Below are 41,200 nucleotides of genomic sequence, written 5' to 3'. Positions count from 1 at the left end.
ACATTCACTTCCCGCCCGTAGCGCTCCAACATCCTTCGCCAACCCAGATAATTTCTCAGATAGTGGGTCGCTACCCCATGGAACCGCTCCATCCACTCTTTCAATCGACGGTGATATCCGTTTACATGCTGGATGTGGTACGCGCCAACCACACGCTCGCCTTGACGATTGCGCACGACCTGATGGGTCACTCCCTGCGCTTTGCTGAAACTGGCATACACCCCGGCGCCGTCGCTACACAACACCGCATCTGACGAGACAAGGGGTGTCAAAACAGCTATCACCGTCTCGGCATTCATTTTCTCCAACTGAAAATCCGCATGGTGACCAGCCCGGTCCTGAACCACCATCACCGGGATGTAATCCGGCCCTGTGCCTCGGGTACGGCCTTTGCCCCCACGGTGGCGGGCCGGGCGGGGCAAACCACGTTGCCCTTTAAACGACTCCAAGAAGAAGGTCTCATCAACCTCGACGATACCCCCTTCCCGTGCCGCCTGGTGACTCGCCATGGCTTTCAGGAAGCGGTGACGCCACAAGAAGGCGGTGTTTTTACAGACTCCGCAGCGGACGGCAGCCTGTCGGACGGTCAGACCGTCGATGAGGGCCTGGGCGTAGTCTTCCCAGCATTGTGCCTTGCGAAGTCGAGCCAGAGGCGTCTTGGTGAGAACGGAACTGGTGCGCAGACACTGCTTGCAGCGATAACGACGCAGCCCTCGACTCCAACCCCAGGGAGCCAACTGCGTAGCCTCGGCCTGACAGTGAGGGCAACATCGACAAGCGGGGAGTTGAGCGGCCAGCGAGGTGATTGGGTGAGGGGTAGTGAGTTCATGTTGCGCGAGGCGACGCTGGCGCATGGTGAGCTGTGGAAAGAGAGACAGTAGATGTTGAAAGGCTTGGGTATCCATGATGGAGGCCCTCAGGGTGATGACCTACTTCAAGGTTAGCCTTTCAACATGTAATTGGGACAGCGCCTTTTTTATCCCCGCATCTCCGACCCGCGCTTTGCCATCGCCCCCCACTCTGGGTAGCATGACCCCTCTTTTCTTTGCGGAAATCCCCCATGTCTCGCGTCATCCTGCTCTGGAGCGGCGGCAAAGATGCCATGCAGGCCCTCTGCCACGCCCGGGAGGCGGGCCATCAGGTGGTGGCCCTGATCACCTTTGCCCCGCCAGCGCCCCGCTTTCTCGCCCATCCCCTGTCACAGGTTCGCCGTCAGGCGGCGGCCCTCGCACTGCCCCATCGGCTGGTCACCATCGAAGCGCCCTTCGATCTCGGTTATGAGCGGGCCCTGGCGGCATTGAAAGAGGAGTGGCAACTCGATGGGGTCGTCACCGGCGACATCGACAGCGTGGGGGGCGCGCCGAACTGGATCCGCGAGCGCTGTCGCCCCCTGGGGCTCACCGTTCACACCCCGCTCTGGCAGCAACCCCGCGAGGCGTTGCTGGCGGACATGCTGGCCCGCGGCATCGTCGCCCACCTCTCCTGCGTCGATACCCGGGTACTGGCCCCCGAGTGGGTGGGGCGCAGGCTCGATGCTGGCACCCTCAGCGATCTGCAGCAACTGGCGGATCGGGATGGCTTCGATGCCTGCGGCGAGCAGGGGGAGTACCACACCATGGTGACCGACGGCCCCGGGTTTACGGCGCCGCTGACGCTCGGCCACTGGCAGGTGGCGCGCCAGGAGCACCTCGCCTATCTGCTGGAGGACGAGGAATGACCTCTCACGAGGGCGACACATAAAAAACGGGAGGCGCTGGCCTCCCGTTTTGCTTGTCCTTAACGTTGACCTATTTGGCCAGCTTGCCCAGCACCCGCTTCAGCAGGCGGATGCGCGGTTCGATGCTCTCCAGCAGCAGGAACTCCGCCTCCGAGTGGAAGCCGCCCCCCATGGGGCCGAAGCCATCGAGGGACGGCACCCCGGCCGCCGCGGTGAAGTTGGCATCGGAGCCGCCACCGGCCTCCAGCCAGGTGAAGGGGACTCCCTCCTCCCTGCCTGCCGCCTCCACCAGTGCCATCAGGGCCTCGGTGTCGCCGCTCGGGCGCATCGCGGGCTTGAAGCTCTGGCGCGCCACCTCGACCCGGCAACCGGCGAGGAAGGGGTTGTTGGCCATGAAGGTGAGCCGGTCGTGCACCGCTGCCGCCTCTTCGTTGCGCCAGAAGCGCAAATCCACGATCGCCTCGGCAAAGTCGGGCACCACGTTGACGCCGGTGCCCCCCTGCACCACCCCCACGTTCATGGTGGTGCCGGTCTCCATGTTGACCTGTTCGTTGATGGCGAGCACCCAGTGGGCCAGCTCCGTGATGGCGGAAATCCCTTGTGCCAGGGCCGAGCCCGCATGGGAGGCCTTGCCGTGGAAGGTGATGCGGTACTTGGCATTGCCCTTGCGGGCGCTGATGAGATCCCCGCTCGGGCGGGCCGCCTCGGCCACCAGCACGCAGCCGCTCTGTTTGGCTTTTTTCACCAGCCATTCTTTGGACCAGGGGGAACCAATCTCCTCGTCGCAGTTGCAGCAGACCAGCACCTTGAGCCTGGCCAGCACGGCCGGGTCCAGCTCTTTCAAGGCATACCAGGTGGAGAGCAGGCCGCTCTTCATGTCCGAGACGCCGGGACCAAAGGCCTGATTGTCTTCGATTTTCAGCGGGCGTTTGGCCGCCGTCCCCTCGGGGAAGACGGTGTCCATGTGGCCCACCAGCATGACGTCGTAGTGATCCGCCCCCGGGGCATTGGTTGCCTCGAGGCAGGGGCCGCACTCGGCGGCGAACTGGTGGCGGGTCACCTGCCAGCCGATGGCCTCATATTTCTCGGTCATGATATCGGCGACCCGGGCCACCCCGGCCGGGGTGCGGGTGCCGCAGTCGAGGTTGATGAGCGGGGCCAGATCCGCCAGATAGGTATCGAGTGAAAACGGGCGCTTGAGGTCGTTCATTGTCTTCTCCATGGAACAATCTGCGTAAAACACAGACTGTTTTTGCAACGATAAGAGTGGGCGGGCACTCGGCGCCGCCTCGTCAACGGCGGTCGGCCAGCGTGGATCAGCTGGCCGCCGCCTCTACACCAGAGCCTTTACATGAACAGCAGATAGTTGAGGAGCAGCGCCGTCACCAGGGCCCCCGCCATGGGCACGCTGGTACGCTTGACCACCACGAAGGGAGAGACCTTGGCGATGCCCGCACAGGCGATGAGCACCGCCGCGATGGGGGAGACGGTGCGGCCGATACTGGAGGCGAGCTGCATCGGCAGCAGCATGGTCACCGCCGGCACGCCAAACTTGGCCGCCACCGCGGGGGCCAGGGAGGAGAAACTGAGGAAGGCCGCGTTGCCCGAGCCCATGATGACCGCCGCCACCATGATGAGCCCCACCATCACCAGGGTCATCAGGCCGCTGCCGATGCCGGCATTGCTGGCAGAGTGCAGCAGGGTGTCGATGGCGCCGATGGCCTTGAGGGATTCGGCGAAGAGCTCGGCACAGACGATCAGCGCCACCACTGGGCCGAACACCTTGCCCATGCCGTCGAGGAAGCTCGACAGCCCCGCGAAGGCGGTGCGCACCGAGCGGGTGCGCAGCAGCTCGCACAGCATGCCGATAAAGACCGACAGCAGCATGGCCACCTCCACGCTGACGCTGATGCTGGTCACCAGGAGCTTGGAGAAGGTCATCATCAGCACGAAGGGGATGATGGGCAGCAGGCCGTACCAGGTTGGCGCGGCCACCTCATCTGCCCCTTTTTCGTCAAGCTCCGCGTGTTCGCCGCGATGCAGGGCGGGATCCCAGCCCTCCTGACGGTCACAGTGCCGCTGCCAGAAGAAGTGCAGCACCATGGTCACCAGCAACATGGGAGCCACCAGCCAGATCTGGTAGTCAACGAAATAGCTGGTGGGATCCATGCCGGATTGACCGGCGGAGAAGATGGCGTTGGTCTGGGTCGGGCCGATTTCAAACGCCTGGGAGGTGGCGATGACGCCACAGGCGGAGGCCGGGCTGATACCGAGGTTGCGCATCACCGGATACATGGTGACCATCAACAGCAGGCCAAGGCCGGTGGCGGAGGTAACGAACAGGGAGACGAAGACCGCCACCAGGTAGCAGATGGCCAGCATCAGGTAGCTGGACTGGATGCCCGCCACCGGTTTGACCGCCACCTGCACCAGCGCCTGGGAGGCACCGATATGGGACATGTAGGTGGCAAAGCCGGCCACCGCCATGATGGTGAGGCCGAGCCCCGCCGCCCGGTAGGAGAAGATCCCCTTGAACACCTCGAACAGGTCGAACAGGGCGAAGCCGGTGCTCTTGTCGGCGGGCAGAATGGGGTGCAGTCCCAGCCAGTAGGCGACGGTGAAGAGGGCCATGCCCGCCAGCGCCAGCACCGCCTGCGGGTTGTAATCCTTGACGATGCCGTAGACCACGGCGATCAGCACGAGCAAGACGAAGACGAGTTCCAAGGTGCACTCCTGACAAGATTATAGAGAAGCGCAATCTAGTGGGGGATCTCCCCTTTCCTCTTGATCACCATCAATAAAGATGGAAAAAGCAAACGGTTGTAGATTTTTACTCCAAAAATAAAACTAAAAACGACATTTAACATCAAGGAACTGGATCTAGAATGCTCCCCAGGGTATCCCTGACCGACAACCGCCACTTTGTTTGCGTTGGATCAACATCCCGCCGGGGTGAACTGGCCAAGATGCCCGTCGACACAGAGCGACCATTTCGCACCGGAGAGAGTTATGACAAACCAAGCCACCGCAGGCACCCCGACCTGCGACTGCAAGCTGTGGGACATCCTCGTCGAGTCTGCAAAGGAACGCACCACCATTCGTTACTCCAAACTGGCCAGGCAGGCCGGGCTGGAGCAGTGCCAGGATGAACTGCGCACCCTGCTGCAACGCATCCGCATGTATTGCACCGAAAATCACCTGCCCATTCTCTCCGCCATCGTGATGGATGACGTGGGCAAGTACGGCGGCCTCTCCTCCAGCCTGCCGGATGCCCCCTGGGAGCGGGCACGGGTCTTCGATCACGAGTGGACCACCCTGCACTGAGTGCCGCCCCCTGAATCCGGAACGCGCCCATACCAGCAGGCGCGTTCTGGTTTTTTGGCCCCCACCGTTTCTTCCCCGGCCCCAGGCCAGGTGTGTGTCCCTGTGAGGCGCCCTGCCCCCTGTCGTCCTATCCGGCCAGGCGTGCAGCATAAGGGCCTCCTGCCCCCGGTCTCCCCCTTTGATACCGCAGCGCATCCCGTCCCAGACCAGCGTGTGCTGGCGCGCGGCCCCTCCCTTCTCCACTCGGCCTGACTGGTAAAACCAGCCCATCCGGCCATGAGCGTTGCCATGGGGGGCCCACAATGCCAGAATCGGGCCCTTGCACGATTTCAGGGCCGCAGGCCCGCAGACAAAGGATCCCCCATGGCCACCACCCTCTATGGCATCAAGAACTGCGACACCATCAAGAAGGCCCGCAAGTGGCTGGAGGAGGCGGGTATCGATTACCGCTTTCACGATCACCGCGCCGACGGTCTGAGCCCGGAGCAGCTCGATCTCTGGCTCGCCAAGCTGGGCTGGGAAGCCCTGCTCAACACCCGTGGCACCACCTTCCGCGCCCTGCCGGAAGCAGAAAAACAGGGGCTCGACACCGCCAAGGCCCGTGACCTGCTGCTGGCCCACCCGGCCATGATCAAGCGCCCGCTGCTGGACCAGGACGGTACCCTGACCCTGGGCTTCAAGGCAGACCTCTATCAATCCCTCTTCTCCCGTTAACTTTTTCTGTTAAGGAACACCGATGTCGGACGTCATCACACTGGCCAAGGATCTGATCAGCCGCCCCTCCGTTACCCCCCTGGATGAAGGGTGCCAGACCCTGATGGCGGAGCGCCTCGCGCGCCTGGGGTTCGTCATCGAACCCATGGTCTTCGAGGACACCACCAACCTCTGGGCACGCCGTGGCAGCGAGGGTCCCCTCTTCTGCTTCGCCGGCCACACCGACGTGGTACCCGCCGGCCCCCTGGAGAAGTGGGACACCCCGCCATTCGAGCCGACCATCAAGGACGGCATGCTCCATGGCCGGGGCGCCGCCGACATGAAGGGGTCCCTGGCCGCCATGGTGGTGGCGACCGAGCGCTTCGTGGCCGAGCACCCGGACCACAAGGGCTCCATCGCGTTTCTCATCACCTCGGATGAAGAGGGGCCCTTCATCAACGGCACGGTGCGCGTCATCGACACCCTGGAGGCACGCAACGAGAAGATCCGCTGGTGCATCGTCGGCGAACCCTCCTCCACCGCCCAGGTCGGGGACGTGGTGAAGAACGGCCGTCGTGGCTCCATCACCGGCGATCTGCTGGTGCGCGGGGTGCAGGGCCACGTCGCCTACCCCCATCTGGCGGACAACCCCATCCACAAGGCGGCCCCGGCGCTGGCGGAGCTCGCCGCCATCGAGTGGGACAAGGGCAACGCCTACTTCCCCCCCACCAGCTTCCAGATCGCCAACATCCAGGGCGGCACCGGCGCCTCCAACGTCATCCCGGGGGAGTTGCAGGTCCAGTTCAACTTCCGCTTCAGCACCGAGCTCACCGATGCGGCTATCCGCGAGCGGGTCGAGGCGCTGCTGACCCGTCACGGCCTGGACTTCGAGCTGAAGTGGACCCTCTCCGGCCAGCCCTTCCTGACCGACACCGGCGCCCTGCTGGACGCCACCGTCGCCGCCGTGGCGGCAGTGAACGGCCAGCAGCCGGCCCTGCTCACCACGGGGGGCACGTCCGATGGGCGCTTCATCGCTCCCACCGGGGCGGAAGTCATCGAGCTCGGCCCGGTCAACGCCACCATCCACAAGGTGAACGAGTGCGTGAAGGCGGACGATCTGGATCTGCTGGCGGACATGTACCAAGGGGTGCTGGCACGACTGCTGGCATGAGCAGCGCTCCGGACAAGAGAGACCAGACCATGAATCAGGATCAACTGCTTGGGCTGGATGAGAGCCACCTCATCCTGGTGGGGCGCGGCCCCCATCGTCTGACCGCCGCCACCGCGGCGGCCTTCAACGACATGCAGGTGGCTGCCGCCCATGCCGGTTTCAACCTGCAGGCGGCCTCCAGCTGGCGCGGCTTCGAGCGCCAGCTCGCCATCTGGAACGGCAAGTGGCGCGGGGAGCGCCCTCTGCTGGATGCGAACAACCAGCCCCTCGATGCCCTGCAACTGGGCGAGACCGAACGACTGCACGCCATCCTGCACTGGAGCGCCCTGCCCGGCACCAGCCGCCATCACTGGGGCACGGATCTCGACATCTACGATCCGGACTGCCTGCCCGCCGGCACCCGGCTCGCGCTGGAACCCTGGGAGTACGAGGCGGGCGGCTGGTTTGCCGATTTGCGCGAATGGCTGGACGATCGCATGAACGACTTCGGCTTCTTCCTGCCCTATGCAAAAGGGGAGCAACCGGATCAGGGGGTGGCCTACGAGCCCTGGCACCTGAGCTTCGCGCCCGAATCCGACGGGCTGGCCCTGGATCCGGCGGCGCTGGCGCTTTGTCTGGAACGGGCGGATATTGAAGGCAAGGAGTGCATCCTGGCCCATCTCGACGAGATCCTGGCCCGCTATGTCACCCCGGCACACCACGAAAGGAGATTCTGATGAGCTTGTGGTTATGGATAGGCTTGCCGCTGCTGTTTTTGCTCGGCCTGTTTCTCAACGCCATCAAGGACATGAAGCAGCTCGAGAAACAGCTGCCCAAGTACAAGGACAAGATCCGGGAGGTCAAGGACGGCGAGGACGACTGACCCTCCTCGCAGGAGCCCGTCGGCGCTCCTGCCCCCTCCCCGTCCACGGCATTTTTCCGCCCTCTGCCGCCCCCCTCTGCCTGCACTGAAAGCCCCATCCATTGCCCCCTTTCCCAGCGCTTTCCCGCGCGGGCACTCCGCCCTCGCCCTGCTTGAAAACCGCGCAACAAACGTAAAAAACTGCAAAACAATGCACAATTAAGCCACACAAAGGGGGTCAATCTGCATATAATGTGCCTGTTTTGCAGCCCGCCATAAGGAGTTCGCCATTGGATGCCACCACCGTCAACAGTTTCTTCTTCATCGGTGCCCTGTTGGTGGGCGCCAGTGTCCTGTTGAGCGCACTCTCCTCCAGAGTCGGCATCCCCATTCTGGTCATCTTCCTCGCCGTCGGCATGCTGGCGGGTGAGGATGGTCCCGGCGGCATTCACTTCGCCGACTACTCGGTCGCCTACCTGGTGGGCAACCTGGCACTGGCCATCATTCTGCTGGACGGCGGCATGCGCACCCGGGTCTCCTCCTTTCGGGTCGCACTCTGGCCCGCGCTCTCGCTGGCCACGGTCGGGGTGGCCATCACCACCGGCCTCACGGGCCTCGCCGCCGCCTGGCTGTTCGACCTCAACCTGATGCAGGGGATGCTCATCGGTGCCATCGTCGGCTCCACCGATGCGGCGGCAGTCTTCTCCCTGCTCGGCGGGCGCAGCCTCAACGAGCGGGTCAGCGCCACCCTGGAGATAGAATCGGGTAGCAACGATCCCATGGCGGTCTTCCTCACCGTCACCCTGATCGAGGTGCTGGCCACCGCCCAGCAGGGGCTGGATGCCGGCTTCCTGCTGCTGCAACTCGTCAAGCAGTTTGGTCTGGGCGCTGGCATCGGCCTTGCGGGGGGCTGGCTGCTGTGGAAACTCATCAACAGTGCCAAGCTCGCCCCCGGTCTCTACCCCCTGCTCACGGTGAGCGGCGGCCTGCTCATCTTCGCCCTCACCACGGCGGTGGGGGGCAGCGGCATCCTCGCCATCTACCTCACCGGCCTGCTGCTTGGCAATCTCTCCCTGCGCAGCCGCAGCACCACCCTCTCCGTGCTGGACGGCCTGACCTGGCTCAGCCAGATCGGCATGTTCCTGGTGCTGGGGCTGCTCGCCTCTCCCCACAAGCTGCTGCCCATCGCCCTGCCGGCGCTGGCCCTGGCCATGTGGATGATCCTGTTTGCCCGTCCGGTGTCGGTCTGGATTGGACTGCTGCCGTTCAAGAACTTCGCGCCCCGCGAGCGCTGGTTCATCTCCTGGGTGGGGCTGCGCGGCGCCGTGCCCATCATCCTGGCGGTCTTCCCCATGATGGCGGGGCTGCCCAATGCCCAGCTCTACTTCAATGTCGCCTTCTTCGTGGTGCTGGTTTCGCTGATCCTGCAGGGCAGCTCGCTGCCGCTGGCATCAAAGCTGGCGCGAGTGGAGGTGCCCGCCCCGCCCTCTCCCATCAACCGCTCTGGGCTGGAAATCGATCTCGACAGCCAGTGGGAGACCTTCGTCTATCGCCTGAGCGCCGAGAAGTGGTGCATCGGCTCCCCCTTGCGGGAGCTGCGCATGCCCCAGGGCACCCGCATCTGCGCCCTGTTCCGCGGCCAGGAGCTGCTCCACCCCTCGGGCAGTACCTGCCTGCAATCCGATGACATCCTCTGCGTCATCGGCCACGAGCATGACCTGCCCGCCCTCGGTCAGCTCTTCAGCCAGGCGCCGGAGCAGGATCTGGGCCCGCGCTTCTTCGGTGACTTCCTGCTGGAGGCCAACGCCAGGCTGGTGGATCTCGCCCCGCTCTACGGGCTGGATGTGAGCGAGGTGGCGGATCAGAGCCTCGGCGATTTTATTGCCCATCAGTTGGGCGATAATCTGGTGGTCGGTGACCATGTCGCCTGGCAGGGACTGCTCTGGACGGTGGCGGAAATGGAAGAGGGTGAACCCCGCAAGATAGGGGTACGCTTCCTGGAAGAAGACCCCGTCTAGGCGCCGGCCATCGTAGCCCGCATTTGTGTGAGAAGGGAGTGAACCATGCCTTATCAAACCCTGTTGTCCGGTCTGTATCCTCCCTCGCCCAAGCTGGGCCTCATCGAGGGTTTCTTTGGCAAGGGCTGGAGCTGGGAAGCCCGTGCCCGCTACGCCCAGTGGCTGCCCCGCCACGGCTATGGCTTCTACCTCTACGCCCCCAAGGAAGACGGCTACCTGCGCAAGCACTGGGCCACACCCTGGCCCGCCGACCAGCTTGAAGCCCTGTGCCAGCTCGCACGCCGGTGCCGGGAGAACGGTCTGGCCTTCGGGGTGGGCCTGAGCCCCATGGGGGCCCATCACGACTATGCCCGCCAGCGACCCGCCCTGCTGGAGAAGGTGAGGCTCATCGAGGAGGCGCTCAAGCCCGATATCCTGGCGATCCTGTTTGACGACATGAAGGGGGACACCCCGGATCTCGCCCACTGGCAGCTCACCATCGCCCACGACATCGCGGCCCACACCGACGCAGGCCGCCTGCTGTTCTGCCCCAGCTACTACAGCACGGATCCGGTGCTGGAGAAGGTGTTCGGTGCCATGCCCCCCCACTATCTGCAGGATCTGGGTCAGGGGCTCGACAAGCGCATCGATGTCTTCTGGACCGGCCCCAAAGTCTGCTCCACCGAGTATCCGGCTGCCCACCTCAAACAGGCCGCCGACTGGCTCCATCGCAAGCCCTTCCTGTGGGACAACTATCCGGTCAATGACGGCAGCAAGGCGAGCAGCTTCCTGCACCTGCGCGCCTTCGAAAACCGTCCGGCAGAGCTGGCGGAGCTCGTGAGCGGCCATGCGGTCAACCCCATGAAGCAGGCGGCCCTCTCGGCCCTGCCGCTCGCCACCCTGCCCATGAGCTACAAGCTCGGCAAGCAGTACGATCCTGACAAGGCGCTGCACGCCTCCCTCAACGCCACCTGCGGGCCGCAGATCTCCGCCATGATCCAGGCCGACCTGCCGCTCTTCCAGGACATCGGTCTGGCCCAGCTCACCCCCGAGCAGGTCATCCACCTCAAGAGCCGCTACCTGCCGTTCCAGGATCAGGCCTGCGTGAACGAGATCCTGCGCTGGCTGGCCGGGGAATACGTGTTCGATCCGGACTGCCTGACCGACTGACCCCATGAGTCCATGAAAAACGGGCCCATGTAAAAGGCCACCTCCCGGGCAGGGAGGTGGCCTTTTTGCATGATCTCTCTTCAGGTGCCCCATGGCGTCACATAGGGCGGCAGATTGAGCGGGTGTTTAGCCGAAGGCCAGCCAGACCCCGACAAACAGCATGAGAGAGCCCGCGATCCGGTTCATCAGAGTGACATTGCCGCTCTTGGCGAGGAAATGGCGCAAGGTGCGGCCACCGCTGGCATAGAGCATCAGGCAGGAGAACTCGATGACCAGGATGAGCGCGACCAGGGCCCCTATCTGGGGTGCCATCGGCTTGGCCGCATTGATGAAGGGGGGCAGCAGGGAGACCATGAAGGCCCACCCCTTGGGGTTGGCGATGGCGGTCACGAAACCCTGCACGGCCAGTCCCATGGGGCTGGTCTGCTGGCCCGCCGAGAGATCCGCCGGGATGGCCATCTTGCCCTTGGCCTGCCACATCTGGATGCCAAGCCAGACCAGGTAGGCGCCACCTACATATTTGAATGCGGAGAACAGGGCCGGGTAATTGAGCATGACTGCCGCCACCCCGACCACCGACAACACGGAGACCAGGCCGACGCCGACAAGCTCCCCCCACATCATGTGCAAGGTACGGCGCACCCCCAGACTCATGCCCAGGGTCATCGCCAGGGTCATGCACATACCGGGGGTTACTGAGACAAAAAAGAACGTGGGAATAAAGAGCGCCAAGATGGCGGGATCAATCCAGTCGGACACACTACACCTCCAGGGTAACAAGCAGACGATCTTGCCTATCACACTCTTTTAACACAAGAAAAACCTTTTCATTCAGCAAGAATTTAGCATTAAAAACCCTGTGACAAGGATTGTCGCGCCTGTGTAAGATGCCGCTTCACTCCTCTTTCGGGTTAGGATCTTTCATGTCATTGAATAATCTGTCCATTCGTCTTCAAGTGCTTATCCCTCTCCTGCTCGCCAGCCTGTTGATGCTGCTGATGGCCGTGATCAGCAAACAGGAAATCGACGGTGCCATTCAGGACATGAATGAAACCACCGCCAGCGTCACCCGCCACAAGGACGACATCGCGGCCCTGATCCACGCCACCTACCGGCTGCGCACCAACGCCATCTACGGCCTCTACGATGAGGCACTCTTCGCCCAGTTGCCGACCCAGCTCTCCGCCGCAGAGCAGGAGATTGGCGCCATCCTGACCAGACTGGTTGTCACCGGTGCCGAGCAGGACAACCGTCAGGTCGCGGCCGCCCTGCAGGCCTACCTCGGCCATACCCGCAGCAGCATGCTGCCCCTGCTGACCGCCAAGTACCAAGGCAGTGGCGATCCCGCCGCCTATGAGCAGGCCCGCCTGCACTTTCGCGATCTGGGGGAGGCGCTCATCAAGCAGATCGATGCCATGTCCGTCCACATCAATCAGCTGACCCAGACTGAGATTGCCGAGGAGCAGGCCCACTACCGCGCGACCCTGCTGCGCACCCTGCTGCTGATGGGGGGCACCCTGATCGCGGCCCTGCTGGGTGGCTGGTGGATCTCCGGGCGCATCGTGCAGCCCATCGGCCAGTTGCAGGAGGTGATGCACGCCGTCGCCCTCGGCCGCTTCAACGTGCGTGCCAATGCCGAAGGCAACAACGAGCTGGGCCAGCTCGCCAGGGATATCAACCGGACCCTGAGCCAGCTTGCCAACACCATCCAGACCCTGACCGGCATCAGCGGCAATGTGGCCTCCGCCGCCACCGAGCTTGCCGCTGTGATGACCCAGGCAGAGGTCAACGCCCAGCAGCAGCGTGGTGAGACCGAACAGGTGGCCTCCGCCGTCACCGAGCTGGCCAGCACCGCCGACAACGTCAACCACAACGCCGCCCTGGCCGACGAGCTGGCCCGGGATGCCAACAGTCGGGTCGAACAGGGGCTGGCCCTGTTTGCCGAAAGCATCGAGGCCAACGGCCGCATGGCGGGCAGTCTGGAGAACGCCGCGACTGTGGTGGCCAGGCTCAAGTCCCAGTCCGAGCAGATCGGCAAGGTGATCGAAGTCATTCAGAGCATTTCGGAGCAGACCAACCTGCTGGCCCTCAACGCCGCCATCGAGGCGGCCCGCGCCGGTGAAAGCGGCCGCGGCTTTGCGGTGGTGGCCGACGAAGTGCGCCTGCTGGCCGCCCGTACCCAGGACTCCACCAAGGAGATCCAGGCCATCATCGAGCAGTTGCAGAGCCAGTCCCTCTCCGCCAACAGCGGCGTGCAGCAGACCCTGGAGATCCTTGGCCACAACCAGCAGCTCTCCGCCGAGGTACAGGCCTTGCTGGGGGGCATCACGGACGCGGTCAACCAGATCAACGGTGCCAACGCCCAGGTGGCGACCGCGGCAGAACAACAATCCTGCGTCACCGCCGACATCAGCCGCAACCTCACCAACATCCACGAGATCGTGAACCAGAACGCCGCCGGCATCAGCCAGAGTGCCGCCGCCAGTCACGAACTGTCACAGCTCGCCGAGCAGCAGCGCAGGCAGCTTGCCCAGTTCCAGCTCTGATCCCGAGAGGGTCTCTTCGATACCGCGGGGCCCGGCGCAGGCCCCGCACTTGCCCCTCCCCCTTCACGCCTCCTGTTTAAAACGGGTTTTTGCCATCAAGGTGCCATTGGGGGCTGGGCTGCATTCACAAATGTGGGTATGGTAGAGGCACGTCACTCCCCCTCATCGAGAGATCATCATGAGCCTGAAGTTCAAGAAACCCGCTTTTATCATGCTCGGCCTCATCGCCCTGCTCTCCGCACTCTGGCTCGATTTCTATCTGCCGGAGCACACCATCGCCACCATCACCGGGGTGGAGGTGAAGCGCACCGACAAGGATGGCCCCATCAGCCAGAAGAACCCGGCTGACGGCCCCACCACCGACGTCTATTACATCTACACCGAGCGCCCCGGCGAGAAGATCCGGGTGTTTCGCAATGAAGACACCGAATGGGGCTGGCCCTTCTACTTCAAGTTCAACGCCGCCGACGTCCAGGCCAAGGCCAAGTCCATGGAGTTCGAAAAACGCCTGGCCATCATCACCTCCTACGGCTGGCGCGTGAACATGTTCTCCATGTTCCCCAACGTCACCAAGATCGCGAGCACCGAGCCCGATGCCTCCACCTGGAGCTTCTTCCGCTGGTTCTGGTTCGGTGTCTGGGCCCTGGTGATGGGCAAGGCGGCCATCGCCACCTGGCGCTACTTCGATCGCCTCGAGGACGAGATATGAGCGAGCCGAGCAAGACCCGCACCAGCTTCTATCGCCGGCTCTACGTGGCTCACCTCATCAGTCAGGGCACGGACACCGTGCCCGCCATCATGGAGGCGACCGGCATGCCGCGCCGCACCGCCCAGGACACCCTCAGCGCCCTGGCGGAGCTCGACATCCAGTGCGCCTTCGAGCAGACCGAGGGGGCTCGCCATCTGCAGGGGCACTACCGCATCAGCGACTGGGGGCCCATAAATCCGGCCTGGATTGCTGCGCAGCTTCCCGTCATCAGGCAGACCCTGGGGTATCCCTGACACCCCGGACCCGGGTCTGCTCCCATAGAGAAGGGGCCAGCCTTGCGGCTGCCCCCTTTCTTGTCTGGCCTGATATCCCGTTGCCCTCCCCCGGACTCACTCCCCTTCGCCGAAAGACTCTTCCGGCAGCGGCTCCGCCGACTCACCCCGGGTGCAGTCGATGATGGAGCGCTTGGGATTGTTGGGGTCGCGCAGCAACAGGGGGGCCATCCCCTCGTCATGCAGCCTCTCGTCGGAAAATTCGCTGCCATAGGCGTTATGTGTCAGCCTGCGGGCATTGGCGATGGGGGTATCCACGAAGAGGGCATGTACCTCGAAGGTGGAGGCTGGCACCAGGAAGCCGACGATGGGCAGGCCGTGCAACTCCTGATGGACCTTGTACCAGGCAAAGCCCTCGCTCACCTTGTCAGGGGTATACATGGCGAGCTGCGGATTGGCCGGGCGCCCGGTCTCGATGTCGAGATGAAGGGTGTCCAGCTCGCAGGTCGCCAGCCCCTGCCACATCTTCTCGAACGGGGTCGCGCAACCCGTCAGTTGCATGCATGTCAGCAGCGCCAACGTCCCTTTCCACATTCTCAACCCCTTATCCGATGTCCAGGATGTCAACCAAATGAGCGCAGTCGCTGCACCAGCAACTCGATGAAACCGACCCTGTCGAGCCCCAGCAGCACCAGGGCATTGGCCGGTTTGCCGGTCAGGTCGTAGCGATCCACCACCGTCATACCCAGGGTATGGGTCCCGCCGGTTTCGATATCGACCCGGCACTCCACCCCGTGAAACAGGGAGGGCGCCAGCAGCCAGGCGATGGTACAGGGGTCATGGAGCGGCGCGCCAGCAAATCCCCACTTGGGATCCCGATGATAGATCATGAAAAAGTCGAGCAGCTGTGCCACGCACTGCGCCACCGGGTTGGGAATGGCGCGTACCCGCTCGATATCCTCGTCCATCACCTGGGCCTCGTGGGTCACGTCCAGCCCGCACATGGTGATGGGCAGCCCCGACTTGAAGACCATATCGGCCGCTTCGGGATCCACATAAATATTGAATTCCGCCGCGGGGGTCCAGTTGCCCGCACCGGCGGCGCCCCCCATCAGTACGATGCGGGCGATCTTCTGCTTGAGCTCGGGGTGGGCCGCCAGCAAGAGGGCAATGTTGGTGAGCGGCCCGGTCGGCACCAGGGTGACCGGCTCCGGGCTCTCGCGCAGACATCTTGCCATCAGTTCAAGGGCGCTCATCGCCCAGGGAGCAAAGGCGGGATCCGGCAGCTCTGGGCCGTCCAGCCCCGATTCGCCGTGGACGTTGTCGGCGATGATGAGCTCACGGGCCAGGGGCTTGGCTGCCCCCGCCGCCACCGGGATGTCGTCGCGGCCGAGCAGGGTCAGGATGCGCAGGGCATTGTTGAGGGTCTTGTCCGGGGTCTGGTTGCCCGCGCTGGTGGTGACCGCCAGCACCTTCAGCTCGGGGCTCGCCAGCGCCAGAATAAGGGCGATGGCATCATCGTGGCCGGGATCGCAATCGAGAATAACGGGCAACGCCATGGACAGACTCCTTACAACATGACAGGGAGCCATACCTTAGCAAGAGATGGCCAGATGAACTCAGGAGGGAGTCACAAAACGCCTCAACCAACGAGATCAAGTACTTGGCGACAGGCCTTGGGAGAGGACATCCAGATTCGCCGCGCCGCCATCGTTCGGGTATGATCCCTCCCCCTTCATCGTCCGGCTGCCCCATGTCCGTCATCGTCGACACCTTCATCGCCCCGCCCTGCGCCGCCACCATCGAGATCCTGTTTGAGGATGCGCATCTGCTACTCATCAACAAGCCGAGCGGCCTGCTGAGCCTCTCGGGCAAGAACCCGCAGAACCTCGATTCGGTCCACTACCGGCTGGTACAGGATTACCCCGGCTGCACCCTGGTGCACCGCCTCGACTTTGGCACCTCGGGCGTCATGGTGGTGGCCAAAAACAAGAGCATCAACGCCCTGCTCTGCCACCAGTTCAGCCAGCGCACCGTGAGCAAGGCTTACGAGGCACTGCTCTGCGGCCATCTGGCGGTGGATGAGGGCGTCATCGACGCATCCATCGCCAAGGATCCGGCGCTGTTCCCGCTGATGAGCATCTGCGCCGCCAGCGGCAAACCCGCCCGCTCACGCTATCGGGTGATGGAGCGGCTCACCCTGGAGGGGGCAGGCCAGCCGGTGCCATTGACCCGGGTCAGGCTGGTACCGGAAACCGGGCGCACCCACCAGCTGCGCATCCACAGCCAGTGGCTGGGCCATCCCATCCTGGGATGCGATCTCTATGGCGGCCTGCTCCCGCCCGGCTGCGAACGAGCCCCCAGACTGATGCTGCACGCCAGTGAACTCGGTTTTGTGCACCCGGTGAGCGGCGAAGCGGTACAGATCCGCTGTGAAGCGCCCTTTGCGCAGGCACTGGCGGCCATGACGGGGCAACAGGGGTAACGAAGAAGGGGGAAAGCAGGGCCAGGAAGGCAAAAGGGGCAAACGGCGGATAAAGATAGGGGCCGCGCTTTCGCAACGGCCCCCACCCCCCACTCGGTGTAGTGCTATCAGATCAGCTTGCGGGCGGCGCCCAGCACGATCTTGATGGCATCAGATTCGGTTTTCGCCATGGTTTCGGCGTTCGGGATTTCCTGCTGGGTACGGTTCACGATGACACCGGCCACCATGCCCGCACGCAGGCCCTGGCTGGTACACATGGTCAGCAGAGTGGCGGACTCCATCTCGTAGTTCAGCACGCCCATGGCTTGCCACTCTTTCATGGAACCCTGGAAACGTTGTACTACGCGGCCGGATACGGTGTCGTAACGCTCCTGACCTGGGTAGAAGGTGTCAGAAGAAGCAGTGACGCCCACATGCAGCTTCGAGCCCAGCTCCTTGGCGGTGTTCACCAGGGCGGTGGTGCAGTCGAAGTCGGCCACGGCCGGGAACTCCATCGGCGCGAAGTGCAGGCTGGCACCGTCGAGGCGCACGGAGCCAGTGGTGACGATCACGTCGCCCACGTTCAGGTGCGGCTGGATGGCGCCGGTGGTGCCGATGCGCAGGAAGGTACGGATGCCCAGCTGGGCCAGCTCTTCCACCGCGATGGAGGTGGACGGGCCACCGATACCGGTGGAGCAGATGATCACGGCCTTGCCGTCCATCTCGCCGCGCCAGGTGGTGAATTCACGATGGCTGGCCAGGTGCACCGGGTTGTCCAACAGCTCTGCGATGCGCTTCACGCGCTCGGGGTCACCGGGGACGATCGCCAGGGTGGCGCCTTGCAGATCCGCTTTTTTCAAACCCAAGTGAAATACATCAGACATAGTGGACTCCTGGTTGCGCCCCGCCGCATGGCAGCCGAGTGCAGTTAAGGTGATTCTTTACGGTACTTTCAAGCCGGTGTCCCCTCATCCGGGGAGGCGCCAACTATGGTCGAAAGCGCTTTCCAATTCCTTGATGCGCCTCACACTTCTGCGCTTCAAAGCTGACAAAAATGGCGCAAAACGTTTGCTAAGATGATGAATTTCTTGAAAAACGTTTTTACGTTCCTTTTGCACTCCCATCCCTTGTCAAGCCTTGATCGACCGTCCATTTAAAGAGCGCGATCGAGTCCACAAAGTTGCAAACGAGATACCATTGCCCCCTTCTCATCCCCTCCGACGCTGTTATGTTGGCGCCCGCATACCACTTAATGGCTAATCATACGGAGTCCATCATGGCGACATTCAAGTTCTACATTCCCGCAATCAACCTGATGGGGGCGGGCTGCCTGCAGGAGGCGGCAGCAGATATCCAGGGACATGGCTATCGCAAGGCGCTCATCGTCACCGACAAGATCCTGGGCCAGATTGGCGTGGTGGGCCGGCTTGCCGCCCTCCTGGCCGAGCACGGCATCGACGCAGTGGTGTTCGATGAGACCAGACCCAATCCCACCGTGGCCAACGTCGAGGCGGGTCTTGCGATGATCCGGGCCCACGGCTGCGACTGCGTCATTTCGCTCGGCGGCGGCTCACCCCACGACTGCGCCAAGGGCATCGCCCTGGTGGCCGCCAATGGGGGCAGCATCAAGGATTACGAGGGGGTTGATCGCTCCGCCAAGCCGCAGTTGCCGCTCATCGCCATCAATACCACCGCCGGCACCGCCTCCGAGATGACCCGTTTTTGCATCATTACCGACGAATCCCGTCAGGTGAAAATGGCCATCATCGACAAGCACGTCACGCCGCTGATGTCGGTCAACGACCCGGAACTGATGCTGGCCAAGCCCGCCGGCCTCACCGCCGCCACCGGCATGGATGCCCTGACCCACGCCATCGAGGCCTATGTCTCCACCGCCGCCACCCCGGTCACCGATGCCAGCGCCGTGATGGCCATCGCACTGATTGCCGAACACCTTCGCACCGCCGTGCATCAGGGGGAGGATCTCCATGCCCGTGAGCAGATAGCCTATGCACAGTTCCTGGCCGGCATGGCCTTCAACAACGCAAGCCTGGGCTATGTGCACGCCATGGCTCACCAGCTCGGCGGCTTCTACGACCTGCCCCACGGGGTGTGCAATGCGGTGCTGCTGCCCCATGTCCAGGCCTACAACGCCCGGGTGTGCGCCGGTCGGCTCAAGGATGTGGCCCGTCATATGGGGGTGGATGTGAGTGCCATGAGCGATGAGCAGGGTGCGGCGGCAGCCATTGACGCCATCCGGCAACTGGCTCGCGACGTCAAGATCCCCGCCGGTCTGGAGCAGCTCGGGGTCAGGGCCGACGACCTAGACGTGCTGGCCACCAATGCGCTCAAGGATGCCTGTGGTCTCACCAACCCCAGGCAGGCGACTCACGCGGAGATCGTCGCCATCTTCCGCGCCGCCATGTAAGGGGGCAAGATCTGCCAGGGCCGCCACGCGGCCCTTTTTATTGGCTGATGGATCAATGGCTTTTTACTTCCGCACGGGGAGTGGGTATGATTTGCCGAGCTAAAAAGACTGTATGGATGATCTGAACCCGATATGCGGATGAAACACCTGATTGCCGCGGCCCTGACCGCCCTCACCCTGTCCGGTTGCAGCCTGGTCTATCGCATCGATATTCCCCAGGGCAACTATGTGGAACAAAAGCAGGTCGACAAGCTGCGCCAGGGCATGACCCGCGAACAGGTCGAGTTCGTGCTGGGTTCTCCCATGTTGCGCGACAGCTTTGACCCCAACACCTGGTACTACCTCTATGAGTTCCAGCCCGGTCGGGGCGACAAGGAGCGCAAGGAGCTGACCCTCAACTTCGTGGGTGACAGACTGGCCACAGTGACCGGTGATTTCCCTCTCCCTGCCGCCTTCACCACACCGCTCTAGATGACATTACAAAACCGGCTTCTGCCGGTTTTGTTCTCTCTGGCCCCGGTGATGTCGCCGGGCCACACTCTGGATGCCTCATTGCCCCGAGGAGATCATCATGGGTCGATTCCTGATTGCCGGCGCCACCGGTCTGATTGGCAAAGCCTTGCTGCGCGAGCTGGGGACGGAGCACGACCTCCTCCTGCTCTGCCGCAAACCGGGCGATCCCGCTCCGGGACGCACCTGGCTGCCCACCTCGTTCGACGCGCTGGACAGATTGACGCTGCCCTCCCCTGTAGACATTGCCTTCTGCTGCCTTGGCACCACCCGCAAGGATGCCGGCTCGGCCGAGGCATTTCGCCGGGTCGATCTCGGCTATGTGCTGGCCTTTGCCGCGCTCGCCCGTCGCCACGGCTGCCGCCGCCTGCTGGTGGTCTCCAGTCTGGGCGCCAACCCGGGTTCCCCTGCCCTCTATCCCCGCACCAAGGGCGAGATGGAGCAGGCCCTGCTGGCCCAGGAGTGGCAGCGGCTCGTCATCCTGCGCCCGGCCATGCTGCTCGGCCATCGCGAACCTGCGCGCCGTTCGGAGCAGATCATCCAGGCCATCTATCCGCTGGTAAAGCCCCTGCTGCGCGGTTCGCTGCGCCGCTGGCGTGCCATCGAGGCCAGTCAGGTGGCGCACGCCATGGCGCGCCTTGCCATCCAGGAGAGCGGGATAGAGACAGTGGAAAACGAGCGCCTGCTCACCCTGTGATGCCCTGTGCCGGGCGAGACGATCACAAAGGGGCGCCACGGCGCCCCTTGTCACAGCCCATCACCCGTCAGGTGCCGGCATCGTCTCGCTTGCGGTGCACATCGGGCCGCCCGCCGGTGACCACATCGGCACGCCCCTCTTCCTTGGCTTTTTCCGCACGCTTCTTGCGCATCTCCTTGGGATCGGCGATGAGAGGGCGGTAGATTTCGATGCGATCCCCCTCCTGCACCGACTCTGTGCCCTTCACCGGACGGCTGTAGATACCGAACTTGTTGACCGACAGGTCGATCTCCGGGTGCTTTTGCAGGATGCCGGACTGTTCGATGGCCGCCAGCACGCTGGTCTCGGGCGCGACCCGGATGCACAGCACCGTCTGCCGCTCGGGCAGGGCATAGGCCACTTCGATATTGAGGAGATCAGACACCGTAAACCACCTTGGCACGATTGGAGAAGGCAAGCACCATGGAGCTCACCAGCTCGCGGAAGATCTGGCCAAAGGCCAGCTCAATGAGCTTGGAGGTGAACTCGAAGTCGAGATCGAACTCCACCTTGCAGGCATCCACGTCCAGGGGTGTGAAGGTCCACCATCCCGCCAGCTTGCTGAAAGGCCCCTCCACCAGCTCCATCTTGATGGTGCGATTGGCATCAAGCTGGTTGCGCGTGGTAAAGGTCTTGGCGATACCTGCCTTGGCCACATCGACCGAGGCCATCATGTAGTCTTCACCTGACTCGTGAACACGGCTGCCGACACAGCCAGGCAGGAACTCAGGATAGGCATCAACATCATTGACCAGCCGGAACATCTGTTCCGCGCTGAACATCACCAGGGCACTGCGAGTAATACGGGGCATGGGTTTTCCTCATCCAATCGGCCCGATTTTATCACCTTGTCAGCCAAAATCACCGCCGAAACTGTTCGCGGGTCACCAAGCAGGGCAATCGCACACTTTCCGGCCAGTGTGGTCCGCTCTCGCCCCGCCCTTCCCTCAAAATCGTCATCGAACTGCTCACAAAGCCGCCACTCGGAGCGCTGTGCGTTTTACAGCCGCCGCCACCCACGTATAATGCGCCTTCCTAAACATTGCCTAAGGCCCCCGTCATGAGCAAAAAGAACAGTAAAAACAAAGCCGGGTCCAGCACCATTGCACTCAACAGAACCGCCCGTCACGAGTACTTCATCGAAGAGCGCGTGGAAGCCGGCCTGTCCCTGCAAGGGTGGGAAGTGAAGTCCCTGCGGGCGGGCAAGGCCAACATCAGCGAAGCCTATGTCATCTTCATGCAGGGAGAAGCCTTCCTGTTCGGCTCCAGCTTCCTGCCGCTGAACGCCGCCTCCAGCCACGTGGTATGCGATCCGACCCGCACCCGCAAATTGCTGCTCAGTCGCCGTGAACTCGACAAGCTCGAGAGCCTGACCGCTCGTCAGGGCTACACCATAGTGCCGCTGGCCCTCTACTGGAAAGCGTGCTGGGTCAAGGTCGAGATCGGCCTGGTGAAAGGCAAGAAAGAGCACGACAAGCGGGAAGACACCAAGGCACGGGAATGGGACCGTGAGAAGGCCCGCATCATGAAGAACAAGCACCGCGGTTGATTGTGCGCCGCCGGCCCCCATGCGGCGACCAATAAACCAGCAATCGACCGGCCAAGGCCGGTCGATTGCCATCAACGCCTTGCCATGACAGGATTTTTGCGTACAATCCCTTTTGACAACTTGGGGCTGATTCTGGATTCGACAAGATTCACGAAACCCAAGGTGCATGCCGAGGTGCGGTAGGCCTCGTTAATAAACCGCAAAAAAATAGTCGCAAACGACGAAAACTACGCACTCGCAGCTTAATAACCTGCGCTGAGCCCTTCTCCCCTAGCTTGCCTGTGTCCTAGGGAAATGGAAGGTCATCCTTCACAGGATCGTGTGGAAGTCCTGCTCGGGGCGGAAGCATTAAAACCAATCGAGCTAGTCAATGCGTGGCGTGTCTCTCCGCAGCGTGTTGGCGAATGTAAAGAGTGACTAAGCATGTAGTACCGAGGATGTAGTAATTTTGGACGGGGGTTCAAATCCCCCCAGCTCCACCAATTTAACTAGGACACCGACAGGACAAACCCAGAAAAAACAGCCACTTAGCAAAAACATAGCGACAGTGACTGGACCAAAACTGGAATCGAAATGATCCACTGGTGATCCAAGAGCAAGAAAGCCTGCAGAAATGCAGGCTTTTTTCTTTTCTGCCATCCAGGCATAGAAAAGCCCGCACAGTGGCGGGCCAATCCGAATCCTTCCGCGTCACGCTGACGCGGTGGCTTCATCGCGTAGTTTTTCCAGAATGCGCGCGATCTTGCTCTCCTCCTCAGGCGCCAGGTCCAGCGTCTCAACAAACTCTTCCAGTTCGCTTAGTAGTGATTCCATCCGATTTCCCCCTTTCTCTCCCAGTCTCTCGACTGTGAAACACTGTATACCTATACAGTTACCGCATAAATTTACCACTTTTTGCGGGCTCACGGGAGTACAATTTTGCCCTCCTACTCCTATCATAAAGTCCGCCTTCTGCTGGCGGAACGGAAGCTGACGCAGACCCACATCAGCAAGATAACGACGATCCCTAGGTCGAGCATTTCACGATGGCTTTCCCCCCACCATGACGACTTCATGGGCTTGGCTGAGGCAGTGATGGTATCGACAGCTATGGGCATCTCGGTTCAGACCATTCTGGCTGAGCCAGACTGGTGCATGACCGATGACGAACACAGGGGGTTGATTAACCGGGCGGCGATGCTGCCAAAGCCGCACCTGGCTTCGATGCTGAACTGCTATGCGGAAATAGTGGGGGTAAGAATGGGGTAAGAAAAAGGGGCCAAAGCCCCTGAATGTTAAGCAGCTTGGACGGGCATCATCCGCCAGACCCGGTCGGTAAGCAGCTTGCGCTCATATGCAGAAAGGTCGATCCCTTCCATCTCCTCAAGCAGCTCTTCGAGTTCAGTGCGCAATTGTGCCGCGCCCATGGCAAACCTGAAACTCTGATCGTCGGGAACTTCGAGAACAGAACAGCCAGCCCCTCCGGTTCCGATCTCAACCTTAGTGAACATGGGAGAACTTGATACACTAACCTTAACTTCCAAAAACAGCTTAGGATGTTGTATAGTCATTCAGTAAATCCTGACTTAACGGTGCGGATTACATTCTCGGTCCAAGCTGCTCCAACAGCTTGGGCCGAACCATTTATGATAGCTGTGTGTATATAAGCCCCTATCTTTGCTCCCCTCCTTTCCTTCGCCATTTATTAAGCACCAATTAAATTTTAGAAAAATTGACTAACTGTCATTTCTCTCCAGATTGCGCTCGCTTGGTTGCATCACACGATATGCAAAACCCCAATACCCGTCAACGCAAAAGATGAAAAAACGACGAGACCAAGACGAAAAAATATTAATAAATACAAGCCACTATCCTCACAGGATAGTTAAAGGCATTTTCCAAAAGACCGCGAACCACCTCTGTAGGATTAATTAAAATTCGCCATGCCGATTTTAAGAAAATGCCTCCCCCTCCAATGAAAAAACTGAAAAAACCACGATCTTTTTTTTAAAATCCATCTGGGGGATTCTGTGAGGGGAATGAATGGGAGGCCTTGAGCGGAGTAGGGGAGAAAGGAGGGAAAGTAAAACGAAGGCCCGTCACCAGTTAGCCACAACAGCATTCAGCACAGCCCCGATAACCACCAGGGCGAACGCGAACGCCATAAAGGTCTCAAGGCTCGCGTTGGTCGAATTGCTGAAACACCAGTATCCGGCAGCGGCCGGGATCAACCCGAGTATCAGGCTGACGCTCATCGCTTTCAGCGCCAGCACCATACATCCAATCGCAAGCAACAACCACATAGGCGTATCCTCCCTGAGAAAGACCTCAGCTTATCCCCATCGCCAAGGCCTATCCAGGGCCACTATTCCCAGTTCTGCCGGTTGTGATTAACCGCCTGATAAACCAGATCGTTCCTGCGGGCCATCAGCTCATCGATGCGGCGACGCTTCTCGTCGGCACTCAGAATCCGATCCCGCTGGATCAGCTCTATCTTGTTGCGCACCACCCGCACCTGCTGCTGGGTGCGGCTCAGGCTGCGGCGCGATTTCAGGATCCCGCCCTGCTCTTCCAGCAGCTCGTTTGCCTTGTCGGTAAGCCCTTCGCTGCGGTACTGGTCAACGGTGCGTTTGAGCTGATTCACCTCGTTCAGCATCCGGTAGAACTCTTCCATGTGCTGGGTGGACTTCGCCGGCCCGGTGCCGCGGTATACCGCCTTTACCAGCGGGATCTCATCTGCACGCCAGCTGGCCGACTCCCCTGGTTGCGCCGCCCGGATTAGTCCATCAGCAGTGGCCATGACATAACCACCTATCGTGCCGGTATAGCCGATCAGCAGGTGCTCCAGCTTCTTGGGCGACATTCCTGTCGCCTCACCCAGCTCCCGCATCATCAGGCTGGTCTGCTCGTTGTAGCGCGCCTCCACCTTCACGGCCAGATCCTGCGCGTTCTCAATGGGCCCACCACGGAACGAGTCGTAGTTGAAGTAGGACTCCACCAGCGGCTTGACGATCTGCGGTGTGGGGTTGAGGGCGAAGGTCTCCCCTATTGCCCTGGCTACCGCCTTGCCGAGCTGGGCTCCGGTATCCTTGCCTCCCATGGCGCGCACCATCCGCTCTGGGATGGTGCCGAACATTACCCCGATCTCGAACGGCTTGGGGATCCGGAAGTGCTGGTCGCCGATGAAGAAGTGCCAGTTCGCGTCTTTGTCCCAATCCGGCAGCTCTTCGTATCGCTCATCGTCCCAGTTGGCGGCCAGCAGAGCCAGGCTCGCAGCCGTGATCATGCCTGCACGTTTGGCGATGGCTCTCGGGTTGTCTCGCAGTTCGCGGGTCAGCTTGCCTAGACCTTGCACCCGGGCATTGAAGAACGGCAGCAGTTGGGTCATGACCTGCATGGTGCGTGAGGCACCCAGCATGGAGAAATCCATCAGGTCCTTCGACTCGAACGCCGCCTGGGCGTGGCTCTTGCCAGCCTTGATGGCTGCGGCATAGACCGCCTCGCGGTTGGCATTCTCGAAAGCCTCGCCATAGCGGTTGTACTTCTCCCACACATTGGCAACCACGCCCTTTGCCTGAGCGGCGTTGCGGATAATGCTCTTTTCGTAGCGGGCGATTTGCTCGGGCGTCATCCCCTTGCGTCGCAGCGACTTACGCACGGTATCGGCCATCGCCTCTGGGTCATTGCCATTCACGTAGCCGCCCAGGAAGGAGGCTCCGCTGAACATCACATCAATGGTACTGCCGTCCATCGCCAGGGTCTTTTTCACCCCCTTGATGGAGTCGATCACCGGCCTGAAGCCGTCTTTGCTGATCGCCCAGCTGGAGAGTGAGTCGCGCAGGAAGTTGCGCAGCATGAATTCGGGAGATGCAGTGACCCCAGCAGTAAGCAGGCGCTTGGCCTTGGCCGCCACATTGACCATGGCGCCGAACGGCTTGCGGTCGAAGAAGGTCATAGCGCGATAGAGGTCCGGATCCTCAACCCGGATCATGTAGTCCTCCCCCTCCAGCTTGACCATGATCCTGTCTTTGCCATTGGCAAGGGCCTGGTAATCCATCTTGTTTGGCTTCGGAATGACCTCGATGATGCCGGTATCCGCCAGGTTCCAAACCGTCTTCTGGGCCGCCATGTTCTTCATGGACGCGTCGATCAGCTTGGAGGTGGAGGTGAAGATGTTCTCGAGCAGGTCGTTGGTGTTGGCCTCACCGCCCTTGAGCTTCTTGATGCCGGAGTTCTGGTTGGCAATGCCCTTCGTCTTGAAGGGGGCGATCACGTCGCCGTCATCTGATTCACGGAAGAACGGGATGTACCATTCGCTTTCAAACTCGGCCCGCGCCTCTTTGGTGAAGAGCCCAGCTTCTTGTGCCAGGTCCAGGGTTGCGGCATTGAGGCGGTTCCAGCGGGCTTTGGCATCAAGGAATTTGGCCTCCTTGCCCTTGCCTTGCCCCTTGAGCGCCGCAATGTCATTGGCATCAAGCAGGTTCTCTCTGCCCTGCGCCATCAGCAGTTCCGCCCGGTGACCAGCCATCCAGCCAAGCCAGTTGTGCAGATCAGCTCCCAGGTCGGCAAAGATGCCCAGCAGCGCGTCTTTCTCGCCGGTACTCGCCTTGCGCTGGATCACCCCGTCATTCCACTCCGGCAGACCATAGAGCATGGTCGCCTGCATGGTGGAGGCGGCCCCCGTCGCCATCCGTGCCGCCACATAACCGGAGTCTGCGGCATCAGTAATGCCGGCAGCCTCCTCAGCGTATTTGATGGGGGCCAGCGCGTCGAGCACCTCGGTGTTGGCTTTCTTGATGACGCGATCGATCCATGAGCTGACCACGCCTCTGTCAACTTGACGGAGCTTGTTCAGGCTGGCCTTGGTCTTGTCGATGATGTCGGGCTTGGGGCCCAGGTTGAGCTTCTCCATGGCCGCATCAGCTGCGGTACTGGCCTGGCTCATCTTGATACCGCCTTTCTGGGCTGGCCGCTCGGCTTCCTGGCTGAACTTCTTCCCGCCATCCGGCCCGCTGTCGTCTGGGCCGCTACGCTGCAACTTCTTGCCCAGCCCCTCGATCAGGGAACGCGTCTCCGCGGCGGTAATGCCATCAGGTACAAAGCCGACCGCACGCAGCGCCCGGGTGACCCAGGCCACGACCCGATCCCAGCCACGGCCCCAGGCCCCCTGCTCCAATTCCGCCAGATGAGCCACCACTTCCTCGGCTTTGGTGCCGATGTCCTCGTCGGCGTAATGGGTGTTTACCCAGTCCCACACCGGCTTCATGCTGGGGTCCTTCTGGGACTGGATTAGGCGGCTCATCAGCTTGGTGTATTCCCCGTCACCCAGGACGTTGGCCAGGCCATAGTGGGCCAGCACCTCATGGCGCAGGATCTCGCGCATCCGCTTGGGGTCGGAAATAGTGTCCGCAGCTACGTGCAAGGTGCCGGCATCGTCGTCAAACGCCGCTCTCCGGATAAGCCCCTCCTTGGCTTCCAGTCCCAGGGCCCCCTCAAGCTCCCCTTGGGTGGCGTGGATCTGCACCTTGATACCACTCGCCCCTCGGTACTGTTTGAACCAGCCACGGGAAACCAGCTCAGCCTCCTTGCGGGTCAAGTGCTTGATTGGCTTGTCGCCCTGGGCCATCGCCTGCTTGGAGAAACGAACAGAGTTCACGGTGCCAGCAACAGGCTGAGCAGCAATCGGGGACCTCGTATCCCCTCCCTTCACCCAGCGCTTGAACGCATCCACTGGCATCGCCTTGATGGCACCCAGCCCTTTCCAGCCGTCCTCGTAGTTGCCAAGGTAGCCTTCCCGGGCGGCCTGCTCATCGGAAAAGCCCATCATCACCTTGTGCTCGTCAAACTTCCCGGTTTTGGGGTCCACCTGGTCCACCACATAGACCGTCTCACTATCCGGCTTATCGCCGATGAACACATCGACATGATCGCCGTCCGCCCCCAGGGTACGCTTGATATAGCCATAGTCGTGGGCCATGGTGGATTGCCACTCCTTGCCATCCGGGTCAATACCTGAACGGGTGGATCCCTTGGGGTTTTCGAGCGCAATATCCAACCCCTGCAGCGTGAGGTGGCCCTTCTTGTAGTTCCCCGCCTCCTTCTGCGCCTCGGTGGGTTCCGGCGCAACCTCGGAGCGAGCCGCCTCTATCATCCGAGCCGGCGCACTGCCTGCCATCTCTTCTCGCTCACGGCGCAACTGGATATAACGCTCGAGATCCATCTTCTCTTGGCCTGCCTGACGAGCCCCCTCATTGGCTACTGCGGCACCGGTGCGACGCCCGCCATTGCCATTCATCTCGTGCCGGCCAGCCAACTGCAAATCCGCAATGGTACCGCCGAGGTTCTGGTGGCGTTTTTCCAACTCATTTATGGTCATCCCGCCAAAGCGGTTGTCCATGCGCCCAGCAAACTCGCGCTCAGACTGTTCCCAGCGCTCCTCGCGAGTCGGCACGGGGTCCCCCTTCTCGAAAGCCCTCCGGTAGGCCTCCCGCGCCCTGTCAATAGCGCCCTCTTTGGTGTTGGAGGTAAACCAGCCAGCCCCAACAGCAGATCGGTACTTCCAGCGTCCGGCATGCTCCTTCAGCAAGTCGCGATCAATAAGATCTACCTCGGTTGGCTCCGGAACTACCCCACCTCGAGCAGCCTCGACCAGTGCCGAAGGCTCATTGGCGGCCGGAGCAGTAAGGCCTCGCACCTTGGCAGTGAACGACTTGGCTACTACCAGGCCACCCTTACCCGGGATCGCCTTCACGCCGTTATCCTTAGCCCACTGCTTGATGATCGGCACTTCGCCTTTCAGGGTGATGGTGCCATCAGGGTTATCAATCATCTCCGACCAGGGTGTCGGCGCCGCCGCTGGCCCGGCAGTCGTGCGAGCCTGTTCAGCTTGCGCCTCTTCAGATACAGCAACCCCGGCAGGTGCCGGGGCTGTCAGTGAATTTTCCTCTCCTGGTTGGGTAACAGGTACAGGTGCAAGAGAAGTGCCATCTGCTGGATCTCCGGGTCCAGCTCGTTCCGCGAGTTCGGCAGGGGTTGGTCCAACACTTGTTGCAACCGGATCGCCTGCGCCAGGCTGATCACCTGATCGCTCACTGCTGATTGCAGGTATCGGGGTAACTGGCTCATTGCTCACCTCTGCTTGGGGTTGGTTGCCGGGGATCACCTCGCGGTATCCGGTATCGATAGCTGGTACTAATTGGCTGGCCTCGCCCGCTGTGGCAGACGGTGCCGGAACTGTTTCAGCGCTTACGCTTGCAACTGGCTGATCAGATGGTTGATTCGGGTCGGTGACACTGATGTCGTCGAGTTGCTGAACGCTGGGTTGCGTGGTTTCAGCAGCCTTCGCCCTCTCCACTTCGGCGATCTCGGCCACCCCAAAGCCGCCACCATTGAGCGGCACCGGCATCTCCTGGCCCTTGCGGCTGGCCATGGCAGCCTCTTTCTCGGTTGCGAACGGCTTGCCTTTGCGGGTGATTCGGAGTGTCTGGAGCGGGCCAACTGCCGATTCTGTGGCGCTGCCACGCATCGGTTTGGCGTCAGGCTGTCGCTGATCTGCTCCATAGACCACATCACGGTGCGGCAGCTCGTTACCCACCTCGCTGGCCTCACCCTCAATCACCGCGCCCGGCAGCTCGCCAGCGGGCTTGGTGGAAGATGCCTCTGGCGGCAACACATCCCCCTCCTGCCCACTCTGCCAGCGAGTACGCTCTGCGCCGCGGAACTGGGGGCCGGTGCCAGCCTGCTTGTCGTCAAAGTGGCCTTCCTTGGTCATCCCCCGAGCCGCATTGGCGTCACCGGCAAAGATCACATCCTTGAGCGGCAGGGCTGGGCGCTGGTTCTCCATGGCTACCTGCTGGGCGCTCTTGTTGCCTGCGAACGGGTCAAGCCCAAGCTCACCAGCCTGAGCTCGCTCATAAAGACTCTTGCCCTGATCGCCAGCCTGCATCTGGGAGGCAACCAGCTCCTGCACTGACTGGCCAAACTCACCAGCCAGGGCGCGCTGCACCTCGCTATCGGCAGCCATGCCCTTGAACCGCGCTGCGGTATCGTCGCGGCGCAGGTAGGCCGGCACATCACGCAGCTCGTCAAACTGGCTGGCGCTGGGGCCGAGCGGATTCAGCTCCCCCTCGGCCTGCGAGGCGGAGGGCGCCTGCTCGCCGTCTTCCAGTGGAGCAGATGCAAAGTTCGGATCCACTGCCGGACCAGCAGCGTCCTCCGTCACCGGCGCGGAAGGCTCTGCAACCGGACCGGTCCCAACGCCATCTTCCTGGCTGGCATGCTTACCGCCTCGCGCCCCACCGACAGCACCTACCGCACCACCTGTCCCCATCCCTATCAAGCCGCCCTCGATCGCGCTCGACATGACCCCCTTCATCGGGTCGATATCAGCGGCGGCCACCTCGTTGAGGGATTCGTTGACGGCGTATTGCTGCACCCCCTCCTCCAGGGTTTCGCTGATACCCTCACCTGCCGCCCCCTTGGCAGCACCTTTCAGCACTCCACCGGTGGCCGCCTTGCCAGCCAGCATCTTGAACAGCATGGCGTCGCCCATCATGGAGCCCATGGCGGCAGCTCCCCACACCTTGGCGTCGCTCATAGTGGCTCGGCTGGCAAAGTTGGCCGTTTCCTCACGGGCCAGCCCCAGCTTCTCCTCATCAGAGAGATGGGCGGTCTGTTGATCCTGGTCGATGCGAGTAAACGACTGGCGGAAGGTATCGCTGCCCGCCAGCTCGTCAAAGCTCATTCCCAGCACAGTGTCGCGGGTGTTCACCCCGGCACTGCCCACCGATCCGGTCGCCCCGGTGGTCACAGCGGCACCGGTGGCAATTTTGGATACTGCCTTGGCGGCGACCGCTTCGGCTACCTCCTGGGTCGCGCCACGCTTGACCATGGATGCAGTGACAGCCCGGCCGATAGAGGCTTTGGCAGCCACCCCAGTCACCCCGCCAGCGGCGAGTGTCGGTAGCAAAGAGCCAACGCCCTGCGCCATTTTCATCGCCCAGACATCGATATCCCCTGCGCCATCCCCCAGGGTCAACCGGCCTTCTGGCGTTTCATCGACCAGTCGGCGCCCCAGTGCCTCCTTGGCGTCAGCACTCATCCCATCATTCAGAGACTCTGCCCCAGATGCGGCCAGATCGCCTGCACCTGCGACCACATCCAGAACCGAGCTCAGTTTGTTGGCCATATTGGCACGAGCCTGTTCCAGGTAGTCGCCCCCCTGCTTCCCGGCATTCTCTTTGCCGAAGTTGCTTGCCTGCCGTGCCAGCTCACCAATGCCACCCACCAGATCAAGTGCGCCAGCGCCCACCCCGCGGGCGACATCGCCCAGGCCGACATCAAGATCACGTTTGGCTACAGGCTCGGATGGTTGGGGTGTTGCAGCCGCTGCGGCAGACAGGCTGCTATCGAGCGAGCTCCAGAAGGGGTCATTACGAGTGTCAGATTGTCGCGGTTGTGGCAGGGCGTCACGCAGTCCAGGTTTGTCCATGGTGTCCTCGGATTTCGAGCAAAAGAAAAGCCCCGAGCGGCGAACCGTTCGGGGCTTTTGAGATGGGGCGATCAGCATGCAGACTGATCGACGATGGAGAGATGCTAACGCTGGGGTAGGTGAAAGGCAACTATCGGCGAGCCTGGGCCAGGCTCATTGCCTGATAGGCGTTGGTCTCCGTGTCACGGAGTCGATTGGCCGTGACGGTAGCCTGCTCAGTCTGCCGCTGTTTGGCCGCCTGCTGGCGCCAAAGCTCAAAGGCCGTGTTCATCTTGGCCGGGGAATCCAGCAGACTGCTCAGTTTGCCATGTTGGTTGGCCTCCTTCACGAACTGCAGGCGCTCGGGATCGCCGCCAGTCCACTCTTTGATAGGGGTACCCGCCTCCTTCTCCTCAGCTTTGGAAGTCATGCCGAAGGTGTCGGCCAACGCCGCCTTGCTCTGCTCCAGCTGGGCGTCCAGCGCATCCAGTTGTAAGTCTTTATCCTCTGCGTTGCTGGAAGAGATGCGCGCCCTGTTCTGGCCGTGCTGCTTCTCCAGCTCGGTGACCGCCTTCTTGTAACCCACCTGGTCAGGCCCAGCCGTCAGACCGAGAGAGGTGCGCAACTGATCTGCATTGCCAATCATGTGCTTGGCCAGTGCCGCCCGCTGGTAGGCAGGCTTCAAGAAGTCGTTGATGGGGATGACCTTGGGGTGATCATCGGGCGCAGAAGTGCGGTTGTTGGTGACCGGACGCACGGCCTTGCTGCCGTCGTCATAGGTGACTTCCACTCCCAATACCACACCACGCCCGTCAGGGGTGATCATGATGTTGTTCAACTGCTTGCCGGTGATGGTCTTGCCGCTTTCCGGATCGATGTCGCCCACGCCTTTGCTGACCTCATCCTGATAGAGGGTGCCGGCCGCCTTGATGAAGTCAGGGTTATTGACGGCAGCGTGCCCCTCGGGCGTAGTTGGATCCAGTTTTCCTTCCTGCGCTTGGCGCACCAGGTTGCCCGCATAGGTGACAAAAGTCTTGCCAGCCTCGGCGTAGTCCTGCTGCAGATAGCGCTCCGGATTGAATGAGCCTGCGCGCGGGTCGCGCACCACGCTCCAGAATTGCTGGCCCGGGTCTTTGCCTTCGGTCACAGCCTGCCAGCCAGACTGGATAATCGGCAGGTTCTCCTGCTGGAAAAGCTGCTTGTCCCGCAGTGTCTTTTGCCACTCATACTCCTGCTGCTGCCGAGCTTCCTGTGCCGCCGCTCGCCGCTCAGCAGCACCGGCTCGCGCCTCGGACGCCTTCATCTGCCGCTCTGTGAGGGCGAACTGCTTGTCATACCTTGCATCTGCCAACTTGTCGCGCCCCTTGCCGTACTCCCGCTCGCTCTGGTAGCGCTCATCTGCCACTTTCTGTCGGTCCTGTTCGTTCTGCCACATGGCATCTCGCAGGCCCATTGACCTCTCCATCCGCTCATCTTCTTTCTGGCCCCGCTGGTAGCGGTCCATGGTGTTGAAGCCAGCCAGAAAACCTTCAGCCAATCCCGATACGCTCATCATGCCCCCTTAAAACAAGCTGTCTGCCAGAAACCCAACCCCAGCACCTGCCAGTGCGCCCAGAGGGCCACCGAGTGAGCCCGCCATGCCCAACACGGCGCCCATCGATGCGCCAGTACCGATTGTGCTCAGGGTTTGCCCCTTGCGAGCGGTCTTGAGACTCTTGTTGGCAGCCTCCATCTCCGACTCTCGGTTGGCAGCATCGCGCAACCCCGCCAGGCCTTGCTGGCGTGTCTGGCCGCCGATATCCAAAATGCCGTACCCCATCACACACCCCCTCCGGTTTTGATTGCCTCACGCAGCCCCGCATCCGCGCCGGTCAGGATCCCCATTTGCCGGGTCTGCTCCTGTTCACGCAGGCCGTTCTCGGTGCCTGCCGTCATCAGCGCCATGCGCAGCCCCTGGCTGTTATCGTTGGCATTGCTGCTGGTGCCCAGCCCCATCCGCGCATTGCGGTTGGCCGTAGCCTGCTGAGCTGAGCGGAGCGCGTTGGCGTTGTTCTCATCCACCCGCCCCAGTTGCTCCCGCAGCAACTGGCCGTTGGTGGCCAGTTCCATCAGTTCCTGCTGCTTGGGGTAGAAGCGCGTCTTCCAGTCCTGGTACTGCTCTCGGGTGATTTTGGCGTAAGTGTCTGCGGCGTAACCCATGGAACCCCCTTAGTAACCCTTGCCCTGCAGCACGGATGCAGTCGGGCTGATTTTCTTGATCTCCGTTGCCGCCGGTGCTTTCAGGCTGGCCAGCCCATACGAGGTGGCGGCTCCTGCCAGGGTTCCCACCAAACCAGCCGTCGCCTGCTGGCTTTGGTAAGAGCTCTGTGCATCACTGGTTGCCTTGCGCAAGCTGGTTGTGGCCACATCGCCCATACCAGCCAGCGATTCAGCCTTCTGCCCTGCGCCAATGCTCACCACATCCTTGAGCCCAGCAACATACTTGTCCTGCTGGCTGGACTGTGCGCGGTTAGTGGTATCGGTCTGACTCAGGGCTTGGTCCGTTGCCAGTCCTTCCATCGCCTCCTGGTACCTGCCGCTGGTTGGATCTACTCCACTGGCAGCCATGGAGTCAGCCAGCCCTGCGCGCGATTCACCAAAGGATTGAGCAGTGCCAAGCGCTGCCGTGCCTGCCAGTTTGTCGAACTCCCCCTCACTGTTGAGGTCATCCACCTTCTCGATGAAATAGTCCTCGTACTTCTGCAGGTCGTTCTTGTAGAGATCCCACTGCTCCATGGCCACACCGGCTGCAGCCTTCTGAGCCTCGGTCTCCTGAATTTCGTTCGAGCCACCCTTCCCCATCACCTACACCTCATAGGTTGATCTGAAACACATAGAGCCCATCAGCATCATCCGGCTGACGGGCCCATCCCATTCTTGGCGCAACCTTGAGCCACCCCTTACGCGCCGAGTGGAAGCGCAGCCAGCGTGCCCCAATCAGGCGTGCCAGGCGTTTCACTTCCGGCAGGTGCCGCTCAGGTGCCCCGCCATCCCCCCACCCCACCCAGACCAGGACACCGATCACGCCATCTTCTGCCTGTGGCTTGAGCACAAACCCGTCATCACCACGCAAGAACAAAAACGCCATCCGGTTTCGGATGGCGTCTTGCAGTTTGAGAGGGAGATTAGGATTCCCGGTATCCCTGACTATGCGGTTCAAAGCAGCCCTCACCATAGACCCATCAGCCATAGGCTCTCCCCGATAAGGCGCTGGTTCTGGATAGATGACCCAGGATAGGCCACCACTTCGAAGGTGATGTTGACGGTCGCAGTCCCAGCGGGGATCACGAAAGCATCTTGGAAGGTCACACTCATTGGCGCTCTATTCGTACCCACAGGGAACGAGGCTGTGGATGTAGCCCTAGCTACTTCAGTGCCGTTGAGCTTGCACAACAATATGAGCCCTATCGTGCCGGCTCCGGAAACCTCTGCTAGACCTGTGAGTGGTTTGATGCAGACCATGTTTCTGGCTCGCTTGTAACCTGCCAAAGAGAAGTTACCTGACGCCCTGATCATCCTTGTGATATCACCCACAATCCGATCCGCTTCCAACGTCCCCAGGACCACGCAATCGGCAGCAATCGTGCAGTTGTTCATGGTCATGTTCTTCACATAACCGCCTTCTGCACGAAGTCGATTGGTATAGATGCTGCCGTCCGCATAGATCATCGTGTACCAGCCGAATCCCCAACTGGCATAAGGCCCGCCTTTACCGAACCCTGCAGCCCCACCAGACAGGAAGGCATTGCCCATATCGATGGAACCGCCCGAGATCGCAGGCGCCGACATGCTGACCCCTGCTTTGATGTAGTCCGCCGTGATTTTCTCGGACGTCAGGATCTGGATAGTGGCCTTGCGGATGATGGCCTCTGCAATGACCGCCTGGCCATTGTCGATGGCAAACAGCGGCGCCATGGGCGTTGAGCTATTCGGGTTGAATACGAACACCTGGGAAGCAGAGATAGCCACCTGACTCGTGCCGTCAGAGTTTGCAATCAACCCTATCCCGGCAGTGATCTGGCCCGCGCTGGCTTTCGCTGTCCACATGGCCTGGGCACCATTTTGCAAGTCGGCAATAGCTTGGCTCTGGAGTTGAACGGCGGCGGCATTGGCTGCAATCCTCGGGTCGTCAGTGGCAACCCACGCAGTTCCACTGTAACGATACGGCCTGTTGTTGTTGGCTGTGTCAAACCACAGATCACCGGTGCCCATCGCTGACCCTGGGGCAGTGGCTTGGAAGAACGTTTTATTCTTGCTACCTGCAACAGCAGACACCGTATCAATCTGGCTGCCGAGGGCTTGCATCGCATCGGCACGGGCGACTGACTCTGCCGTGATCTGGCCTTGGAGTTGCTGATCTCCCTGCTGATAGTTTGCCGTTACCTGCTGGATCTGCTGTGCCATGGCCGAATCTGCATCAGCCCGCGCCTTCACTTCGTCATTGATGGCAGCAGTATTTTTCGCAACACCCTGTGCGACTTGATCAGCGCTTGCCTGAGCTGCGGCGGCGGCTTGAGCTGCATCGATCGCGACCTTGTCTGTTACTGCAACCCAGGCTGACCCACTCCACCGCTTCGGAGTGTTGGTGCCGCTGGTCGTATCAATCCAGAGATTCTGAGCAAGCCGATCTGCTACTGCTGGAGCTGCTGACTGAATGAGCACCTTGCCCTTTCCATTGGCTATCCCCGCAGCAGCCGCTGCATCCTCTTTTGCCTGGTTTGCACTACTCTGGGCTCCTGCCGCAGCGGTGCCCGCCGATTCTGCTGTGGCCTTCACCTGACTCAATTGCTCAGAAAGGGACTGGTTTGCTTCAGCACTAACACGGGACACTTCATCGATGCTGGCCGCCAGGGCCTGCTCCGCCCCCTTGAACTCTGCATCCAAGGTGGACAACTGTTCAGCCAGCGCGCTATCAGCATCGCTCCGCGCCCGCACTTCAGCTGCAACAGCAGCATTCGTCGCGGCGTCCGCCGCTTTGAACTCGCTATCAACAACACTGATCCGCTGTGACAGCGCCTCATCAGCCGTCGCCCTAACCAACTGCTCATTGGTGATCTGCGCCCTGATCTCCCCATTCTCAGCATCAAACTCAGCGGTCAGTTGCTCAACAGTCCTGGCTTGCGCCTCCTGTTGATTCGCCAGCGTGCTCTGCTGTTGGAGAATGACGCCGCGAGCCTTTCGGTTCTCTCGGTCACGTTCATCCCCGGCCAAGGCACCTTCAACCTGGCTGACGGCACCGACAACGATCTCCGACTCCATCTTGTCCTGGCGTTGGCTGAGCGAGGCCTCATTGCTCACCACGGCCTGCTGGAGTTCTGTGATGCTGGCTGAGTTCTCTCCAACCGTCACATCAAGGGTGCTGATCCGCTCACCCAGCGCTCGGTCGGCATCTGCCAGGGCTTTGCTCGACTCGGAGAGGGAGGCAGACAGCGCCGTATCGGCGGCCTTGAACGCAGCATCTACAGTGCTGATCTGCTGGGCAAGCGCCTCATCTTTTGTTGCCCGAGCCAGCTCCTCGGCCGCAACCCTCGCATTCGTATCCTCGAGGTCGCTACTGAACTGCGCCTCCACTTCGGCAACTCGCCTCGAAATGGCCTCATCGGCGGTGACCCTGGACAACGCCTCCTGAGTGATGTTTGCCCCAAGCTCTGCCGTCGCACTCGATAACGTCGCAGCCAACTGGTCCTGGCGCAAGGACAGGGCCTCGTCTGCGGCGGCGCTCGACTGCGCCAACGACCTGATATCGGCATTGGCCTGAGCATCAGCCGCCTTGAACTCCGTTGTGACGTTATCAATGCGCTGTGCCAGCGCCGAGTCTGCATCAGAGGCCACCTTCTCAACCGACGAAATCCTGGCCTGAGTGGCGGCATCCTTCGCTTCAAACTTCACTTCCATGTCTGCTGTGCGCTGAGCCTGGGCCTGCTGCTCCGTCAGGATTACCCTCTGCTCTGTACGGATGGCCCCGAACGCCTTCCGCGTCTCCCGATCCCGCTCATCCACGGCCAGGGCACCATCGATCGCAGCAGATGCGTTGTCATCGTCTTGCCCACGCTGCAGCTCGAGTTCTGCCGTGATGGCGTCGAATCGGCCAGCAGTAATACCACCGTCATCCGCGAAGATTTCCTCGAGCGCCTGGATCTTGGCCTCTGATGTCCCCGCCCTCACTTCGAGCCCGCTAACCCGCTGCGCAGTCACCTGATCGCTTTCCGCCGAAACTCGCGCCAGCTCAGTGATACTGGCCCGAAGAGTCTCGTCGCCCTGGGTGATCTGGGCCGCCAGCCCATCAAGACGCTGCGCCTGGGAACTCAGCTCGTCGGTATGCACCGTCAGTTTGCTTTCTGCGTTGGCAAGTCGCACGCCTTGGGCATCCACTTCCTGCTTGGTCGCCTTCTGGGCCAGCACCCCTTTTGTCGCATCAAGCTCTTGACCGATCTGGGTAACCCGCTGCTGTTCGCCTGTGAACTCCCCCCGGGTGACGGTTTGGCTCAGGCTGGCGTCCAAGCCGTTGATGCGCTGCTCTGCCTCTGTGATTCGCGAGCCCTGGCCGTCAACGGTGACATTGTCTGCCTTGCTGCTGATCTGGCCGGCGACGGCATCAAGCTCCTGCTGAACTTCAGTAATGGAAGTGTGAAGCTCCTCTCGCACCGCATTGACCGCATCCATCGTGATGCTGCCGTTTTCTGGATCCACGACAAACACAGCATCGCGGAACGAGTCGAAATCACCCTTGTACTTATCGAGCTTCGCATTCAAGCGATCCTGCACTAGGCCGATCTCAATGCTCGACATCCCCAGTTGCTGCTGGGCATCATCCAGCAGCTCTTGAGCTACCTTCTGGCGCTCATCCAGCCCGGCCAACTCCTGCTCAATACTGGGGATCTTGTCCTCGATGGCAGCGACCTTGGGACGAATGACCTCGATTTCATCGACCTTTGGCTTCAGGATCGCAATGTCGAGCTGGAGTTGGGGAACTTGCTCTATGGGCCCCAGCAGCGCCTGGGCCAGGTGGCTCTCCTCTATTTTCCCCTGCAGTTCGTCGAGAATGTCCTGCACATCCCGGCTGGTTTCAGCCTCGACTCCCTGCATACCCTGGAAGGGGCCCTTGTCATCCTTGCCGTTGACAAAGCGCACCCAGTAGTAAAATTTGGCGCCCTTGCCAATGGCGTCAGAGAAGAGATTGGCCGAAGAGGTCCCCACCAGGGTGGCCTCGGCTTGGTTGTCACTCTCAGCTCGCCATATCTCGGCGTGAGCATGCCCCCGGTACTGCGGCGGATCCCACTCAACAAGGACCGTGTGAAATGCGCCATTGGCGATCACATTGACCGGAGCGTGGGGGAACTCCATCTGGCCCGGCGGGAAAAGGTCTGGGTTCTTGCCCGGGACATAAACACCGCCAGCACCAGGACGCAACGTAGACAGCCCCAATGCCGCCAGCTCCCGGAAAGTGACTGCCTTATCAAGGCGATCGCCACGCTGCCCGGTGAGCAGCTCCACGTTCTCGGCTGTTGCGGCCTGGTCACGGCCGGCGCGATAAGCGGGTTTCTTGGCCATCAGTTCACCATCTCCGCCATGCTGCTCGCGAGGGTGATGCGGCTCACCACCGAGGTGCCAAAGACCTCTATCTGCCAGAACCGGCCCCGCACTGGCGGCAACCTGAACGCCCCGGGCACCAGGTTGCCAGGGGACAGCTCCATCACCTGCTCCCCGTCAACGAACAACTTGATCCCGACCAGGCCAACATCCTGAGCCAACACCCGGCAGCAGCTGAAAGACGAACCCTCTGGCTCCATAAATGGCTTGGACCGCCAGACGAACTGACCATTGCTGGAGCTCCCCCCGCGCCAAATCTGCAAGCTGCGCCCCTTGGCAACGTAGAGGGAGTCGCTCTCCATATCAGAGACAGCCGCCTCCCACCGGTTCGTCAGCTCACGCAAGTCGCCACTTTTCGGGTCAAAGATGAATGCGTGAGTGTCAGTCATGGCCACATATTTCCCCTCGTGGTGCCATGCCCGCATGGTTTCTGGCTTCATGGCGCGCCACTGGCTTCGGGTGATGATCCCCTCGGTGACCACCTGCCCACCGTTGGCGCCGATGCCGACCAGCCCGTCCGGGGAGGCATAGAGCACGACGCCATCCATGGCGACCATAGAGCGACCGCTGACACAGGACTGCGGCAGTTGGCTGAGCTTCTGGGTGGTCACGGATGCCGGGCTCACGCCCTGGGCAAGATAGGGGTACCCCTTGGTCCCAATCACCAAGGTGGTGTCGATGGCAGCGATCGCCACGATGTCGTGCTCAGTGGTCAGCCGGTACTTCTCCGGCCAGGCGTAGGGAAGGTAAGGCTCGCACAGGTAGAGGGAGTTGCCAGCAAACCCCGCACACATGCCATTCGCCATTTGACACAAGCCGCGCATGCCATTCGGCGGCATGGTGTAGTCGTAGGTCTCCAGCACAGCGCCCAGCTCCCCATCCTCCCGGATATCGACAAACGATGCTTGGGCAATGGGCAGCTCGGCGACCAACAGGTAATCAGCCAAGCCGCCACCGGACACTGACCGGTATATCCGGCGCTTGGTGATGTTACTGTTCTGGGTTGTCGGTGGGCTCAGCATCAAGGTGACGGATGACCCTGGGATCCCGATATTCACCTTTCCGCTGACAGGGCCCGGGGGCCCCTCCTCACCCATCGCAGTAACGAAGGTATCCACGTAGAAGCGAGTTTCGTCATCTGTCAGGTCATCATCCACACCACCAACAGGTGGGGTGATGGTGCCAACCCCGACCGGAACACCTGGGGCTGGAATGCCCAGTCGATACCACGCCGTCGGCTTGTTGCTGCCGCCTGTGGCGATCTGGGCATGAGTCACCTTGGGATACTCACCATCCGTGTAGTAAACCCGACCATACGAGTCCTGAGCTATCGGGGAGCGGATGGCCTCCACCACCTTGTTCCAGGCAAACCAGTGCTGGCCATAGCGAAAAAGGGTGATAGGTACGATGGGCAATTCCACACCAGCACTGGCGTCATCCTCCAGAGGCGAGATGACGCCATGGTCAAAATGGCAGTCGCGAGCAATCACCGCGACCTCATCAGACAAAAGATGGGGCTCCGCGCGCGGCATAGTCCCTCGCATGGTGACGATATCGAGTATGGGCATGGGGATCTCAGAGAGGCAGAAACGAAAAAGCCCCGCTCGAGAGAGCAGGGCCATGATGGGTAAATCCTAACGCCGGGAGCGCCAGGAGGCAAGGCTCACTTGGCTGGTTGCAGCAGCACGGCGACCACGCTCGCCGTGATGGGCTCGAGACGGACGATCACTCTTCCGCCCCACGGGCCACCGGGTAGCGCAGCTTGATCTCCGCCACCTTGTCGCGCCATGCCTGCTCGGCCGCTGCTGTCTTGTCGTATTGCCACTCCAAGAAAAGGGGGTCGGACTCGGCCACATAGGCCATCCGGCGCCGCGCCAACTGCCCATCTGTCCGCTCATAGTCGCGCTGGGCCAGTACGGAGGCGATCGTTTCCTCGCTCATGCCGAGGGCCGCCATAAAGGCCGGATTGTAGTTGTCGTGCGTTTCGCCGTCATAT

General features: G+C 61.5%; 37 protein-coding genes and 1 other RNA gene. 17 read left to right on the top strand and 21 right to left on the bottom strand.

The features are described 5' to 3' along the window. A partial coding sequence (locus J9893_RS10685; RefSeq protein WP_210600941.1) for an IS1595 family transposase occupies positions 1-905 on the bottom strand: 905 nt, incomplete at its 3' end. A gap of 155 nt (positions 906-1,060) precedes the next feature. Here J9893_RS10685 and J9893_RS10680 point away from each other — a divergent pair. Further along, positions 1,061-1,717 (top strand): hypothetical protein, encoded by a 657-nt coding sequence (locus tag J9893_RS10680; protein WP_103259793.1) that lies wholly within the window; start codon positions 1,061-1,063, stop codon positions 1,715-1,717. A gap of 70 nt (positions 1,718-1,787) precedes the next feature. Here J9893_RS10680 and J9893_RS10675 read toward each other — a convergent pair whose 3' ends face one another. Next, on the bottom strand, positions 1,788-2,927 hold the full coding sequence (locus J9893_RS10675) for a M20 family metallopeptidase (protein WP_143237312.1): 1,140 nt from the start codon (positions 2,925-2,927) through the stop codon (positions 1,788-1,790). Between the two features lie 137 nt (positions 2,928-3,064). Beyond that, positions 3,065-4,441 carry a C4-dicarboxylate transporter DcuC gene (gene dcuC / locus J9893_RS10670; protein WP_143237311.1) on the bottom strand — a complete coding sequence of 459 codons (1,377 nt, stop codon included), beginning with the start codon at positions 4,439-4,441 and terminating at the stop codon, positions 3,065-3,067. Between the two features lie 285 nt (positions 4,442-4,726). Here dcuC and J9893_RS10665 point away from each other — a divergent pair, with 285 nt between their 5' ends. The 7 genes from J9893_RS10665 to J9893_RS10635 all read left to right on the top strand — a co-directional run bounded on the left by J9893_RS10665 (position 4,727) and on the right by J9893_RS10635 (position 10,913). Next, positions 4,727-5,041 (top strand): hypothetical protein, encoded by a 315-nt coding sequence (locus tag J9893_RS10665; protein WP_185975516.1) that lies wholly within the window; start codon positions 4,727-4,729, stop codon positions 5,039-5,041. 363 nt (positions 5,042-5,404) lie between these two features. Beyond that, positions 5,405-5,755, top strand: a complete 351-nt coding sequence (locus tag J9893_RS10660; RefSeq protein WP_039039874.1) for an ArsC family reductase — start codon at positions 5,405-5,407, stop codon at positions 5,753-5,755. A 22-nt stretch (positions 5,756-5,777) separates the two neighbouring features. Beyond that, entirely contained in the window at positions 5,778-6,905 is a 1,128-nt protein-coding gene (gene dapE / locus J9893_RS10655) for a succinyl-diaminopimelate desuccinylase (protein WP_010674050.1), read from the top strand. A 29-nt stretch (positions 6,906-6,934) separates the two neighbouring features. Beyond that, positions 6,935-7,621, top strand: a complete 687-nt coding sequence (locus tag J9893_RS10650) for a M15 family metallopeptidase (RefSeq protein WP_143237309.1) — start codon at positions 6,935-6,937, stop codon at positions 7,619-7,621. After that, the gene (locus J9893_RS10645) at positions 7,621-7,767 is read left to right on the top strand and encodes a hypothetical protein (protein ID WP_143237308.1); all 147 of its coding nucleotides are present in this window, start codon (positions 7,621-7,623) and stop codon (positions 7,765-7,767) included. Before J9893_RS10650 ends, J9893_RS10645 begins: the two co-directional genes overlap by 1 nt. Positions 7,768-8,036: 269 nt before the next feature. Further along, entirely contained in the window at positions 8,037-9,764 is a 1,728-nt protein-coding gene (locus J9893_RS10640) for a potassium/proton antiporter (RefSeq protein WP_010674047.1), read from the top strand. Between the two features lie 45 nt (positions 9,765-9,809). After that, on the top strand, positions 9,810-10,913 hold the full coding sequence (locus J9893_RS10635; RefSeq protein WP_210600025.1) for a beta-N-acetylglucosaminidase domain-containing protein: 1,104 nt from the start codon (positions 9,810-9,812) through the stop codon (positions 10,911-10,913). 126 nt (positions 10,914-11,039) lie between these two features. On the opposite strand, the gene J9893_RS10630 is transcribed toward J9893_RS10635, so the two are convergent. Continuing rightward, positions 11,040-11,672, bottom strand: coding sequence for a LysE family translocator (locus J9893_RS10630; RefSeq protein WP_039039878.1), 633 nt, complete (start codon positions 11,670-11,672; stop codon positions 11,040-11,042). 164 nt (positions 11,673-11,836) lie between these two features. Here J9893_RS10630 and J9893_RS10625 point away from each other — a divergent pair, with 164 nt between their 5' ends. From J9893_RS10625 to J9893_RS10615, 3 genes are all read left to right on the top strand, one after another. Next, the gene (locus J9893_RS10625; protein WP_143237306.1) at positions 11,837-13,459 is read left to right on the top strand and encodes a methyl-accepting chemotaxis protein; all 1,623 of its coding nucleotides are present in this window, start codon (positions 11,837-11,839) and stop codon (positions 13,457-13,459) included. 178 nt (positions 13,460-13,637) lie between these two features. Then, entirely contained in the window at positions 13,638-14,168 is a 531-nt protein-coding gene (locus J9893_RS10620) for a DUF1523 family protein (protein ID WP_010674042.1), read from the top strand. Continuing rightward, a complete protein-coding gene (locus tag J9893_RS10615; RefSeq protein WP_039039881.1) occupies positions 14,165-14,461 on the top strand; it encodes a winged helix-turn-helix domain-containing protein in 297 nt (98 codons plus the stop codon). The genes J9893_RS10620 and J9893_RS10615 overlap by 4 nt, the downstream gene beginning before the upstream one ends. 96 nt (positions 14,462-14,557) lie before the next feature. On the opposite strand, the gene J9893_RS10610 is transcribed toward J9893_RS10615, so the two are convergent. Both J9893_RS10610 and rihA read right to left on the bottom strand, forming a co-directional pair. Next, a complete protein-coding gene (locus tag J9893_RS10610) occupies positions 14,558-15,034 on the bottom strand; it encodes a hypothetical protein (RefSeq protein ID WP_029314217.1) in 477 nt (158 codons plus the stop codon). A gap of 29 nt (positions 15,035-15,063) precedes the next feature. Continuing rightward, complete coding sequence (gene rihA / locus J9893_RS10605) at positions 15,064-15,999, bottom strand: pyrimidine-specific ribonucleoside hydrolase RihA (protein WP_043154549.1); 936 nt, start codon at positions 15,997-15,999, stop codon at positions 15,064-15,066. 161 nt (positions 16,000-16,160) lie between these two features. On the opposite strand from rihA, the gene J9893_RS10600 reads away from it, so the two are divergent. Further along, positions 16,161-16,925: an RluA family pseudouridine synthase gene (locus J9893_RS10600; protein ID WP_043154547.1), complete on the top strand. Its 765-nt coding sequence runs from the start codon at positions 16,161-16,163 to the stop codon at positions 16,923-16,925. A 107-nt stretch (positions 16,926-17,032) separates the two neighbouring features. Here J9893_RS10600 and udp read toward each other — a convergent pair whose 3' ends face one another. Further along, positions 17,033-17,788 (bottom strand): uridine phosphorylase, encoded by a 756-nt coding sequence (gene udp, locus J9893_RS10595; RefSeq protein ID WP_010674037.1) that lies wholly within the window; start codon positions 17,786-17,788, stop codon positions 17,033-17,035. Positions 17,789-18,180: 392 nt separating this feature from the next. Here udp and yiaY point away from each other — a divergent pair, with 392 nt between their 5' ends. The 3 genes from yiaY to J9893_RS10580 all read left to right on the top strand — a co-directional run bounded on the left by yiaY (position 18,181) and on the right by J9893_RS10580 (position 20,539). Next, positions 18,181-19,332, top strand: a complete 1,152-nt coding sequence (gene yiaY, locus J9893_RS10590; protein ID WP_143237305.1) for an L-threonine dehydrogenase — start codon at positions 18,181-18,183, stop codon at positions 19,330-19,332. Positions 19,333-19,464: 132 nt separating this feature from the next. Then, a complete protein-coding gene (locus J9893_RS10585; RefSeq protein ID WP_029314185.1) occupies positions 19,465-19,803 on the top strand; it encodes an outer membrane protein assembly factor BamE in 339 nt (112 codons plus the stop codon). Between the two features lie 100 nt (positions 19,804-19,903). Beyond that, positions 19,904-20,539 carry an NAD-dependent epimerase/dehydratase family protein gene (locus tag J9893_RS10580; protein ID WP_210600026.1) on the top strand — a complete coding sequence of 212 codons (636 nt, stop codon included), beginning with the start codon at positions 19,904-19,906 and terminating at the stop codon, positions 20,537-20,539. 67 nt (positions 20,540-20,606) lie between these two features. On the opposite strand, the gene J9893_RS10575 is transcribed toward J9893_RS10580, so the two are convergent. Both J9893_RS10575 and J9893_RS10570 read right to left on the bottom strand, forming a co-directional pair. Beyond that, positions 20,607-20,963: an RnfH family protein gene (locus J9893_RS10575; protein ID WP_143237303.1), complete on the bottom strand. Its 357-nt coding sequence runs from the start codon at positions 20,961-20,963 to the stop codon at positions 20,607-20,609. Next, on the bottom strand, positions 20,956-21,390 hold the full coding sequence (locus J9893_RS10570) for an SRPBCC family protein (RefSeq protein ID WP_010673974.1): 435 nt from the start codon (positions 21,388-21,390) through the stop codon (positions 20,956-20,958). Before J9893_RS10570 ends, J9893_RS10575 begins: the two co-directional genes overlap by 8 nt. A 248-nt stretch (positions 21,391-21,638) precedes the next feature. On the opposite strand from J9893_RS10570, the gene smpB reads away from it, so the two are divergent. Beyond that, positions 21,639-22,127: an SsrA-binding protein SmpB gene (smpB, locus tag J9893_RS10565; RefSeq protein WP_010673973.1), complete on the top strand. Its 489-nt coding sequence runs from the start codon at positions 21,639-21,641 to the stop codon at positions 22,125-22,127. A 122-nt stretch (positions 22,128-22,249) separates the two neighbouring features. Then, positions 22,250-22,609, top strand: a transfer-messenger RNA (tmRNA) gene (gene ssrA / locus J9893_RS10560). 208 nt (positions 22,610-22,817) lie between these two features. Here ssrA and J9893_RS21945 read toward each other — a convergent pair. The 12 genes from J9893_RS21945 to J9893_RS10500 all read right to left on the bottom strand — a co-directional run. Then, positions 22,818-22,940, bottom strand: a complete 123-nt coding sequence (locus J9893_RS21945; protein ID WP_265182620.1) for a hypothetical protein — start codon at positions 22,938-22,940, stop codon at positions 22,818-22,820. A gap of 461 nt (positions 22,941-23,401) precedes the next feature. Continuing rightward, entirely contained in the window at positions 23,402-23,677 is a 276-nt protein-coding gene (locus J9893_RS10555) for a hypothetical protein (RefSeq protein WP_210600027.1), read from the bottom strand. Between the two features lie 528 nt (positions 23,678-24,205). Then, a complete protein-coding gene (locus J9893_RS10550; protein ID WP_113736157.1) occupies positions 24,206-24,409 on the bottom strand; it encodes a hypothetical protein in 204 nt (67 codons plus the stop codon). A 62-nt stretch (positions 24,410-24,471) separates the two neighbouring features. Beyond that, positions 24,472-31,596, bottom strand: coding sequence for an LPD38 domain-containing protein (locus tag J9893_RS21655; protein WP_246875557.1), 7,125 nt, complete (start codon positions 31,594-31,596; stop codon positions 24,472-24,474). Positions 31,597-31,726: 130 nt separating this feature from the next. After that, a complete protein-coding gene (locus J9893_RS10535) occupies positions 31,727-33,127 on the bottom strand; it encodes a hypothetical protein (RefSeq protein ID WP_210600028.1) in 1,401 nt (466 codons plus the stop codon). Between the two features lie 9 nt (positions 33,128-33,136). Next, on the bottom strand, positions 33,137-33,394 hold the full coding sequence (locus J9893_RS10530; protein ID WP_203762482.1) for a bacteriocin: 258 nt from the start codon (positions 33,392-33,394) through the stop codon (positions 33,137-33,139). Continuing rightward, positions 33,394-33,774, bottom strand: a complete 381-nt coding sequence (locus J9893_RS10525) for a hypothetical protein (RefSeq protein WP_103858409.1) — start codon at positions 33,772-33,774, stop codon at positions 33,394-33,396. Before J9893_RS10525 ends, J9893_RS10530 begins: the two co-directional genes overlap by 1 nt. Before the next feature lie 9 nt (positions 33,775-33,783). Further along, entirely contained in the window at positions 33,784-34,416 is a 633-nt protein-coding gene (locus J9893_RS10520) for a hypothetical protein (RefSeq protein WP_210600029.1), read from the bottom strand. 10 nt (positions 34,417-34,426) lie between these two features. After that, the gene (locus J9893_RS10515) at positions 34,427-34,702 is read right to left on the bottom strand and encodes a hypothetical protein (protein WP_246875556.1); all 276 of its coding nucleotides are present in this window, start codon (positions 34,700-34,702) and stop codon (positions 34,427-34,429) included. Positions 34,703-34,782: 80 nt separating this feature from the next. Continuing rightward, positions 34,783-39,165 (bottom strand): DUF1983 domain-containing protein, encoded by a 4,383-nt coding sequence (locus tag J9893_RS10510; protein ID WP_210600031.1) that lies wholly within the window; start codon positions 39,163-39,165, stop codon positions 34,783-34,785. Then, a complete protein-coding gene (locus J9893_RS10505) occupies positions 39,165-40,826 on the bottom strand; it encodes a hypothetical protein (protein WP_210600032.1) in 1,662 nt (553 codons plus the stop codon). Before J9893_RS10505 ends, J9893_RS10510 begins: the two co-directional genes overlap by 1 nt. A gap of 103 nt (positions 40,827-40,929) precedes the next feature. Then, positions 40,930-41,200, bottom strand: a 271-nt coding sequence (locus J9893_RS10500) for a hypothetical protein (protein WP_210600033.1), incomplete at its 5' end; no start/stop codon positions are given.

This window comes from Aeromonas sp. MaB10011B, assembly GCF_017939325.1.
In the GTDB taxonomy this organism is placed as follows: Bacteria; Pseudomonadota; Gammaproteobacteria; order Enterobacterales; family Aeromonadaceae; genus Aeromonas; species Aeromonas caviae.
The sequence above is the reverse complement of the archived record's forward strand: the minus strand, read 5'-3'. Positions and strand labels throughout refer to the sequence as shown.

What these genes read in the sequence shown, in the direction of transcription:
- J9893_RS10680 (WP_103259793.1), top strand. Translation starts at nt 1,061, where the DNA reads ATGTCTCGCGTCATCCTGCTCTGGAGCGGCGGCAAAGATGCCATGCAG.
- J9893_RS10675 (WP_143237312.1), bottom strand. Translation starts at nt 2,927, where the DNA reads ATGAACGACCTCAAGCGCCCGTTTTCACTCGATACCTATCTGGCGGAT.
- J9893_RS10665 (WP_185975516.1), top strand. Translation starts at nt 4,727, where the DNA reads ATGACAAACCAAGCCACCGCAGGCACCCCGACCTGCGACTGCAAGCTG.
- J9893_RS10660 (WP_039039874.1), top strand. Translation starts at nt 5,405, where the DNA reads ATGGCCACCACCCTCTATGGCATCAAGAACTGCGACACCATCAAGAAG.
- dapE (WP_010674050.1), top strand. Translation starts at nt 5,778, where the DNA reads ATGTCGGACGTCATCACACTGGCCAAGGATCTGATCAGCCGCCCCTCC.
- J9893_RS10650 (WP_143237309.1), top strand. Translation starts at nt 6,935, where the DNA reads ATGAATCAGGATCAACTGCTTGGGCTGGATGAGAGCCACCTCATCCTG.
- J9893_RS10645 (WP_143237308.1), top strand. Translation starts at nt 7,621, where the DNA reads ATGAGCTTGTGGTTATGGATAGGCTTGCCGCTGCTGTTTTTGCTCGGC.
- J9893_RS10635 (WP_210600025.1), top strand. Translation starts at nt 9,810, where the DNA reads ATGCCTTATCAAACCCTGTTGTCCGGTCTGTATCCTCCCTCGCCCAAG.
- J9893_RS10625 (WP_143237306.1), top strand. Translation starts at nt 11,837, where the DNA reads ATGTCATTGAATAATCTGTCCATTCGTCTTCAAGTGCTTATCCCTCTC.
- J9893_RS10620 (WP_010674042.1), top strand. Translation starts at nt 13,638, where the DNA reads ATGAGCCTGAAGTTCAAGAAACCCGCTTTTATCATGCTCGGCCTCATC.
- J9893_RS10615 (WP_039039881.1), top strand. Translation starts at nt 14,165, where the DNA reads ATGAGCGAGCCGAGCAAGACCCGCACCAGCTTCTATCGCCGGCTCTAC.
- J9893_RS10610 (WP_029314217.1), bottom strand. Translation starts at nt 15,034, where the DNA reads ATGTGGAAAGGGACGTTGGCGCTGCTGACATGCATGCAACTGACGGGT.
- rihA (WP_043154549.1), bottom strand. Translation starts at nt 15,999, where the DNA reads ATGGCGTTGCCCGTTATTCTCGATTGCGATCCCGGCCACGATGATGCC.
- J9893_RS10600 (WP_043154547.1), top strand. Translation starts at nt 16,161, where the DNA reads ATGATCCCTCCCCCTTCATCGTCCGGCTGCCCCATGTCCGTCATCGTC.
- udp (WP_010674037.1), bottom strand. Translation starts at nt 17,788, where the DNA reads ATGTCTGATGTATTTCACTTGGGTTTGAAAAAAGCGGATCTGCAAGGC.
- yiaY (WP_143237305.1), top strand. Translation starts at nt 18,181, where the DNA reads ATGGCGACATTCAAGTTCTACATTCCCGCAATCAACCTGATGGGGGCG.
- J9893_RS10585 (WP_029314185.1), top strand. Translation starts at nt 19,465, where the DNA reads ATGCGGATGAAACACCTGATTGCCGCGGCCCTGACCGCCCTCACCCTG.
- J9893_RS10580 (WP_210600026.1), top strand. Translation starts at nt 19,904, where the DNA reads ATGGGTCGATTCCTGATTGCCGGCGCCACCGGTCTGATTGGCAAAGCC.
- J9893_RS10570 (WP_010673974.1), bottom strand. Translation starts at nt 21,390, where the DNA reads ATGCCCCGTATTACTCGCAGTGCCCTGGTGATGTTCAGCGCGGAACAG.
- smpB (WP_010673973.1), top strand. Translation starts at nt 21,639, where the DNA reads ATGAGCAAAAAGAACAGTAAAAACAAAGCCGGGTCCAGCACCATTGCA.
- J9893_RS21945 (WP_265182620.1), bottom strand. Translation starts at nt 22,940, where the DNA reads ATGGAATCACTACTAAGCGAACTGGAAGAGTTTGTTGAGACGCTGGAC.
- J9893_RS10555 (WP_210600027.1), bottom strand. Translation starts at nt 23,677, where the DNA reads ATGACTATACAACATCCTAAGCTGTTTTTGGAAGTTAAGGTTAGTGTA.
- J9893_RS10550 (WP_113736157.1), bottom strand. Translation starts at nt 24,409, where the DNA reads ATGTGGTTGTTGCTTGCGATTGGATGTATGGTGCTGGCGCTGAAAGCG.
- J9893_RS21655 (WP_246875557.1), bottom strand. Translation starts at nt 31,596, where the DNA reads ATGGACAAACCTGGACTGCGTGACGCCCTGCCACAACCGCGACAATCT.
- J9893_RS10535 (WP_210600028.1), bottom strand. Translation starts at nt 33,127, where the DNA reads ATGAGCGTATCGGGATTGGCTGAAGGTTTTCTGGCTGGCTTCAACACC.
- J9893_RS10530 (WP_203762482.1), bottom strand. Translation starts at nt 33,394, where the DNA reads ATGGGGTACGGCATTTTGGATATCGGCGGCCAGACACGCCAGCAAGGC.
- J9893_RS10525 (WP_103858409.1), bottom strand. Translation starts at nt 33,774, where the DNA reads ATGGGTTACGCCGCAGACACTTACGCCAAAATCACCCGAGAGCAGTAC.
- J9893_RS10520 (WP_210600029.1), bottom strand. Translation starts at nt 34,416, where the DNA reads ATGGGGAAGGGTGGCTCGAACGAAATTCAGGAGACCGAGGCTCAGAAG.
- J9893_RS10515 (WP_246875556.1), bottom strand. Translation starts at nt 34,702, where the DNA reads ATGGCGTTTTTGTTCTTGCGTGGTGATGACGGGTTTGTGCTCAAGCCA.
- J9893_RS10510 (WP_210600031.1), bottom strand. Translation starts at nt 39,165, where the DNA reads ATGGCCAAGAAACCCGCTTATCGCGCCGGCCGTGACCAGGCCGCAACA.
- J9893_RS10505 (WP_210600032.1), bottom strand. Translation starts at nt 40,826, where the DNA reads ATGGCCCTGCTCTCTCGAGCGGGGCTTTTTCGTTTCTGCCTCTCTGAG.